The organism is Geodermatophilus sp. SYSU D01106, from assembly GCF_054049995.1.
On the sequence record NZ_JBJGYM010000004.1, the window covers coordinates 1 to 55998 of the forward strand.

Annotated in this window: 55 protein-coding genes and 1 riboswitch (1 of these 56 only partly in view); of the genes, 29 read left to right on the forward strand and 26 right to left on the reverse strand. The window is 76.9% G+C overall.

All coding sequences use genetic code 11. The annotated features are described in order from the left end of the window. Nucleotides 1-108 precede the first annotated feature (108 nt). Nucleotides 109-516: a DUF3040 domain-containing protein gene (locus ACI78R_RS05415; RefSeq protein ID WP_073422409.1), complete on the reverse strand. Its 408-nt coding sequence runs from the start codon at nt 514-516 to the stop codon at nt 109-111. 124 nt (nt 517-640) lie between these two features. After that, nucleotides 641-1828, reverse strand: coding sequence for a DNA polymerase IV (gene dinB / locus ACI78R_RS05420; RefSeq protein ID WP_457039901.1), 1188 nt, complete (start codon nt 1826-1828; stop codon nt 641-643). Between the two features lie 235 nt (nt 1829-2063). Here dinB and ACI78R_RS05425 point away from each other — a divergent pair, with 235 nt between their 5' ends. The 3 genes from ACI78R_RS05425 (at nt 2064) to ACI78R_RS05435 (ending at nt 4739) form a co-directional block, all read left to right on the forward strand. Next, on the forward strand, nt 2064-2375 hold the full coding sequence (locus ACI78R_RS05425) for a BatC protein (RefSeq protein ID WP_457039902.1): 312 nt from the start codon (nt 2064-2066) through the stop codon (nt 2373-2375). A 287-nt stretch (nt 2376-2662) separates the two neighbouring features. Next, a complete protein-coding gene (locus tag ACI78R_RS05430; protein ID WP_457039903.1) occupies nt 2663-3805 on the forward strand; it encodes a cupin domain-containing protein in 1143 nt (380 codons plus the stop codon). A 19-nt stretch (nt 3806-3824) separates the two neighbouring features. After that, the gene (locus tag ACI78R_RS05435) at nt 3825-4739 is read left to right on the forward strand and encodes a sucrase ferredoxin (RefSeq protein ID WP_457039904.1); all 915 of its coding nucleotides are present in this window, start codon (nt 3825-3827) and stop codon (nt 4737-4739) included. Here the strand turns inward: ACI78R_RS05435 and ACI78R_RS05440 are convergent. The 5 genes from ACI78R_RS05440 to ACI78R_RS05460 all read right to left on the reverse strand — a co-directional run bounded on the left by ACI78R_RS05440 (nt 4736) and on the right by ACI78R_RS05460 (nt 11444). Then, nucleotides 4736-5905, reverse strand: a complete 1170-nt coding sequence (locus ACI78R_RS05440) for an alkaline phosphatase family protein (protein ID WP_457039905.1) — start codon at nt 5903-5905, stop codon at nt 4736-4738. The two genes, ACI78R_RS05435 and ACI78R_RS05440, sit on opposite strands and share 4 nt — an antisense overlap. Then, nucleotides 5902-6660: a methyltransferase domain-containing protein gene (locus ACI78R_RS05445; protein ID WP_457039906.1), complete on the reverse strand. Its 759-nt coding sequence runs from the start codon at nt 6658-6660 to the stop codon at nt 5902-5904. Before ACI78R_RS05445 ends, ACI78R_RS05440 begins: the two co-directional genes overlap by 4 nt. Before the next feature lie 145 nt (nt 6661-6805). Beyond that, nucleotides 6806-10636 (reverse strand): DNA polymerase III subunit alpha, encoded by a 3831-nt coding sequence (locus ACI78R_RS05450; RefSeq protein WP_457039907.1) that lies wholly within the window; start codon nt 10634-10636, stop codon nt 6806-6808. After that, nucleotides 10633-11124, reverse strand: coding sequence for an SAV_6107 family HEPN domain-containing protein (locus ACI78R_RS05455; RefSeq protein ID WP_336029731.1), 492 nt, complete (start codon nt 11122-11124; stop codon nt 10633-10635). Before ACI78R_RS05455 ends, ACI78R_RS05450 begins: the two co-directional genes overlap by 4 nt. Continuing rightward, entirely contained in the window at nt 11124-11444 is a 321-nt protein-coding gene (locus ACI78R_RS05460) for a DUF6504 family protein (protein ID WP_073422403.1), read from the reverse strand. Before ACI78R_RS05460 ends, ACI78R_RS05455 begins: the two co-directional genes overlap by 1 nt. Before the next feature lie 214 nt (nt 11445-11658). On the opposite strand from ACI78R_RS05460, the gene ACI78R_RS05465 reads away from it, so the two are divergent. From ACI78R_RS05465 to ACI78R_RS05490, 6 genes are read left to right on the forward strand one after another with little or no spacing between them, the layout of a single operon-like run. Further along, nucleotides 11659-12186 (forward strand): YbaK/EbsC family protein, encoded by a 528-nt coding sequence (locus ACI78R_RS05465; protein ID WP_073422402.1) that lies wholly within the window; start codon nt 11659-11661, stop codon nt 12184-12186. A 13-nt stretch (nt 12187-12199) separates the two neighbouring features. Then, entirely contained in the window at nt 12200-12772 is a 573-nt protein-coding gene (locus tag ACI78R_RS05470; RefSeq protein WP_083628982.1) for a GNAT family N-acetyltransferase, read from the forward strand. A 2-nt stretch (nt 12773-12774) separates the two neighbouring features. Next, entirely contained in the window at nt 12775-14445 is a 1671-nt protein-coding gene (locus ACI78R_RS05475) for a phytoene desaturase family protein (protein ID WP_457039908.1), read from the forward strand. After that, the gene (locus tag ACI78R_RS05480; protein ID WP_457039909.1) at nt 14442-15248 is read left to right on the forward strand and encodes a carotenoid biosynthesis protein; all 807 of its coding nucleotides are present in this window, start codon (nt 14442-14444) and stop codon (nt 15246-15248) included. The genes ACI78R_RS05475 and ACI78R_RS05480 overlap by 4 nt, the downstream gene beginning before the upstream one ends. Further along, nucleotides 15245-16345, forward strand: a complete 1101-nt coding sequence (locus ACI78R_RS05485) for a glycosyltransferase (RefSeq protein WP_457039910.1) — start codon at nt 15245-15247, stop codon at nt 16343-16345. The genes ACI78R_RS05480 and ACI78R_RS05485 overlap by 4 nt, the downstream gene beginning before the upstream one ends. Before the next feature lie 19 nt (nt 16346-16364). Further along, complete coding sequence (locus tag ACI78R_RS05490) at nt 16365-17036, forward strand: flavin reductase family protein (RefSeq protein ID WP_457039911.1); 672 nt, start codon at nt 16365-16367, stop codon at nt 17034-17036. A gap of 286 nt (nt 17037-17322) precedes the next feature. Here ACI78R_RS05490 and ACI78R_RS05495 read toward each other — a convergent pair whose 3' ends face one another. Beyond that, nucleotides 17323-18300: a carbohydrate kinase family protein gene (locus tag ACI78R_RS05495; RefSeq protein ID WP_457039912.1), complete on the reverse strand. Its 978-nt coding sequence runs from the start codon at nt 18298-18300 to the stop codon at nt 17323-17325. Between the two features lie 104 nt (nt 18301-18404). Here ACI78R_RS05495 and ACI78R_RS05500 point away from each other — a divergent pair, with 104 nt between their 5' ends. Beyond that, nucleotides 18405-18572, forward strand: coding sequence for a hypothetical protein (locus tag ACI78R_RS05500; RefSeq protein ID WP_175562952.1), 168 nt, complete (start codon nt 18405-18407; stop codon nt 18570-18572). Here ACI78R_RS05500 and ACI78R_RS05505 read toward each other — a convergent pair. Beyond that, on the reverse strand, nt 18569-19252 hold the full coding sequence (locus tag ACI78R_RS05505; RefSeq protein ID WP_457039913.1) for a CDP-alcohol phosphatidyltransferase family protein: 684 nt from the start codon (nt 19250-19252) through the stop codon (nt 18569-18571). The two genes, ACI78R_RS05500 and ACI78R_RS05505, sit on opposite strands and share 4 nt — an antisense overlap. 88 nt (nt 19253-19340) lie before the next feature. Between ACI78R_RS05505 and ACI78R_RS05510 the strand changes: the two genes are divergently transcribed. Both ACI78R_RS05510 and ACI78R_RS05515 read left to right on the forward strand, forming a co-directional pair. Then, entirely contained in the window at nt 19341-20150 is an 810-nt protein-coding gene (locus ACI78R_RS05510; protein ID WP_457039914.1) for a lipase family alpha/beta hydrolase, read from the forward strand. 134 nt (nt 20151-20284) lie between these two features. Next, nucleotides 20285-21073 carry an ArsR/SmtB family transcription factor gene (locus ACI78R_RS05515; RefSeq protein WP_457039915.1) on the forward strand — a complete coding sequence of 263 codons (789 nt, stop codon included), beginning with the start codon at nt 20285-20287 and terminating at the stop codon, nt 21071-21073. On the opposite strand, the gene ACI78R_RS05520 is transcribed toward ACI78R_RS05515, so the two are convergent. From ACI78R_RS05520 to ACI78R_RS05530, 3 genes are read right to left on the reverse strand one after another with little or no spacing between them, the layout of a single operon-like run. Then, nucleotides 21063-21875: an ABC transporter permease gene (locus tag ACI78R_RS05520; protein ID WP_457039916.1), complete on the reverse strand. Its 813-nt coding sequence runs from the start codon at nt 21873-21875 to the stop codon at nt 21063-21065. The genes ACI78R_RS05515 and ACI78R_RS05520 overlap by 11 nt on opposite strands. Continuing rightward, nucleotides 21872-22789, reverse strand: coding sequence for an ATP-binding cassette domain-containing protein (locus ACI78R_RS05525; protein WP_457039917.1), 918 nt, complete (start codon nt 22787-22789; stop codon nt 21872-21874). The genes ACI78R_RS05520 and ACI78R_RS05525 overlap by 4 nt, the downstream gene beginning before the upstream one ends. After that, on the reverse strand, nt 22786-23889 hold the full coding sequence (locus tag ACI78R_RS05530; RefSeq protein WP_457039918.1) for a transcriptional regulator: 1104 nt from the start codon (nt 23887-23889) through the stop codon (nt 22786-22788). The genes ACI78R_RS05525 and ACI78R_RS05530 overlap by 4 nt, the downstream gene beginning before the upstream one ends. Nucleotides 23890-23982: 93 nt before the next feature. Between ACI78R_RS05530 and ACI78R_RS05535 the strand changes: the two genes are divergently transcribed. Further along, a complete protein-coding gene (locus ACI78R_RS05535) occupies nt 23983-24624 on the forward strand; it encodes a hypothetical protein (RefSeq protein ID WP_073422388.1) in 642 nt (213 codons plus the stop codon). Between the two features lie 4 nt (nt 24625-24628). On the opposite strand, the gene metF is transcribed toward ACI78R_RS05535, so the two are convergent. Then, nucleotides 24629-25561, reverse strand: a complete 933-nt coding sequence (metF, locus tag ACI78R_RS05540; RefSeq protein ID WP_457039919.1) for a methylenetetrahydrofolate reductase [NAD(P)H] — start codon at nt 25559-25561, stop codon at nt 24629-24631. 104 nt (nt 25562-25665) lie between these two features. On the opposite strand from metF, the gene ACI78R_RS05545 reads away from it, so the two are divergent. From ACI78R_RS05545 to ACI78R_RS05555, 3 genes are read left to right on the forward strand one after another with little or no spacing between them, the layout of a single operon-like run. Next, nucleotides 25666-26865 (forward strand): polyprenyl synthetase family protein, encoded by a 1200-nt coding sequence (locus ACI78R_RS05545; RefSeq protein ID WP_457039920.1) that lies wholly within the window; start codon nt 25666-25668, stop codon nt 26863-26865. Between the two features lie 2 nt (nt 26866-26867). Continuing rightward, nucleotides 26868-28358 (forward strand): phytoene desaturase family protein, encoded by a 1491-nt coding sequence (gene crtI, locus ACI78R_RS05550; protein WP_457039921.1) that lies wholly within the window; start codon nt 26868-26870, stop codon nt 28356-28358. Next, the gene (locus ACI78R_RS05555; RefSeq protein ID WP_457039922.1) at nt 28355-29284 is read left to right on the forward strand and encodes a phytoene/squalene synthase family protein; all 930 of its coding nucleotides are present in this window, start codon (nt 28355-28357) and stop codon (nt 29282-29284) included. Before crtI ends, ACI78R_RS05555 begins: the two co-directional genes overlap by 4 nt. Nucleotides 29285-29339: 55 nt before the next feature. Here the strand turns inward: ACI78R_RS05555 and ACI78R_RS05560 are convergent, their stop codons facing one another. After that, the gene (locus ACI78R_RS05560) at nt 29340-29678 is read right to left on the reverse strand and encodes an Rv2175c family DNA-binding protein (RefSeq protein WP_245794824.1); all 339 of its coding nucleotides are present in this window, start codon (nt 29676-29678) and stop codon (nt 29340-29342) included. Between the two features lie 84 nt (nt 29679-29762). Here ACI78R_RS05560 and ACI78R_RS05565 point away from each other — a divergent pair, with 84 nt between their 5' ends. From ACI78R_RS05565 to ACI78R_RS05590, 6 genes are all read left to right on the forward strand, one after another. Beyond that, entirely contained in the window at nt 29763-30572 is an 810-nt protein-coding gene (locus tag ACI78R_RS05565; RefSeq protein ID WP_457039923.1) for a TIGR02587 family membrane protein, read from the forward strand. Between the two features lie 32 nt (nt 30573-30604). Next, nucleotides 30605-31018, forward strand: a complete 414-nt coding sequence (locus ACI78R_RS05570) for a hypothetical protein (RefSeq protein WP_457039924.1) — start codon at nt 30605-30607, stop codon at nt 31016-31018. 39 nt (nt 31019-31057) lie between these two features. Then, nucleotides 31058-31141: riboswitch (ZMP/ZTP riboswitch) on the forward strand. Nucleotides 31142-31166: 25 nt separating this feature from the next. Next, the gene (locus tag ACI78R_RS05575; RefSeq protein WP_175562951.1) at nt 31167-32621 is read left to right on the forward strand and encodes a glycine hydroxymethyltransferase; all 1455 of its coding nucleotides are present in this window, start codon (nt 31167-31169) and stop codon (nt 32619-32621) included. A gap of 106 nt (nt 32622-32727) precedes the next feature. Beyond that, on the forward strand, nt 32728-34737 hold the full coding sequence (gene pknB / locus ACI78R_RS05580; RefSeq protein WP_073422382.1) for a Stk1 family PASTA domain-containing Ser/Thr kinase: 2010 nt from the start codon (nt 32728-32730) through the stop codon (nt 34735-34737). Continuing rightward, nucleotides 34734-35612 (forward strand): deoxyribonuclease IV, encoded by an 879-nt coding sequence (locus tag ACI78R_RS05585; protein ID WP_457039925.1) that lies wholly within the window; start codon nt 34734-34736, stop codon nt 35610-35612. The genes pknB and ACI78R_RS05585 overlap by 4 nt, the downstream gene beginning before the upstream one ends. A gap of 134 nt (nt 35613-35746) precedes the next feature. Then, a complete protein-coding gene (locus tag ACI78R_RS05590; protein WP_457039926.1) occupies nt 35747-36073 on the forward strand; it encodes a GYD domain-containing protein in 327 nt (108 codons plus the stop codon). Between the two features lie 19 nt (nt 36074-36092). On the opposite strand, the gene ACI78R_RS05595 is transcribed toward ACI78R_RS05590, so the two are convergent. Genes ACI78R_RS05595 through ACI78R_RS05605 form a run of 3 tightly spaced genes read right to left on the reverse strand, consistent with a single transcriptional unit; the run spans nt 36093 to nt 39487 of the window. Then, nucleotides 36093-37115 carry a threonine aldolase family protein gene (locus tag ACI78R_RS05595; RefSeq protein WP_457039927.1) on the reverse strand — a complete coding sequence of 341 codons (1023 nt, stop codon included), beginning with the start codon at nt 37113-37115 and terminating at the stop codon, nt 36093-36095. Beyond that, complete coding sequence (locus ACI78R_RS05600; RefSeq protein WP_139253087.1) at nt 37108-38436, reverse strand: class II 3-deoxy-7-phosphoheptulonate synthase; 1329 nt, start codon at nt 38434-38436, stop codon at nt 37108-37110. Before ACI78R_RS05600 ends, ACI78R_RS05595 begins: the two co-directional genes overlap by 8 nt. A gap of 28 nt (nt 38437-38464) precedes the next feature. After that, nucleotides 38465-39487, reverse strand: coding sequence for an ATP-dependent 6-phosphofructokinase (locus tag ACI78R_RS05605; protein WP_457039928.1), 1023 nt, complete (start codon nt 39485-39487; stop codon nt 38465-38467). Between the two features lie 92 nt (nt 39488-39579). Between ACI78R_RS05605 and ACI78R_RS05610 the strand changes: the two genes are divergently transcribed. Both ACI78R_RS05610 and ACI78R_RS05615 read left to right on the forward strand, forming a co-directional pair. After that, the gene (locus tag ACI78R_RS05610; protein WP_457039929.1) at nt 39580-39975 is read left to right on the forward strand and encodes a PaaI family thioesterase; all 396 of its coding nucleotides are present in this window, start codon (nt 39580-39582) and stop codon (nt 39973-39975) included. 158 nt (nt 39976-40133) lie between these two features. Further along, entirely contained in the window at nt 40134-42263 is a 2130-nt protein-coding gene (locus ACI78R_RS05615; protein WP_073422475.1) for a methyl-accepting chemotaxis protein, read from the forward strand. A gap of 51 nt (nt 42264-42314) precedes the next feature. Here the strand turns inward: ACI78R_RS05615 and ACI78R_RS05620 are convergent, their stop codons facing one another. The 3 genes from ACI78R_RS05620 to ACI78R_RS05630 form a co-directional block, all read right to left on the reverse strand. Then, nucleotides 42315-42803, reverse strand: coding sequence for a polyadenylate-specific 3'-exoribonuclease AS (locus ACI78R_RS05620; protein ID WP_073422376.1), 489 nt, complete (start codon nt 42801-42803; stop codon nt 42315-42317). Nucleotides 42804-42828: 25 nt separating this feature from the next. Then, nucleotides 42829-44172: a cation:proton antiporter domain-containing protein gene (locus ACI78R_RS05625; protein ID WP_457039930.1), complete on the reverse strand. Its 1344-nt coding sequence runs from the start codon at nt 44170-44172 to the stop codon at nt 42829-42831. A gap of 85 nt (nt 44173-44257) precedes the next feature. Continuing rightward, entirely contained in the window at nt 44258-45163 is a 906-nt protein-coding gene (locus ACI78R_RS05630; protein WP_457039931.1) for a short-chain dehydrogenase/reductase, read from the reverse strand. 103 nt (nt 45164-45266) lie between these two features. Here ACI78R_RS05630 and ACI78R_RS05635 point away from each other — a divergent pair, with 103 nt between their 5' ends. Genes ACI78R_RS05635 through ACI78R_RS05645 form a run of 3 tightly spaced genes read left to right on the forward strand, consistent with a single transcriptional unit; the run spans nt 45267 to nt 48321 of the window. Next, nucleotides 45267-46775, forward strand: a complete 1509-nt coding sequence (locus tag ACI78R_RS05635; protein ID WP_457039932.1) for a flavin-containing monooxygenase — start codon at nt 45267-45269, stop codon at nt 46773-46775. Next, entirely contained in the window at nt 46772-47713 is a 942-nt protein-coding gene (locus ACI78R_RS05640; RefSeq protein WP_457039933.1) for an alpha/beta fold hydrolase, read from the forward strand. The genes ACI78R_RS05635 and ACI78R_RS05640 overlap by 4 nt, the downstream gene beginning before the upstream one ends. Nucleotides 47714-47724: 11 nt before the next feature. After that, nucleotides 47725-48321: a TetR/AcrR family transcriptional regulator gene (locus ACI78R_RS05645; protein ID WP_457039934.1), complete on the forward strand. Its 597-nt coding sequence runs from the start codon at nt 47725-47727 to the stop codon at nt 48319-48321. On the opposite strand, the gene ACI78R_RS05650 is transcribed toward ACI78R_RS05645, so the two are convergent. Continuing rightward, entirely contained in the window at nt 48318-49064 is a 747-nt protein-coding gene (locus tag ACI78R_RS05650) for a lysophospholipid acyltransferase family protein (protein WP_457039935.1), read from the reverse strand. The two genes, ACI78R_RS05645 and ACI78R_RS05650, sit on opposite strands and share 4 nt — an antisense overlap. Before the next feature lie 153 nt (nt 49065-49217). On the opposite strand from ACI78R_RS05650, the gene ACI78R_RS05655 reads away from it, so the two are divergent. After that, the gene (locus ACI78R_RS05655) at nt 49218-49949 is read left to right on the forward strand and encodes a hypothetical protein (RefSeq protein ID WP_073422371.1); all 732 of its coding nucleotides are present in this window, start codon (nt 49218-49220) and stop codon (nt 49947-49949) included. A gap of 4 nt (nt 49950-49953) precedes the next feature. Here the strand turns inward: ACI78R_RS05655 and ACI78R_RS05660 are convergent, their stop codons facing one another. From ACI78R_RS05660 to ACI78R_RS05675, 4 genes are read right to left on the reverse strand one after another with little or no spacing between them, the layout of a single operon-like run. Next, nucleotides 49954-50940 (reverse strand): ROK family glucokinase, encoded by a 987-nt coding sequence (locus ACI78R_RS05660; RefSeq protein ID WP_336029795.1) that lies wholly within the window; start codon nt 50938-50940, stop codon nt 49954-49956. Beyond that, nucleotides 50940-51320, reverse strand: a complete 381-nt coding sequence (locus tag ACI78R_RS05665; RefSeq protein ID WP_457039936.1) for a hypothetical protein — start codon at nt 51318-51320, stop codon at nt 50940-50942. Before ACI78R_RS05665 ends, ACI78R_RS05660 begins: the two co-directional genes overlap by 1 nt. Further along, nucleotides 51317-52486, reverse strand: coding sequence for an ArsA-related P-loop ATPase (locus tag ACI78R_RS05670; RefSeq protein WP_457039937.1), 1170 nt, complete (start codon nt 52484-52486; stop codon nt 51317-51319). Before ACI78R_RS05670 ends, ACI78R_RS05665 begins: the two co-directional genes overlap by 4 nt. Nucleotides 52487-52493: 7 nt before the next feature. Next, entirely contained in the window at nt 52494-52925 is a 432-nt protein-coding gene (locus tag ACI78R_RS05675) for an SRPBCC family protein (protein ID WP_457039938.1), read from the reverse strand. Nucleotides 52926-53079: 154 nt separating this feature from the next. Here ACI78R_RS05675 and ACI78R_RS05680 point away from each other — a divergent pair, with 154 nt between their 5' ends. Further along, nucleotides 53080-54873 (forward strand): AMP-dependent synthetase/ligase, encoded by a 1794-nt coding sequence (locus ACI78R_RS05680; RefSeq protein ID WP_457039939.1) that lies wholly within the window; start codon nt 53080-53082, stop codon nt 54871-54873. Nucleotides 54874-54955: 82 nt separating this feature from the next. Here the strand turns inward: ACI78R_RS05680 and ACI78R_RS05685 are convergent, their stop codons facing one another. After that, nucleotides 54956-55998, reverse strand: the 3' portion of a protein-coding gene (locus ACI78R_RS05685; protein WP_457039940.1) for a glycosyltransferase family 4 protein. It continues 76 nt past the right edge of the window; only the last 1043 of its 1119 coding nucleotides appear in the window; its start codon lies beyond the right edge, outside the window; the stop codon is at nt 54956-54958.

Here is a 55998-nt window from a genome sequence, read left to right on the forward strand (position 1 = left end):
CGGGGCGGCCCCCCCCCCGGTTACACCCCCCCCCCGGGGGCCTGGCCCGGCACCGCCGCGCCCCGCCGCCCGGGGGCGGGCGGGCGGCCGTCGGGGGGAGGCTGCGGGCTACTGGTCGTAGCGGCGGCGGAAGCGCTCCTCGAGGCGGTTCTTCAGCGGCTGCTTGCGGGGCTTGCCGCCGCGGCCGCGGGCGGTACTGCCGCCGCGGGCACCGGCCGGCCCGGCCGGGCCGGCCTCGACCGCACCGGTGGCGGAGCGGTAGTTCAACACGCCGAGCGCGGCGCCGCCGAACATGACGAGGAAGCCGAGGACGCCGAGCGGGACAGAGGGGGCGACGGCGCCACCGACGAGGACCGCGAGGCCCACCACCACGAGCAGCGCACCCAGTTGCAGCTTCCGCCGGGCCCTGAGCCTGCGGTCACCCGTGCGGACGGAGGAGGCGAACTTCGGATCGTCGTCGACGAGGGCGCGCTCGATCTGCTCCAGCAGTCGCTGCTCGTGCTCGGAGAGCGGCACGGATGCCTCCAGGTGGGCCAAGGCCTGATCCGCCGGGTCCCCCCCGGCGGTACCCACGAGGATACGAGCCGTTCACGGGGTGCGAAAGGCGAGCGCGCGGCGACCCGCCCACGGTGGACCCGGATCACCCCCGCGGGCGGTCGCGGACCCGCCGGTCGCGGTCGCGGTGCAGCAGCGTGGCCGGCCGGACGGCCCCCGCGCCGAACCTCCGGGCGGCCCGGTCGGCGGCCAGCTCGGCGTCGCGGCGGCCGTGCTCGCGCTCGCCGAGCTCGAGCTGGCGCGGCGTCGACCCGGCCTGCACCAGCCGCTCGGCGCGCACGCCCACCAGCCGCAGCCGCGCCCGGTCCAGGCCCAGGGCGTCGAAGAGGGCGCGGGCGGTGTCGTAGAGGTCCTGCCCGACGTCGGTGGGGACGTCGAGGGTGCGGCTGCGGGTGATCGTGGTGAAGTCGGCGAAGCGGACCTTGATGCTCACCGTGCGCGCCAGCCAGCTCCCCGCCCGCAGCCGGCCCGCCGTCCGCTCGGCCAGCCGCAGCAGCTCCCGGTGGACGACGGCGGGGTCGTCGACGTCGGTGCCGAAGGTCTCCTCGTGCCCGATCGAGCGCTCCGGCTCGTCGGGGACCACGCGCCGGGGGTCGCGGCCCCAGGCCAGCTCGTGCAGCGAGCCGCCGGCCGCCGGGCCGACCGCCCGCTGCAGGGTGCGCGCCGGGACGTGCGCGAGGTCGCCGACGGTGCGCAGCCCCAGCCGCAGGAGCACCTCCTCGGTCTTGGCGCCCACCCCCCACAGCGCGCCCACCGGCAGCGGGTGCAGGAAGTCGATGACCTCGGCCGGGCGGACGACGAGCAGGCCGTCGGGCTTGGCCCGGGTGGAGGCGAGCTTGGCCACGAACTTCGTCCCGGCCACCCCGACCGAGCAGGTGATGCCCTGCTCGTCGAAGACCCGGGCGCGCAGGTACTCGCCGATCTCCGCCGCGTCGCCGAGCCGGCGGCCGGCCCCGGAGACGTCGAGGAACGCCTCGTCCAGGCTCAGCGGCTCGACCAGCGGCGTGACCGACCGGAACAGCGCCATGACCGAGCGGGAGACCTCCGCGTAGAGCGCCATGTCCCCCGGCAGCACGGTGGCGGTCGGGCACAGCCGCAGCGCGCGGGCGGTGGGCATCGCGGCGTGCACGCCGTACGCGCGCGCCTCGTAGGTGGCCGAGGTGACCACCCCGCGGTTGCCGGCGCCGCCGACGATCACCGGCGTGCCGGCCAGCTCGGGGTGCCGGCGCACCTCGACGCTGGCGAAGAAGGCGTCCATGTCGACGTGCAGCACGCTGCACCCCTCCGCACGCCCCGCTGCCATCCCGCCCCGCCTCTCGAACACGTGTTCGGACCGACCGGAGGAGACTAGCCGCCCGCCGCGGTCCCCGGCGCGCCGTCCGCGGAGGTGTCCGTGCGTGTCGGGAAACGGCTGGTGGGGGCATGTGTGGCGCGCTGCCGATCGGGTTAGGTGGGACACGACCGACCGCCGTCCGGCGGACGGCTGCGACAGTGACCGGAGGAACTCGATGGCGCTCGACGACGACGACATGACCAGCGTGGAGGGTCCGGCCGACAGCGGCGCCGGCGAGGGCACGCCCGGCCACCAGGACGGCGGTGCCGACGGTGGCGCCGACGGCGGCGCCGGCCACGGCCCGGCCGACGGTGGCGCGGCGGGCGGCGGCTCCGACGGTGGCGCGGACGGCGGTGCGGACGGCGGTGCCGACGGTGGCGCGGACGGCGGCGCGGGCCACGGCCCGGCCGACGGCGGTGCGGCCGGCGGCGGCTCGGACGGCGGCGCCGACGGTGGCGCCGACGGTGGCGCGGACGGTTCGGCCTGAACCAGGACCCGGCCGTCGCGGGGCCGGGCGGAGCTGACCTCCGCCCGGCCCTGCGCCGGTGCACCCACCTCGACCCCGCCGTCTTCGCCGAGCAGCACTGGTCCCGCCGCCCGCTGCTGACCCGCGCCGAGGACACCGGGGAGTCCTTCGCCGACCTGCTCACGCTGGCCGACGTCGACGAGCTGCTCTCCCGCCGCGGGCTGCGCACCCCCTTCATCCGCATCGCCAAGGACGGCGCCGTCGTCGACGCGAAGCGGTTCACCACCTCCGGCGGCGCCGGCGCCGAGGTGACCGACCAGGTCTCCTCCGACGCCGTGCTGCGCCTGTTCGCCGACGGCAGCACCGTGGTCCTGCAGGGCCTGCACCGGCTCTGGCCGCCGCTGATCGAGTTCGCCGACCAGCTGGCCGCTGACCTGGGACACCCCACGCAGGTCAACGCCTACGTCACCCCGCCGTCCTCGCGCGGGTTCAGCCCGCACTACGACGTCCACGACGTCTTCGTGCTGCAGGTCGCCGGCGAGAAGCACTGGACGATCCACGAGCCGGTGCTCGAGGAGCCACTGCGCACCCAGCCGTGGAACGACCGGGCCGCCGAGGTGGCCGCCGCCGCGCGGCGCGAGCCGGTGATCGACGCCGTGCTGCGCCCCGGCGACGCGCTCTACCTGCCCCGCGGCTACCTGCACTCGGCCGTCGCGCTGGGGCAGACCAGCGCCCACCTGACCATCGGCGTGCACTCGGTCACCCGCTGGTCGGCGGTCGAGTCGGTGCTCGACCTGGTGCGCACGCTGGCCGCCGACGACCGCGAACTGCGCCGCGCGCTGCCGCTCGGCGTCGACCTGGCCGACCCCGGCGCGCTGCGCGACGACGTCGCCACCGTGGTCGGCGCGCTGCAGGAGTGGCTGGGCCGGGTCGACGCCGACCAGGTCGCCGACCGCGTGCGCGGGCGCGCCTGGTCGCAGGTCCGGCCCGAGCCCGTCGCCCCGCTGGCGCAGGCCACCGCGGCCGCCGCGCTGTCGCCCGACAGCGTGCTGCGGCTGCGCCCCCGGCTGCGCACCGCCCTGCGCCCCTCCTCCGCCGACCCGGCCGGCGGCGACCGGGTCACGCTGCTCGGCGGCCGCCGGTCGCACGAGTTCCCCGCCGCCACCCGCCCGGCGCTGGAGGCGCTGCTGGCCAGCGGCGAGCTCAAGGTCGCTGACCTGGCCGGCCTCGAGCCCGCCGACCAGCTGACGCTGGCCCGCCGGCTGGTGACCGAGTCGGTCGCGGTCGTCGCCTACGCGCACCCCGGTCCCGCAGACGGCGCAGTCGACGGCGCCGTCGACGGCGTGCCCGCCACCGCCCCGGAGCCGGGGCCGGCCGGGCCGGGTGCGCCCGTGCCCGACGCCGGCGGGGACGATGGGGAGCGTGCCGACGCCCTCGGGACCGGGTCGTGAGCCCGCGGCGCTCCCCCGGGTGAGCGCCGCGGTCCGGACCGGACGGCTGGACCCGACCCGCTGCTCGGTGACCGCCCTGGCCCGCGGCGACTCCCCCGTCGCCACGGCCGGGCCGGCCCAGCGCTGGTTGCTGGTCGAGCAGCCGGGCCCGTGGGGCCGCGACGCGCTCACCGCGTCCCGGTTCGACGCCGCCGTCGCCCCGCAGCTGGCCCGCCGCGCCCGCGCCGAGGGCGTGCGGGTGCTGCTGGTGCGCCGGCCGGGCGAGCGCGCGGCGGGGCCCGGGCGCCGGTGGGCCTACGCCGACGGCCGCCCCGGCCACGAGGGGCTGTGGTGGTCCGAGCGGGAGGCCGACGCCGACCTGCTCGAGGCGCCGTGGGACGGCTCGGCCGGCGAGCGCGCCGAGCGGCCGCTGTACCTGGTGTGCACGCACGGCCAGCACGACGCCTGCTGCGCGCTGCGCGGCCGGCCGCTGGCGCGGTCGATGCCGGTGCCCGACGCCCTCGACGTCTGGGAGTGCAGCCACCTCGGCGGCTGCCGGTTCGCCACCAACGTGCTCGTGCTGCCGCACGGGTTCGCCTACGCCCAGGTGCCCGGCGACGGCGCGGACGTGGTGGGCGCGCACGCCCGCGGTGAGGTGGCGCTGCCGTTCCTGCGCGGGCGGGCGGGGATGCCGCTGCCGGTGCAGGCCGCGCAGCACTTCGCCCGCGAGCGGCTCGGCCTGCTCGGCGTCGACGACCTGCCGCCGCTCGGTACCCGCCGGCTGCCCGACCCGGACGGCGACGGGGTAGAGTTGTTCGACGTCGTCCTCGGCGGCCCCGACGGCGAGGTCGCCGTGCGGGTGGAGAGCCGGCCGGCCGCGGAGGCCGCCCAGCTGACCTGCAAGGCGCTGCACGCCGCGCACCCGCGGGAGTGGACGGCGCTGGCGTTCTCCTAGAGCGCGCGCCCGCGGGCCAGCAGCAGCGGGATCGCCACCTCGTCCGCGGTGAGCGACCCGTGGTAGGCCGCGAGCCGGCTGGGGCCGGGCTCGGTGCCCGACGCGGTGATCGCCCAGGGCCCGCGGGCCAGCGCGACGACGTCGCCGATCCGGCCGGCGAGGGCGGCGTCGACGTCGCCGAAGACGCCGCTGGCCACCGCCTCGTCGCGGCCGGCCACCCAGGCCCGGTCGCCGAGGACGCCGCGCCAGGCGTCGAGGACGTCGGCCGCGGCGCCGGGCACCGCGTGCACGTAGCGGGCCCGCGGCTCGCCGGCCAGCAGGGCGACGCCGTCGAGCAGGGCCGGCTCGTCGTCGACGTCGACGCGGGTGTGCGCGGGGACGTCGAGCATGCCGTGGTCGGCGGTGACCAGCAGGGCGGCGTCGTCGGGGAGGCCGTCGACGACCTGCTCGACGAGCCGGTCGACGAGGGCGAGCTGCATGCGCCAGCTGTCGGAGTCGACGCCGCGGACGTGGCCGGTGAGATCGAGCTCGGGCGTGTAGCCGTAGACGAGACCGGTGGGCGCGAGCGCGAGGGACTGCAGCAGCACGGCGGAGAGGTCGCCGGCGCTGACGGTGCCCGAGTAGGTGGCCCCGCGGTAGGCGGCGGTGGACAGCCCCGAGCCGTTGTAGGCGTACGGCGCGACCGCGGTGACCGGCAGCCCGGCCGCGGCGGCCTGCTCGAAGACGGTGGGGCGGGGCTGCCAGTCGCGCGGGTCGGGGTCGTCGGTCCAGGCGACGTGGTTGAGCAGCCGGTCCTCGCCGGGGACGGCGGTGACGAAGCCGAGGACGCCGTGCCCGCCCGGGGGGACGCCGGTGCCGAGGGTGGTGAGGCTGACCGGGGTGGTGCTGGGGCAGGGCGCGTCGAGGTCGCCGGCCGGGCCGGTGAGCGCGGCGAGGGTGGGCGCGAGGTGCGCGTGGTCGCGCAGCAGCTGCGCGCCGAGGCCGTCGACGAGCAGGACGGCGACCCGGCGGGCCCCTCCGAGCGCGGTGGTGAGGCCGAGCGGGTCCGGCGGCAGGCCGGCGCGGTCGACGGCGACCCCGAGGGCGGTGGCGACGCCGGGCAGCACGTCGGCGAGGGTGCGGTCGCCGTAGGCGGGGCGGACCAGCCCGTCGGGGAGCACGGTCACGGGCGGGTGGCCAGCACGTGCAGGCCGGTGGCGACGTCGCGGTAGGGCGAGGCGGCGGCCAGGGCCAGCTCGAGCCGGCGGACGGCTGCCGGGTCGGCGCCGGAGCTCGCGTCGAGCAGGTCGGCGACGACGGCGACGCCGCGCCACTCCCCCGGGGTCAGCCCGGCGTCCTCGACCAGCGCGAGCAGGTCGGCGGGGCCGAACCGGCGGCGGGCGGGGCGGGTGCGGCCGGGCGCGGGGTCGCGGTCCTCCAGGAGCGCGAGCGCCTCCTTGGGGTGCCCGGACAGCGCGCGGGCGAGGACTGCGCCGGCGCGGTTCGCCGTCGCCACGCTGACCTGCCCGCCCGGCCGGAGCGCGCGGGTGATCTCGCGCAGCGTGGTGGCCGGGTCGTCGACCACCTCGAGGACGGCGTGGCACAGCGCCAGGTCGTAGCCGCCGCCGTCGTCGCCGGTCCCGCCGAGGGGCAGCTCGTGCAGCTGGTCGCCGTCGCCCTGCAGCCCGCGGACGCGCGCCCCGACGCCGGCGTTCTGGGCGCGGCGCTCGAGGGTGGCGAGGGCGTCGGCGCTGGGGTCGACGACGGTGACCTCGTGGCCGAGGCGGGCCAGCGGGACCGCGAAGCCGCCGCTGCCGCCGCCGACGTCGAGCACCCGCAGCGCGCTGCCGGCGCCGACCAGGGGGTCGAGCGCGGCCCACACCGCGGCGGTCCGGACGGGCAGCTGCTCGCCGGAGGACGGGTCGGGGGCAGTCGGCGGCACCCGACCGACCCTAGTGCCGCCGCTGCCCCGCCACCGGGCGGTCCAGGCGGGGACGCCGCCGGAGCCCTCGGGGAGGCGATGTGCACCTGGGGCGCGTTCCCGGCCCGGACCGCGCCCCAGGTGCACACCACCGCGGGCCGGCGGCTCAGTGGCCGGAGCTGCCGGGGCTGGAGTGCCACAGCTTGCGCGGGGCCGCGCTCCGCTGCGCCGCGGCCTTGCGCACCGCGGTCCCGGCGTCGTCGCCGGCGGGCTTGATGTCGGCGTAGGGCGACATCCGGAACCCGGTCGGGTGCACCAGCACCGGCTTGACCACCACCGGCCGCGACCCGTGCGAGGCCGCCGCCCCGGCGATGGCCTGTTCGGTGTACTCCCCCGGCGCGGCCATCAGCTCCGACACCCCGGCCAGGCCGCCGGTCTCCCACGCCTCGTACAGCGCCGGCAGCTCCCAGGCGCCGGTGGCCCGGATCGAGACCCCGCGCGGGCCGGTGCGGCGCAGCACCCCGCGGATGACCAGCAGCCAGGAGTGGAACACCGTGGCCGCGTAGGGGCCCTGCACGTCCTCGAAGAAGGTGGAGTCGGTGCAGCCGGTGCCGTCGTCGAGGGTCACGAACACCACCCGCCGGCCCGACCGGATCGGCGGCGTCTGGGTGGCCACCTTGACCCCGGCCACCAGCACCTCCGCGCCGCTGCGGCAGCCGAGCAGCTCGCCGGCCGGCACCGCGCCGACCGCGGACAGGAACGGCCGGTAGAAGTCGACGACGTGCCGGCTGGCGTCCAGGCCCAGCACCTCGAGCTCGGCGCGCACCAGCTCGGCGTCGGTGAACTCCGGCAGCCCGGAGCCGGCCGCCTCCGACCCGGCCCACCCGGCGCCGTCCGTCTCCTCCCCCATGCCCTCCCCTGCGTCCTCCCCGGTGTCGAGCCCGAGCAGGTCGAGGCTGAGCTGCCCCACCGAGCCGGCCCGCTTCCCGCTGCGGCTCCACCGGTCGAGCTCGCTGATCTGCAGCAGCAGGTCGCGGCGGGTCACCGACTGCCGGGAGCGGGTGGGCCGGCCGGCCTCGCGGTCGCGCACGCCGAACCCGTAGAGCGAGTCGAACCCGCCGGCGAGCACCAGCCGCTCCACCACCGGCCGCGACACCGACGCCCGGTTCCAGAAGTCGGGCAGCGAGCGGTAGGGCTGCCCGGCGACGATCCGGGCCACCTCGTCGTCGGAGATGCCCTTGACGTCGGCGAGGGACAGCCGGATGCCGTGGGCCGACGGGTCGGCCATCGCCGCGGGCATCCACTCCGGCCGGCGCGGCGGCTCCTCCGGGCGGTCCTCCTCGGCCAGCCGCTCCACCCGGTAGGTGGCGTCCGAGGCGTTGACGTCGAGGCCGAGCACCCGGACGCCGAAGTTGCGGGCGTCGTCGAGGATCAGCCGCTTCGGGTACATGCCCGGGTCGTGGGTGAGCACCCCGGCGAGGAAGGCCGCCGGGTGGTGGGTCTTGAGCCACGCCGACTGGTAGGTGGGCAGCGCGAACGCCGCCGCGTGGGCCTTGCAGAACCCGAAGGAGCCGAAGGCGACCAGCACCTCCCACACCTTCTCCACCACCTCGACCGGGTAGCGCTGCAGCGCCTCCGGCATGAACCAGGCCCGCACCTCCGCGTGCAGCTCCTTGTCGCCGAGCGCGCGGCGGGCCTCGTCGGCCTGGGCGAGGTCGCAGCCGGTCATCTGCGCCACGATCTGCAGCACCTGCTCGTGGAAGACGACGACGCCGGCGGTCTCCCGCAGGTACGGCGCGAGGTCGGGGTGCGGGTAGACCGGGTCGCGCCAGCCGTTCCGGGCGAGCAGGAACGGCGTCACCATGTCGCTCTTCACCGGCCCGGGCCGGAACAGCGAGATGTCGATGACGATGTCCTCGAACGTCTCCGGCCCGAACTTGCCGACCAGCTCGCGCTGCCCCGGCGACTCGATCTGGAACATGCCGAGGGTCCGGGTCGAGCGGATCAGCTCGAAGGTGGTCGGGTCGTCGCGCGGGACGGCGTCGATGTCGACGGTCTCGCCGTCGACCCGGGCCACCTCGTCGATGGCGTGCGCGATCGCCGACTGCATCCGGATGCCCAGCAGGTCGAGCTTGAGCAGCCCGAGCTCCTCGACGTCGTCCTTGTCGAACTGGCTCATCGGGTAGCCGAGGTAGCTGCTCTCCACCGGCGTGCGGTCGAGCAGCGTGGCGTCGGACAGCAGCACCCCGCACGGGTGCAGCGCGATGTGCCGGGGCAGGCCGTCGAGCCGGGCGACGAGGTCGAACAGCAGGTCGAGGTCGCCGGTGCCACCGCCGCGCTGGGAGCCCAGCCGGCTGGCCCGCAGCTCGGGCAGGTCGCGCAGCGCCGCGTGCACCTGGTCGGCCCGGATGTGCGGGAATGCCTTGGCGACGGCGTCGACCTCGCCCGGCGGCAGGCCGAGCGCGGCGCCGACGTCGCGGATCGCGTGCCGCACCCGGTAGGTGTCCATCATCGAGATGCAGCTGACCCGGTGGGCGCCGAAGCGGGCGATGACCGCGTCGTAGACCTCCATCCGCCGGGCGGACTCCACGTCGATGTCGATGTCGGGCAGCTGGTGGCGCAGCGGGGAGAGGAACCGCTCCATGAGCAGGCCGTAGCGGATCGGGTCGACGTCGGAGATGCCGAGCAGGTAGGTGACCAGGCTGCCCGCGCCCGACCCCCGCGCCGCCGCCCGCACCCGCAGGCCCTTGATGAGGTCGACCACGTCGGCGACGGTGAGGAAGTAGGAGGGGTAGCCGAGGGCGTCGATGACGGCGAGCTCCTCCTCCAGCCGCACCAGCACCTTCTCGCTGCGCGCCATCCCGCGCCGGCCCAGCCCCGCCTCGCAGCGGGCCCGCAGCACCTGCGAGGGGCCCATCCCCCGCTCCGCCGGGGACGTGACGACGTCGAGCTCGGGGTAGCGCACGGTGCCGATGCCGAGGTCCTCGCGGACGTCGACGGCGCACTGCTCGGCCAGCCGGGCGGTGCGCTCGAGCAGCCGCAGCGCCGCGTCGCGGTCGGGGCCGGCGATCTCCTCGGCGACCTCGGCCATCTCCTTGCCCGACTTGAGGTACCCCTCGGCGGTGCGCCGGTCGACGTGCCGGGTGTCGAGGGCGACCAGCCGCCGGGAGGCGTCGAGGACGTCGGCGGTGGGCGCGTCGATGGCGTCGACGTAGCGGACGGCGTTGCTCAGCACCACCGGCACGCCCTCCTCGGCGGCGAAGCGCATCAGCCGCTGGGCGCGCAGCCGGTCACCGCGGCCGCGGTGGTGCACCAGCTCGACCACCAGCGACCCGGGGCCGAACACCGACCGCCAGGCGTCCAGGCGTGCGGAGGCGACGTCGGCCCGGCCGGCGGCCAGCGCGCGGCCCACCGGCGAGTCGGGACCGAGCACCGCGACCAGGCCGGGCGCGTGCTCGGCGGCCAGCGCCAGCGAGGCGACCGGCTCGCCGCGGGTGCCGCGCAGGTGCGTGGCGCTCGTCAGCCGGCACAGCGACCGCCAGCCCGCGCCGTCGCGGGCGAGGAAGGTGACCCGCGGCAGCCGCGGGTCGACGCTCGCCCCGCCGCGCACCGGGCTGCGCCGCACCGGCGCCACCCCACCCACACCGCGCCCACCCGGACCGCGTCCACCAGGACCGTGCCCACCCGCACCGCGTCCACCCGCGCGCCGGGCCGCCAGCTCGTCGTCCTCACCCAGCACGCGCGCCAGCGCCGGCGGCACCGTGGTGTCCACCGCCGGGGCGACCGCGAGGTCGACCCCGAACAGCGGGCGCACCCCGGCCGACCGGCAGGCCTGCGCGAACTTGACCGCCCCGTAGAGGCCGTCGCGGTCGGTCAGGGCCAGCGCACCCATGCCGTGCTCGGCGGCGCGGGCCACGAGGTCGGCGGGGTGGTTGGCCCCGTGGCGCAGGGAGTACCCGGAGGCGACGTGCAGGTGGACGAAGGGGTCGCCGCTCACCGCCCGCGCGCGGGACGGTGGGCGGTGCCGCCGACCAGGCGCGGCCGGGGCGCCGGCTCCGGCGTGCGGGCCAGCACCTCCTCGACCACGGCGAGGAAGGCGCCGGAGTCGCGGACCAGGTCGTCGGCCTCGCGCTCGGTGACCGCGCGGGACAGCCCGGCCTCGGCCGCGGCCCGCTTGGCCGCGCCGGCGGCGAAGAAGGTGGCCCACTCCCCCAGCTCGGGGGCGACCTGCTCGAGCAGCACCCAGGCGCTGCGCGGCCGGCGGCGGCCGCTCTCGGGCCGGGTGCGGGCCGAGAGCACCGCGGCGGCGGCGCGCAGCGCGGCGAGGTGGGCGGTGGCGTAGCGGTCCCGCGCGTCGGCGGCGCGGGAGGCCTCCGCCAGGGCCCGGGTGGCCTGGTCGAGCAGCTGCGCCGTGGCCGCGGGCAGCGGCGGCGGGAGGGGCAGCTGGCCGGTCCCGTCGTAGGTCATGGCGTGCGCGGCGCCCATCAGTCGTGCACCCGCACGAGCGACCAGCGGTTGTCCGCCGCGTCCCAGCACAGGTCGTAGACGCCGGCGAAGCTCATCCGCGAGCGCCCGGCCCGCACCGCCTCGACCCGGTACACCTCGCGCGGGGCGACGAGGTCGGCCGAGGCGCCGCCGGCGGCGGTCCGCTGCCACCAGGGCGCGGTCTCCACCCACGAGTCGAGCAGCTCGCCGACGACGTAGCGGCCCTGCCCGCGCCAGAACTGCGCCGGCCCGAGCGGCCCGCGCTCGACCCGCACCTCCTCGCCGACCCGCTCGCCGACGTCACCCAGCACCCGGCTCATGACGACTCCCCACCCCGCGCCGCTGACGGCCTGCCTCCCGCCCGGGCGGGGAAGTCCCGGGGCGGTGCTCGACCCGTTCGAACGTCTGTTCGGACAGTTCGAGTAGACCCGACCCCGCCGGTCGCGTCAAGCCGGACGCGCCCGGCCGGGGGACTCCCCGTCCGCGCGCCGGACGGTACGGCGGGGGTGTGACAGCGGTGGCAGGATCGCCGCCATGACCCGACCCGCCGCCCACCCCCGGGTGGCAGCGATCGCCGGGCTGCTCGCCGCGGCCGGCGCCGCCGGGGAGGTGCGCGAGGTCCCCGCCGGGGCGCGCACCGCGGCCGACGCCGCCGCCGGGCTCGGCGTGCCGGTCGGGGCGATCGCCAGCAGCCTGGTGTTCGACGTCGGCGGCCTCCCGCTGCTCGTGCTCACCAGCGGCGCCCACCGGGTCGACACCGCGAAGGTGGCCACCCTGCTCGGCGTGCCCCGCGTCGAGCGCGCGTCGGCCGACTTCGTCCGCGCGCACACCGGCCAGCCCATCGGCGGGGTCGCCCCGATCGGCCACCCCGAGCCGATCGGCACGCTCGTCGACGTCGAGCTGGCCCGGCACGAGCGCGTCTGGGCCGCCGCGGGACACCCGTCGGCGGTCTTCCCCACCACCTACGACGAGCTGCTGCGCCTGACGGGCGGCACCGCCGCCGAGGTCGGCGACGGCCCGCAGGAGACCCTGCAGACCCCCGCGGGTGCGGTGGGTCAATGAGCGAGGAGAGACCGTGACCGGCACGACGCCCGCCGCCCGGGTGACCGAGCTGCCCGCCGGCTGGCTGCGCGACCACATGCACGAGGCGCTGGCCATCTACGGCGCCGCCATGGGCTACGACGCCTCGGTGGTGGCCGGCCGCTACGGGTACGCCGTCCAGCACACCGAGCGCCCGGGCTTCCGCGCCGTCGGCGGGTTCGCGCCCACGCCCGACGGCGAGCAGCTCGTCGGCTTCGGCTACGGCTACCTCGTCGCCCCGGGCCAGTGGTGGCACGACCAGGTGCGCGCGGCGCTCGACCGGCGCACCGCCAAGCGCTGGCTGCCGGGCGCCTTCGAGGTCTGCGAGCTGCACGTGCACCCCGAGACGCAGAGCCGGGGCCTGGGCCGGCGGCTGCTGCACGCCCTGGTCGAGGGCGTCGACGCGCCGGCCGCGCTGCTGTCCACGCCCGACGCCGACACCAAGGCCTTCCGGCTGTACCACGCCGACGGCTTCGTCGACCTCGCCCGCGGCCACCACTTCCCCGGCGACGCGCGGCCCTTCGCCATCCTCGGCGCCCGGCTGCCGCTGCAGCCGGTGCGCCGCTGAGCGTGCCGGGACCCGACCGGGCCGCCGGCGGGGCCGCCGACCGCAGGGTCGACGCCGTCGTCGTCGGCGCGGGCCACAACGGGCTCGTCGCCGCCTGCTACCTGGCCCGCGAGGGGCTGACCGTCGAGGTCGTCGAGCGCGACGACGTCCTCGGCGGCGCGGTGTCCACCGTCGAGCGCTGGCCGGGGGTGCGGGTCGACCGCGGCTCCAGCGCGCACGTGATCGTCCGGCACAGCGGGGTCGTCGAGGAGCTCGACCTCGCCGCCCACGGGCTGACCTACGTCGACTGCGACCCGTGGGGCTTCGCGCCCGCGCCCTCCCCCGGCGACCCGGGCCCGGACGGCCTGCCGCTGGTCTTCTCGGTCGACCTCGACGCCACCTGCGCCTCGATCGCCGCCGCCTGCGGGCAGGCCGACGCCGACGCCTACCGCCGCTTCGTCGGGGTGTGGGGGCCGCGCAGCCGCGCCGTCGTCGACTCCTTCGGCCGCCGCCCCACCCCGCTGGGCCTGGCCCGCGCGTTCTGGCCGCTGGGCGCGCCCACCGGCGGCAACCCGCGCACCCCCGGCGGCGACCTCGCCGTCGACTTCCTCGGCTCCGGCGACGCACTGCTCGACCGCTGGTTCGCCTCCGAACGGCTCAAGGCGGCGCTGGCCTGGTTCGGCGCGCAGTCCGGCCCGCCGATGTCCGAGCCCGGCACCGCGGCGATGGTCGCCTGGGTCGCGCTGCTGCACGACACCCCGCCGGGCCACCCGGTGGGCGGCTCGGGCGGGCTGACGGCGGCGCTGCGCGCCCGGCTGGAGTCCGACGGCGGGCGGGTCACCCTCGGCGACGGCGCCGCGCGGCTGCTGGTCGACGGCGACCGGGTGACCGGCGTCGAGACGGTGTCCGGGCGGCGGATCGAGGCGCCGGTCGTCGTCGCCGCCTGCCACGTGCTGGCCACCCGCGACCTCGCCGGGGACCACGCACCGCCGGCGCTGGCCGACGCCGCCCCGCCGGTGGGCAACGGCTTCGGGCTGGTGCTGCGCTGCCTCACCGACGCCGTCCCGCACTACCCCGGCGTCGACCCGGCGGTGTCCGCTCAGGGCCTGCAGCTGCTGTGCACCGACCGCGCCCAGCTCGCCGCCGCGCACGGCGACTGGCTGGCCGGCCGGCTGCCGCGCGAGCCGGTGCCGCTGGCGATGTCGTTCTCCGCGAGCGACGACACCCTCGCCCCGCCCGGGCGGCACGTCGTCACGATCTGGGGGCAGTGGTACCCCTACGACCTCGCCGGCGGCGGCGACTGGGACGCCCTCGCCGCGGGCGAGGCGCAGCGGCTGGTCGACGCCGTCGACCGGTTCGCGCCCGGGTTCGCCGCCTCCGTGCAGGACGTGTACGTGCAGACGCCGCTGCTGCTGGAGCGCGAGCTGTCCCTGCTGCGGGGCAACGTCATGCACGTGGAGATGGGTCTGGCCAGCATGTTCGCCTTCCGGCCGACGCCGGCGCTGTCGGGCTACCGCGTCCCCGGCCTGGCCGGCCTCTACCTGGCGGGCGCCTCCACGCACCCCGGTGGCGGGGTGTCGGGCAACTCCGGCCGGACGGCGGCGCGCGCGGTGCTCGGCGACCGCGGCCTCGTGACCCGCACCCGCGCCCGCGTGCAGGGAGCGGCCGGCCGGCTGTTGCGGGCGGTGCGGTGAGCGCCGCGACGGCGGCCGTGCGGGGGGCCGGCGCCCCGGCGCGGGTGCCGCTGGTCCTCGCCGTCCTGCTCGTGCTGGCCGCGATCGCCTACCCGCTCACCGACGGCACCGCCCGCGACGCGGTCTCCTGGACGATCGTGCTGCTCGGCTCGGCGGTGTCGGTGACCGCCGCCGCGGCCCGGCACGGCGGGCGCACCGGCGCAGCCGTGCTCGCCGTCGTGGTGGTCGCGGCGATCGCCTTCGAGGCGGTCGGGACGGCGACCGGGTTCCCCTACGGGCCCTACACCTACACCGACGCGCTGGGCCCACAGGTGCTCGAGGTCCCGTACCTGGTGCCGCTGGCCTGGCTGATGATGGCCTGGCCGAGCCGGGTGCTCGCCGAGCTGCTCACCCGCCGCGTGCGCCCGGGCCGGCGGCGGGCCGCGCGGGTCGTCGTCGCCGCGGCGGTGTTCGCCGGGTGGGACGTCGTGCTCGACCCGCAGCTGGTGCAGGCCGGCTACTGGACCTGGGCGGAGCCCGCTCCCGGGCTGCCCGGCATCGACACCGTGCCACTGACCAACCTCGGCGGCTGGCTGCTCGCGGGGCTGGTGCTCATGGCCGTGCTGGAGCTGGTGGTCGCGCGCACCGCGGTCCCGGCCGGGCCGCGCGCGGACGCCGCCCCGCTGCTGGTGATCGGCTGGATGGTCGCCGGCGGGGCGCTCGCCCATGCGCTGTGGCTGGACCTGCCCGGGTCGGCGGCCTGGGGCGCGGGGCTGACGGCGGTCGTCGTCGCCGTCCTCGCCGTGCAGGCCCGCCGGCGGTGAGCGGCGCGGCCGTCCGGGCGCTGTCCGGCCTGGCCGTCGCCGGCGCCGCGCACGCGGCCGTGAACGCCGCCCTGCTGCGGCGCGCGCCGGCCCGCCCGCCGGAGGTGACCCGGCCGGTCACCGTCGTCGTGCCGGTGCGCGACGAGGAGGCGCAGGTCGGCGCCTGCCTGGCCGCGGTGCTGGCCTCGCGCGGGGTGCCCGGCCTGCGGGTGGTGGTGGTCGACGACGGCTCTGCCGACGGCACGGCCGCCCGGGTGCGCGCGATCGGCGACCCCCGGGTCGAGCTCGTGCCGGCGGGCGACCTCCCCGCCGGGTGGCTGGGCAAGCCGCACGCCTGCTGGGTGGGCGCGCAGACCATGCGCGAGGACGGCTACCTCGTCTTCGTCGACGCCGACGTGCGGCTCGCCCCCGACGCCGTCGCCGCCGCGGTGGCGCTGCTCGACGCGCACGACCTCGACCTGGTCTCGCCGTGGCCGCGGCCGGTGGCCGGCACGCTCGCCGAGCGCCTGGTGCAGCCGCTGTCGCCGTGGCTGTGGATGACGACGCTGCCGCTGCGGGCCGCCGAGCGCTCGCCGCGGCCGTCGCTCACCGCCGCCAACGGCCAGTTCCTCGCGCTCACCCGGCGCGGGTACCTGCGCGCCCGCGGGCACGCGGCGGTGCGCGACGAGGTGGTGGAGGACGTCGCGCTGGCCCGGGCGGTCAAGCGCTCGGGCGGGCGCGCGGTCCCGGCGAGCGGCGCGGCGCTGGCCGAGTGCCGGATGTACGACGGCTGGGCGGCGATGCGCGAGGGCTACGGCAAGTCGCTGTGGGCGTCGGTCGGCGGCTCGCCGGCGGCGTCCGTGGCGGCGGCCGCGGTGCTCACCGCCGTCGCCGTCGTCCCCCCGCTGGCGGCGCTGGGCGGCTCGCGGGCCGGGCTGCTCGGCTGGGCGGCCGGAGTGGCCGGCCGGGCGGTGGCCGCGGCGGTCACCGGCGGGCGGGTGTGGCCCGACGCACTGGCCCACCCGGTCTCGCTGCTGGCGCTCGACGTCCTGCTGGCGGGGTCGCTGGCGGGGCGGCGCCGCGGCACGCTCACCTGGCGCGGGCGCGCGCTGCGCTGACCCGGGGTGAGGATGGGGCGTGACCTCGCCCGTGGACCCGCCCGCGACCAGCCGCCCCCGCACGCCCTTCGACCCGGGGCAGATGCGCCCGTCGGACTTCTACCGGGTGATGAACTCGGTCGTCGTGCCGCGGCCGATCGCGTGGGTGCTGTCCCGCTCGGCGGAGGGCGTGCACAACCTGGCGCCGCACTCCTTCTACACGGTGGCGTGCGTGCAGCCGCCGGTCGTGCAGTTCACCTCGGTGGGCCGCAAGGACTCGCTGACCAACATCGAGGCCACCGGCGAGTTCACCGTGAACCTGGTGCCCGAGGAGTTGTTCGAGCAGGCCAACGCCACCGGCACCGACTTCCCGCCCGACCAGAGCGAGGCCGAGGCCGCCGGCATCCGGCTCGAGCCGAGCGAGAAGGTGGGCGCGCTGCGGGTGGCGCAGTCGCCGGTGAGCATTGAGTGCACGCTGCACTCCACGCTGCGGCTGGGCGACAGCACCGTCGTCTTCGGCCGGGTCGAGTGGGTGACCGTGGTGAGCGACGCCGTCCGCGACGGCCGGCCCCGGATCGAGGAGCTGCGGCCCCTGGCGCGCCTGGGCGGCAACGAGTGGTGCACCGTCGGCGACATCCGCACGATCCCGCGGATCCCCTACGCGAAGTGGGCCGAGGACCCCTCGATCGGCGAGCAGGTCCGCGGCGGCTGAGCGGACCGGCCCGTGCTCGCCGCTCCGGCGCGGGCCGCTGGCGATCACGGAGCACCGGTGGCGGCACGCCGTCGGCGAGCGGCGTGTCGCCACGCGAGCTCCATGATCGCCGCGGAGCCGGCTGCAGCGAGTGGGTCCGGCGGCGGACGGAGCAAGAGCCGCCCCTGCGCAGGACGGCGGACCGGTCGCGGGGCCGGAGGCTCCCGACCGGGACGCCGTGGCAGGGCTCAGCGAGACCCGGGGACGGCACCTGGCCGCGGTGTCGTCCGGTAGGACGACGGGGTGCTCAGCCGAGCAGGTGCGCGGCCACCTCGGCGGCGGCGTCGGCGCCGAACGCGTCAGCGAACCGCTTCAGGAACGGCTCACGGCGCAGCTCGTACTCCTGGGTGCCGACCACCTCGACGGCCTCGGTGGCCACCGCGGAGCCGAGCTGGGTGGCCCGCTCCAGCGACAGCCCCCAGGTGCGGCCGGCGATGAACCCGGCGCGCAGGGCGTCGCCGCCGCCGGTGGGCTCGACCGGCTTGGTCTCCGGGACGGCGATGACCTCGATCGGGTCGGCGTCGCGCTGCCGGACGAGGACGCCCTGGGCGGCGCGGGTGGTGACCCAGGTGCCCACGCGGCCGAGGATCTCGGCGGCGTCCCAGCCGGTCTTCTGCATGAGCAGCGCCGACTCGTACTCGTTGGTGAACAGCAGGTCGGCGCCGTCGACGAGGTCGCGGATCAGGTCGCCGTCGGCCCAGGCCAGCTGCTGGCTGGGGTCGGCGGCGAAGGGGTAGCCGCGGTCGCGGCACTCCTGGGTGTGCCGGGCCATCGCCGTCGGGTCGTTGGGGCCGATGACGACGAGGTCGGGCGCGCCGACGCGGTCGCACACCGGGGCCAGCTCGATCTGCCCGGCCTCGCTCATCGCGCCCGAGTAGAAGGAGGCGATCTGGTTGTTCACCGCGTCGGTGGTGCACACGAAGCGCGCCGTGTGCTTGAGCTCGGACCAGCGGACGTCGCGGGTGTCCACGCCGTGGCGGGTCAGCCAGGCGTCGTAGTCGGCGAAGTCGTTGCCCACCGAGCCGACCAGCACGGGCGCGAGGCCGAGCAGGGCCATGCCGTAGGCCATGTTGGCGCCGGCGCCGCCGCGGTGCTGGATGAGGTCGTCGACCAGGAACGACAGGGAGACGTTCTCCATCTGCCCCTCCACGAACTGCTCGGTGAAGCGGCCGGGGAAGGTCATCAGGTGGTCGGTGGCGATGGAGCCGGTGACGACGACGGGCACGGGGGCTCCTCGGGACGGGACGGCGGAACCCGCCCACCCTAAGAGGCGCTCCCGGGGGACCGCCGCGCGGCGTGGGGTGCGGGCGGGACGGGTAGGCCCGTGCCATGACCGACCACACGCTCGCCACGATGGAGGAGCTGGACCCCGCGCGCGGCGGGGGCGGCCCCGGCGACCACGTCGCGGTCTGCGCCTGCGGCTGGCGCAGCGACGCCGAGCCCGACCGCGACTCGGCCCTGGAGCGGCTGACCGAGCACGCGGAGGAGAACGACTAGTCGCCCAGCGCCCGGCGCAGCGAGACGCCGAGCTGCGCGGTGCCGACCAGGCCGAGCAGGGCGCCGACGGCGGCACCGGCGGTGACCACCAGCGCCGGGCCGCCGTCGACCCCGGCCGCCGCGTCCAGCCCGGTCGCGGCCACGATGCCCGCCCCGCCCACGGTGAAGCCGGTCATCGCCACCCGGGTGGGCCGCTCCCAGACCGAGATCGACCCGGTCTCGGCCACCCCGGCCTGCCCGGCTCGGGCGCGCAGGTAGTCCGGCAGCCAGCACAGCGCCCCGAAGACGGCGGCCAGCCAGCCCGGTGCCCCCGCGGCCCACAGCGCCAGCGCGTAGGCGGCCTCGGTGAGCCGGTCGACGGCGGAGTCGAGGACGTAACCGCGGCGCGAGGCCCGCCCGCCCGCGAGCGCCAGCGCCCCGTCGAGGGAGTCGAGCAGGCCCGACAGCCCGACCAGCAGCCCGCCGGCGATCAGCCACGCGCCGCCGGCCACCGCCGGACCGACCGCGGCCAGCGCGACGAGCAGGCCGAGTGCCGTCGCGGCGAGCGGCGGCAGCCAGGACAGGGCCCGGGCCAGCGCGTAGGCCAGCGACAGCCAGCCGTGCACCAGGCGGCTGGCGGACGGGTCGGTGCCGCCGTGCCACCGCGACCACTCGGCGAGGTACTCGTCGCGGCTCAGCACGGGCGCAGTCTCCCGCAGCGGCACGGGGAGGGACCGGGACCCGCCACGGCCCGGCCACCGTCCGGCCGGGACCGGGGACAGTGGAGCGGTGCTCGCCGGCCTCGCCCCCGCCCGCCGCCGCCTGCTGCTGGCGCTGCTCGCGCTCGTCGTCGTGGCGGTGGTCGCCGTCGCCGCGCTGCTGCTGACCGGCAGGGGCGACGACGCCGCGCCCGCCGCCCCGGTGTCCCAGGACGAGCCCGGCCCGGTGCTGCTGGTGCCCGGCTACGGCGGGTCCACCGGCTCGCTGTCGTCGCTGGCCGGACGGCTGACCGCCGAGGGCCGCGACGCCACCGTCGTCGCACTGCCGGACGGGGGCACCGGCGACCTGGCCGCCGCGGCCGACGCGCTCGACGCCGCCGCCGAGGACGCCCTGGCGCGGACCGGCGCCCGCAGCGTGGACGTCGTCGGCTACTCCGCCGGCGGGGTGGTGGCGCGGCTGTGGGCGGCCGACGGCGGCGCGGAGCGGGCGCGGCGGATCGTGACGCTCGGGTCGCCGCACCACGGCACGCGGCTGGCCGACCTGGCTCTCTCCGTCGCGCCGGAGCAGTGCCCGGAGGCGTGCCGCCAGCTGGCCACCGGCAGCGACCTGCTCGCCGGGCTGAACGAGGACGACGAGACGCCGGCGGGCCCCACCTGGGTGTCGATCTGGACGGCGCAGGACCAGACGGTGACGCCGCCGGAGTCCGCCCGCCTCGAGGGCGCGCTGGAGCTCGAGGTGCAGTCGGTGTGCGCGCAGGCGCAGGTGGGCCACGGGCAGCTCCCCCGCGACCCGCTCGTGCAGGCGATGGTGCTGGCCGAGCTCGCGGCCGGCGACCCGGTGCCCCTGGGCCCCGGGGACTGCGCCCGCCTGGGCGGCTGAGCCGGCGCGGCGGGGACCAGGTGACCTGATCGGAGCGCCTCCTCCCTCGTGTCCCACGCGAGGGAGGAGGCGCTGCGGTGAGGGAGGACGAGGCGGCGTTGACTCATGCAGGCAGATACCTGCATGATTCGGGCGTGGACGACGGACAGGACATAGACGCGGTCTTCCGGGCCCTCGCCGACCCCACCCGGCGGTCGTTCCTCGACCGGCTGCGCGAGCAGGACGGGCAGACCCTCGGCGAGCTGTGCGCACGGCTCGGCATGGCCCGGCAGTCGGCCACCCAGCACCTCGACGTCCTCGTCCGCGCCGGCCTGGTCACCGTCGTCCGCCGCGGCCGCGAGCGCCTGCACTTCCTCAACGCGGTGCCCCTGTACGACATCGCGGAGCGCTGGATCTCCGCCTTCGACCGGCCTCGCCTCGAGGCCCTCTCCGCCATCCGGTCCCGAGCAGAGGAGCTCGCCATGTCCGCAGCGGTCCCCACCTACGTCTACGTGACCTACGTCCGCGCCACCGCCGAGCAGGTCTGGCAGGCGCTCACCGACGCCGACCTCACCGCCCGCTACTGGGGGCACGCCAACGTGTCGGACTGGCAGCCGGGCAGCCGCTGGGAGCACCGCCGCACCGACGGCTCGGACGTCGCGGACGCGGGCGGCCGGGTGCTGGAGACCGATCCCCCGCACCGGCTGGTGATGACCTTCGGCGGGCCCGAGGAGGCGCCCGGCGACTCGCGCGTCACGTTCCTCGTCGAGCAGGGCGAGGGCATCGTCCGGCTCACCGTCACCCACGAGGACCTGCTCGACGAGCAGGGGCTGCGCGACGTCTCGCAGGGGTGGCCCGCGGTGCTCGCCAACCTCAAGTCGCTGCTGGAGACCGGCGAGGTGCTGCCCGCGGCGCCGTGGGAGATGCCGGCTCCTACGAGGTGACGTCCTTGGTCGTGAAGTTGGCCCACGCCGCGGCGAGCAGCACGCCGACGTAGACGCCCTGCAGCGCCAGCCCGCGCACCACGTCGCGCCACAGCACCGGGTCGCGGAACAGGTCGACGAAGGCCAGCCAGTACCGCGTGGGCAGGTACGGCGCGATCGGCGAGGCGGCGTCGAGGGTGAACAGCAGCGACGAGGTCACCAGCACCGCCAGCGCCCCGAGCGCCGCGGCCAGCGGCGAGTCGGTGAGCGTGGAGAAGAACAGCCCGAACGCGGCGACGCCGAGCATCGACACCGCCACGTAGCCGATCGCCATCAGCGTCCGCACCGCCAGCTCCTCCGGCGTCAGCGAGGTGCCCGACACCGACGTGCCGCCGGCGACCGGCCGCGCGTCGAACAGCAGCGTGCCCACCAGGTAGCCGACGGCGGCGACCACCACGACCGTGACGACGACGAACGCCAGCACCGCCACCAGCTTGGCCACCAGCAGCCGGGTGCGCCCGGCGGGGCGGACGAGCAGGTAGCGCAGCGTCCCGGCCTGCGCCTCCCCCGCGACGGCGTCCCCGCTGACCACCGCGACGGCGATCGGCAGGAACAGCGGCAGCACGATCGCCAGCGCGGCCAGCGGGTAGAGCTGGCCGTTGGTGAGCACGGCCGACAGGAACGGCGGGCCCTCCCCCGGCCGCGGCGCCAGGTCGGTGAGCCGCAGCAGCACCGCGACGAGCACCGGCAGGGCGTTGAGGACGGCGATGGTCACCCACGTCCGCGGCCGCCCGAAGGTCTTGCGCAGCTCGACGCCGATCACGCCCGCTCCACCCGGTCGGCGCTGGTGCCCGCGGCGGCGAGCACCACCTCCTCGAGCGTGGGCCGCTGCAGGGCCAGCCCGCGCACCGGCACACCCGCGCCCACGAGCAGCGCGTTGACCTCCGCCGGGTCGGCGCCCCGCACGACCACCCGCCCGCCGTCGGCGGACAGCACCCGGCCGTCGAGCACCGCGCGCACCCGCTCGGGCGCCGGGGTGTCGACGACGGTGGCGCCGGTCGGCGCGGTGAGGTGCGCCATCTCGTCCTGGAGCACCAGCCGGCCGCGGTCGAGCACGCCGACCCGGCTGCACAGCTGCTCCACCTCGGCGAGCAGGTGGCTGGACAGGAACACCGTCGTCCCGCCGCGGTGCAGGTCCAGCAGCAGCTCGCGGACCTCGGAGATGCCCTGCGGGTCCAGGCCGTTGGTGGGCTCGTCGAGGACCAGCAGCTCGGGACGGCGCAGCAGCGCGCCGGCGAGGCCGAGCCGCTGGCGCATGCCGAGCGAGTAGGCGCCGACCTTCCGGCGCCCCACCCCGCCGAGGCCGACCTGGTCGAGCACCTCGGCGACCCGCCGCCTCCGCGTGCGGCGGGACCCGCCCGGCCCGGCGGCGTCGAGCAGCGCCAGGGTGGCCGCGCCGGACAGGTGCCGGTGGTGCGCCGGGCCCTCGATGAGCGCACCGACCCGCGGCAGCACCCGCCGTCCGGCCCGCGGCATCCGCTCGCCGAGCAGCTCCACCTCCCCGCGGGTGGGCAGCACCAGGCCCAGCAGCATCCGCACCGTCGTCGTCTTGCCCGAGCCGTTGGCGCCCAGGAAGCCGTAGACGTCGCCGGCGCGCACGTCGAGGTCGATCCCGTCGACGGCGCGGACCCGGCCGTACTGCTTGACCAGCCCGCGGGTGACGACGACCGAGCTCACGACGGCGCCCCGGTGAGTGCGGCGGCGGCGTCGGCGAGCGCGTCGAGGTCGACGGTGCCGGTGAGCGGGAAGGTGCCCGCGCCCGGGGCGTCGACGAGCATCAGCCCGAGCGGGCCGGCGGCGATCCGGGTGCCGCGCTCGTCGCGGACGGCGTCGGGCGCGGCGGCCAGCGCGGAGCGCACGCCCGCGGCCAGCCGGCCCGGCACCGGCGCGACGGCGAGCAGGGTGACGCCCCGGCCGTAGAGGCCCACCGCCTCCGGCGCCCCCTCGAGCGTGCGCCGGGGCAGCCCGGCCAGCTCGGCGGGCAGCCGGCCCGGGGACAGCGCCCGGTCGGCGGCCTCCCGGAGCAGCCCGCCGGGGTCCGCGCCCTGCCGGACGCGGGCGTCCGGCGGCGGGTCGAAGGCGACGACGCCGGCCGGGGGCACCGCGAGGTCGAGGTCGAGGAAGCGGGTGTCCAGCGCCGGCGTCGTCGCGCCCTCGGCGAGGACCTCCACGGCCAGCGGGAGCCCGGTCGCGGCGTCGGCCCAGACGTCCACCCGGGCCACCGACGACGCCGCCGCGGCCGGGACCAGGCGCAGGCCGAGGGCGTCGCGGCCGGCCACCCGGCGCGCGCCGATCCGCGCCAGCTCGTCGTCGCCGGCCTCCGACAGCAGCCGCCGGCCCAGGCTCGCGGGCACCAGGTCCGGCGGCGCGGGCAGGGTGAGCGGCGCGGGGCCGGTGCGCTCGGCGGTGGCCGACTCGTACTCCCAGGTCCAGGTGCCCGCCGGGTCGGTGTGCACGCCGGTCTCCCCCGCCGCGCCCACGACGTCGACCCGGTGCTCGTCCTCGCCGCGCCACCAGACGCGCAGCTGCACGCGGTCGCTGAGCAGGTCGGCGACGGCGGGCAGCTGGTCGCTCACCGGCAGGCTCAGCCCGCCGGCCGAGACCGCGTAGCCGGAGAACCCGACGCCGCCGCTGGCCAGCACGGCGTCGCGGAGGTCGGCCGCCGCGACGTCGGCGTCGTCGGCCGGCAGCGCCGCCACGACCGCCGGCAGCGCGCACAGGACGGCGACGAGCGCGGCGACCACCGCCCACCGGCGGCCCCGGCCGTGCCCCGACATGCGCGCCACGCTACGAGCGGCCCGCAACCCGGCCGCCCGGACCGTCGCGCAGCGCGGACGTGAGCGCGGCGCACCGGCGGGTATGCGCCCGTCATGGCCCCTCCCCTGAGCGATGCCGTCGTCGTCGACGTCCTGCGCCGCCTCGACCGGCTCACCGCGCCGCTGGTCACCCGGCTGGGTCGCCCGCCGCAGCTGCCGGCCGCCGAGCGCGACGACTGGTGGGCCGACCGGGCCTCCCGGGTGGCCGCCGCCGCGAGCGGCCTGCCGCGGCTGGCCGGGCGGCTCGCCGACGTCCTGCCGCTGCAGAACACCGTGGGCACCGCCGTGCAGTCGCTGGTGGTCCTCGGCGTCGCCGGCGAGCACGGCGTCACCGACCCGGCCGAGCGGGTGTCGCTGCTCTCGCGGGTGCTGCTCGCGCGCGACCTGCCGGCCGACCGGGTGCGCCCGCTGCTCGAGCGGGTGCGCGGCGCCTACACCGAGACCGCGTTCGGCGCGCGGGAGGAGCGCGTGGGCCTGTCCGGGGCGGCGCGCACCGTCTGGCGGGCCGCCCGGCTGCTCGGCCGCATCGACGAGGCGCTCGACGCCCGCCCGAAGGGGCGCCTGGGCGCGCGGGCGCTGGCCAACCTGCCCGTCGTCGGCGTCCTCGGCGGGTACGCCGCGGAGCGCGAGGCCCTGCGCAAGGCGGCGCGGATGACCGCCGACCTGCTCGGCCCCGCGCGCCCCGTGACCGTCTAGCGGCTCAGGAGACGCCGGCCAGCGTCGAGGGCACCGAGGTCCCGGTGGCCGGGTCGGTGAGGTTGAGGAAGACCTCACGCGTCGCCGTCGACCGGTTCATGGTGATGAAGTGGATGCCGGGCACGCCCTCGTCCAGCAGCCGCCGGCACATCGCCGTCGCCACCTCGACGCCGTAGGCGCGCACCGCCGCCTTGTGCCGCGGCGAGTCGCCGTCGAGCTCGGCGAAGCGGGCGGCCAACTCCTCGGGGAACGCCTGCCCCGACAGCTGGACGATCCGGGTGATCTGCCGGGCGTTGGTCACCGGCATGACGCCCGCGATCACCGGGACGTCGCAGCCCTCGGCGGCCACCCGGTCGCGCAGCCGCAGGTAGTCCTCGACGCGGAAGAACATCTGCGTGATGGCGAAGTCGGCGCCCGCCCGGCACTTGCGGACGAACATCTCGACGTCGGTGTCCAGGTCCGGCGAGCGCGGGTGCCGCTCGGGGAAGGCCGCGACGCCGACGGAGAAGTCGCCCATGGAGCGGATGAGCTCGACCAGCTCGGCGGCGTACTCCAGGCCCTCGGGGTGCCGGACCCACTCGGCCTGCGGGTCGGCGCCCGGCGGGTCGCCGCGCAGCGCCAGCACGTTGCGCACGCCCGCGGCGGCCAGCCGGCTGACCACGTGCCGCAGCTCGGCGACGGAGTGGTCGACGGCGGTCAGGTGCGCCAGCGGCGTCATCGTCGTCTCGGCGGCGATCCGCTCGGTGACCGCGACGGTGCCCTCGCGGGTGGAGCCGCCCGCGCCGTAGGTGACCGAGACGAACGACGGCTGCAGCCGCTCCAGCTGCCGCAGGGCGGTCCACAGCTGGGCCTCGCCCTCGGGCGTCTTCGCGGGGAAGAACTCGAACGACCAGGTCGGCCGCGAGGAGGCCAGCAGCTCTCGGACGCTTGCGCTCACGGGATCCGAGGGTACGTGCGGGACGGTCCGCGGCCGTGCATCCGCCCGCCCGGTCCGGGCAGAAGGACCCCCGACGGCGACGGCGCGACGGCGAGGAGAGCCCCGTGAGCAAGGCCCATCGGCCCCTGGACGGGACGCGCACGACTACATGGGGCGATACTGGCCGGGTGATCACCGGCGCGGCTGAGCAGCACGGATCCGTCGTCCGGGCGCTGCCGACGCCCCTGACCGCCGCCGACCTGACCCGCATCCGCGGCGCCGTGTCGGCCGCGCTGACCGGTTTCCTGGAGGAGCAGCGGGCCACGCTGTCGGCGATGGACCCCTCGCTGACGCCCCTCGTCGACGAGGTCTGCGCGCTGGCCGACGGCGGCAAGCGGCTGCGCCCGCTGTTCGCCTACTGGGGCTGGCGCGGGGTCACCGAGGACGTGAGCGGCCCCGCCGAGGACGACGCCGCGGTGCTGCGCGCCGTCGCCGCCCTGGAGTTCGTGCACGCGAGCGCCCTCGTCCACGACGACGTCATGGACGGCGCGCTGACCCGCCGCGGCCGCCCGGCCACCCACGTCGGCTTCGCCTCCCGGCACGGCGACGACGGCCTGTCCGGCGACGGCACGGCCTTCGGCGTCGGCGCGGCGATCCTCGTCGGCGACCTCGCCCTCGTGTGGTCCGACGAGCTTCTGCGCCGCTCCGGCATCTCGGCGCCGGCCCTCGCCCGCGCCCGCTCGGTGTGGGACACGATGCGCACCGAGGTGACCGCCGGGCAGTACCTCGACCTGCTGCGCGCCGCCGGCGGCCTCCCCGGCGCCCAGGGCGCGCTGACCGTCGCCCGGTACAAGAGCGCCGGCTACACGGTGCAGCGCCCGCTGCAGCTCGGTGCCGCAATCGCGGGCGCCGGCCCGCGCGCCGCCGACGTCTACACGTCCATCGGCCTGCCGCTCGGCGAGGCGTTCCAGCTGCGCGACGACGTCCTCGGCGTGTTCGGCGACCCGGCGGTCACCGGCAAGTCCGCCGACGACGACCTGCGCGAGGGCAAGCAGACGCTGCTGGTGGCTCTCGCCGAGGAGGCGGCCGACGACGCGGGCCGACGGCTGCTGCGCGAGTCCCTCGGCGACCCCGACGCCGGCGAGGAGCAGTTCGCCGCCCTGCGCGCGCTCATCGAGGGCACCGGCGCCCGGGCCCGGGTCGAGGAGCGGATCGCCGAGCGCACCGCCACCGCCCGCGCCGCGATCGCCGACGCGCCGATCGCCGCGGAGGCCCGCGCCGCCCTCGACGCGCTCGCCGTCGCCGCCACCACCCGGACCGCCTGAGCGTGCGCACCGTCCCCGGGGCCACCGACCGGGTGGTCGTCGTCGGCGCGGGCCTCGCGGGCCTGGCCACCGCCCTGCGGCTGCGCGGCGCGGGCCGCGAGGTGACCGTCGTCGAGCGCGGCGACGGCCCGGGCGGCCGCGCCGGCGTGGTGCGGCGCGACGGCTACGTCCTCGACACCGGCCCGTCGGTGTTCACCGCGCCGGAGCTGGTCGCCGACACCCTCGCCGCGGTCGGCGAGAAGCTGGAGGACCGCCTGGAGCTGGTCCCGCTGGAGACCACCTACCGGGCGCAGTTCGCCGACGGCTCGCACCTCGACGTGCACGCCGACGTCGACCGGTTCGCCGCCGAGGTCGAGGCGCTGGCCGGACCGGCCGAGGCCGCCGCCCTGCGCCGCTACCTCGCCGACCTCGCCGAGCTGTACCGGCTGCAGCTGTCCACCTTCATCGACCGCAACCTCGACACCCCGCTGGACCTGCTCGGCCCCGAGCTGTGGGCGCTGGTCCGGCGCGGCGGCTTCGGCCGGCTGTCCAGCCACGTCGCGCGCTTCTTCGACGACGACCGGCTGCGGCGGCTGTTCAGCTTCCAGGCGCTCTACGCCGGCGTGTCGCCGTTCCGCGCGATCGCCGCCTACGCCGTCATCGCCCAGCTCGACATCGGCGCCGGCGTCTGGCACCCGGTCGGCGGGATCGGCGCGGTACCGCGGGCGATGGCCGCCGCCGCGGCCGACGCCGGCGTGGTGTTCCGGTACGGCGCGACCGTCGAGCGGCTCGACCTGCGCGGCCGGCGGGTCACCGGCGTCTGCCTCGAGGGCGGCGAGCGGCTGCCCGCCGACGCCGTCGTCGTCACCACCGACGTCCCGGAGCGGCTGGTGCCCGGCTTCTCCCGCCTGCGGCGGCCCACCTACTCGCCGTCCTGCGTGACCCTGCACCTCGGCGTGCGCGACGAGCTGCCCGGGCAGGCGCACCACACGATCAGCTTCGGCGCGGCCTGGCAGCAGGTGTTCGACGAGCTCACCCGCGACGGGCGGCCGATGAGCGACCCGAGCCTGCTGGTGAGCATGCCCTCGCGCACCGACCGGTCGCTGGCCCCCGACGGCGGGCAGGTGCTGAGCGTGGTGGCGCCCGCGCCGAACCTCGACCCGCGCTCCGGCGGCAACCCCGGCATCGACTGGGACGCCCTCGCCCCCCGCTACCGCGAGGAGGTGCTGGCCACGCTGGAGGCCCGCGGCTGGACCGGGATCACCGACGCGATCGAGGTGGAGCACGTGGACACCCCGCTGACCTGGGCGCGGCAGGGCATGGCGGCGGGGACGCCGTTCGCCCTGGCGCACACCTTCGGCCAGACCGGCCCCTTCCGGACGCCGACGCTGCCCCGCCGCGGCCCGGAGAACGTGGTGCTGGCCGGCTCCTCGGTGCAGCCCGGCGTCGGGGTGCCGATGGTCGTCATCTCCGGCCGGCTCGCCGCCGAGCGCATCACCGGGCCGGTCCGATGACGGCGACCGAGCGGCCGCTGACCACGGCCGAGCGGCAGGAGCGCCTCGACGCCGCCTACCGGTACTGCGCGGCGGTCAACGCCGAGCACGGCAAGAGCTACCACCTGGCCACCCGGCTGCTCACCGCCGACCGCCGGCCGGCCGTCCACGCGCTCTACGCCGCCGCGCGCACCGCCGACGACCTCGTCGACCACCCGGGCGCCGACCCCGAGCGCGACCTCGCCGACTGGTCGCGGGCGCTGCTCGACGAGCTCGAGGCCGGCTGGTCCGACGACCCGGTGCGCCTGGCCACGGTGCACACCTACCGGCGGTACCGGATCCCGGTCGAACACCTCGTCGACTTCCTCGCCGCGATGACCAGCGACCTCACCGTCACCGGCTACGCCGACATCGCCGCGCTCGACCGGTACATGTGGGGCTCGGCGTCGGTGATCGGGCTGCAGGTGCTGCCGGTGCTCGGCACCGCGCCCGGCGTCACCCGCGAGGAGGCCGCGCCGCACGCCATCGCGCTCGGCGAGGCGTTCCAGCTCACCAACTTCCTGCGCGACGTGGCCGAGGACGCCGACCGGGGCCGGGTCTACCTGCCGGCCGACGTCATGGCCGCCCACGGCGTGACCCGCGAGCAGATCGAGGCCAAGCGGTACGACGCCCGGTTCCGCGCGCTGATGCAGGAGATGGTGGCGATAGTCCGCCGCCGCTACGACGACGCCGCGCCCGGGACGCCGATGCTCGCGCCGGAGTCCCGCGACTGCGTGCGCGCGGCGACGGCGCTCTACGGCGGCATCCTCACCGAGATCGAGCGCGCCGACCACCGGGTGCTCGACCGCCGGGTGACGGTGTCCAAGCCGCGCCGGCTCGGCATCTTCGCCCGCCGCCTCGCGAGCGCCCAGGCCGTCCGCCTCCGGTCCCGCACCCGTAGGGCATAGGAAGCGATGCGCACGTGTCAGCTCCTGATACGTGCGCATCGCTTCCTACACCTCGTCAGAACGCGAGGGCCTGCGCCCGCCGCGTCACCTCGGTGTGCCGGTCGCCGCGCAGCGCCGCCACCGGGGTGCCCGGCAGCGACTCGTCCTCGCGGAACAGCCACTCGAACACCTCGGTGTCGGAGAAGCCGCCGTCGCGGAGGACGGTGATCAGCCCCGGCAGGTGGCGCAGCACGGCGCCGTCCTGGAGGAAGTCGGCCGGGATGCGGCTGTTCCCGCTGCCCGGGACGGCCATGAGCTTGCCCTCGCGGACCAGCTGCCGGACCTTGTTCGGCGAGACCCCGAGCGCGGCGGCGACCTCGGCCGGCGTGAGGGTCTGCATCTCGTCGGACTGCACGGTCCGAGCCTAGGACGCCGGTACCGCCGGCCGGGCGGCTGCCAGACTGCTCCCCCGGACGACCACCGAGGACACCTGGGGAGCATGGCGACCGAGTCGGAGGGCCGCGTCCTCCTGCAGGGCACCGGACGGGCGCTGGGCGGCGCCCTGCTGTTCGCGTCCCCGATCTTCATGACGATGGAGGTCTGGCAGCTGGGCCTGGTCGTCCCCCGGTACCGGCTGGCCCTGCTCACGCTGGCGACCGTCGTGCTGGTCCTGCTGCTCACCCGCTTCTTCGGCGCGACGACGGCCCGGGAGGGCTGGCGCGGCATCGTCACCGACGCCGGGATCGCCGTCGTCATGGCGGCCGTCGCGGCGACCCTCGTCCTCACCGCCCTCGCCGTGCTGTCCCCGCTGCCCGAGTGGCGCGACGCGCTCTCGGTGCTGGCGATCGAGCTGCTCCCGGCCGCGGTCGGCGCGTCCTACGCCCGGGGCCAGCTCGGGCGCACCGCGCGCCCGTCGCGGGTCACCGGCTACGCCGACGAGCTGCTGCTCATGGTCGCGGGCGCGGTCGTCTTCTCGGCCAACATCGCGCCCACCGAGGAGGTGGTCCTGCTGGCCGCGCGCACCGGCCCGTGGCACGCGCTGGCCCTGGTCGGGCTGAGCCTCGCGCTCATGCACGGCTTCGTGTACTCGGTGGGCTTCAAGGGGCAGGAGGCGCCCACCGGCGGCGTGCTGCGGACCTTCGTCGTCTTCACCGTCGTCGGGTACGTGCTCACGGTGGCCGTGTCGGCGTACCTGCTCTGGACCTTCGGCCGGCTCGACGGCACGGGCGCGGGCGCGGCCCTCACCCAGTGCGTCGTCCTGGCCCTGCCGGGCAGCCTGGGCGCCGCCGCCGCCCGGCTGGTGCTGTGAGGGGAGACGGACCGGTGGAGGGGACGGACACGGTGGACGACGGACCGGAGCGGGCGTCCGGGCACAGCGCGGCAGACCGGCCGACGCGCGGCGAGTACGCCGTCGGCGCGCTGGGGTTGCTCCTCGTCCTGGCGCTGCTGGCCTTCCTCGGGTACCAGGCGCTCGGGGTCCGGCAGACGGGACCGCGGCTCACCGCCACCGTCACCGGCATCGAGCAGGTGGAGGGCGGGTGGCAGGCCCGTTTCTCGGTGCGCAACGGCGGAGGCGCCGCCGTCGGGCAGGTGGAGGTGACCGGGACGCTGGAGTCGGGCGGGACGAGCGAGGAGGCGACGGCGACCCTGGACTACGTGCCCGCGCAGAGCTCCCGCGAGGGGGCGCTGCTGTTCACCGCCGACCCCCGCTCGGGCCGCCTCGAGGTGCGTCCCGTCGGGTACGCCCTCCCCTGACCTGCGGGATCCGCCGGACCGGCTCCCCGGCTACCATCGGCGGCGGGCCGTGACTGGCGCATCGAGGTGGGACACCACCGGGGAGCGGCCTGCACCTCCCCGCCGGGCGCCTGGGCACCGCTGACGACGACACCCGCCAGGAGCCCCCATGAGCGACGTGACCCCCTCCTTCGACGCCGCCGCCGCGTCCACGGCCTACCGCAGCGCGCTGTCGGTCATCGCCGAGGTCGAGCCGCGCGTGGCCGACGCGATCGGCGCCGAGCTCGCCGACCAGCGCGGCTCGCTCAAGCTCATCGCGAGCGAGAACTACGCCTCCCCCGCCGTGCTGCTGACCATGGGCAACTGGTTCAGCGACAAGTACGCCGAGGGCACCGTCGGGCACCGCTTCTACGCCGGCTGCCAGAACGTCGACACCGTGGAGGCGCTGGCCGCCGAGCACGCCCGCGAGCTGTTCGGCGCCCCGCACGCCTACGTCCAGCCGCACTCCGGCATCGACGCCAACCTCGTCGCCTTCTGGGCCGTGCTCGCCCAGCGCATCGAGTCCCCCGCGCTCGAGCGGGCCGGCGTCCGGCACGTCAACGACCTCACCGACGAGGACTGGGCCACGCTCCGGCACGCCCTCGGCGACCAGCGGATGCTCGGCATGAGCCTCGACGCCGGCGGCCACCTCACCCACGGCTTCCGCCCGAACATCAGCGGCAAGATGTTCGCCCAGTCCTCCTACGGCACCGACCCGGAGACCGGGCTGCTGGACTACGACGCCGTCCGCGCCCGCGCCCGCGAGTTCCGCCCGCTGATCCTGATGGCCGGCTACTCCGCCTACCCGCGCAAGGTCGACTTCGCGAGGATGCGCGAGATCGCCGACGAGGTCGGCGCCACGCTGATCGTCGACATGAGCCACTTCGCCGGCCTCGTCGCCGGGAAGGTGTTCACCGGCGACTTCGACCCGGTGCCCCACGCGCACGTCGTCACCAGCACCAGCCACAAGTCGCTGCGCGGCCCGCGCGGCGGGTTCGTGCTCGCCCAGCCCGAGTACGCCGACGCCGTCGACCGCGGCTGCCCGATGGTGCTCGGCGGGCCGCTGCCGCACGTCATGGCCGCCAAGGCCGTCGCGTTCGCCGAGGCGCGCCGCCCGCAGTTCGCCACCTACGCGCAGACCGTCGTCGACAACGCCGTCGCCCTCGCCGAGGGCCTCTCCCGCCGCGGCGCGACGCTCGTCACCGGCGGCACCGAGAACCACATCGTGCTGCTCGACGTCTCCGGTTTCGGCCTGACCGGCCGCCAGGCGGAGTCCGCGCTGCTCGACGCCGGCATCGTCACCAACCGCAACTCCGTGCCGGCCGACCCGAACGGCGCCTGGTACACCTCCGGCGTCCGGCTGGGCACCCCGGCGCTGACCACCCGCGGGTTCGGCGCCGCCGAGTTCGACCGCACCGCCGAGCTCATCGTCGACGTGCTCCGCAACACGACGCCGACCACCACGCGGGACGGGTCGCCGTCCAAGGCGAAGTACGCCGTCGACGGCGGCCTGGCCGACAAGACCCGCGCCGCGGCCGCCGAGCTCGTCGCCGCCCACCCGCTCTACCCCGGCCTGGAGCTGTAGCCGGTCCGGCGCACCCTCCCGTGACCGGTGTGACGGGAGGGTGCGCCGGTCCGCCGCCTGCGCGTGTGTCCGCCGTTCCCGCGCCGGGCGCTCCTAGACTCGACGCGTGGACACCGCCGTGACCGACCCCGTGGTCGGCCTCGTCCTCGAGGGGCGCTACCGCCTCGAGGAGCGGGTGGCGCGCGGCGGCATGTCCACGGTCTACGCCGCCACCGACCTGCGGCTGCACCGCACGGTCGCGGTCAAGGTGATGGCCGAGCACCTCGCCCACGACGCGACGTTCGTCGACCGGTTCATCCGCGAGGCGCGGGCGGCGGCGATGCTCAGCCACCCGAACGTCGTCGGCGTCAGCGACCAGGGCAGCGACCAGGGCCTGGTGTTCCTGGTCATGGAGCTCGTCCGCGGGCGCACGCTGCGCGACCTGCTGCAGGCCCGCGGCCGGCTCACCGTCGGCGAGGCGTTCGCCGTCCTCGAGCCGGTGCTCGCCGGCCTCACCGCCGCGCACCGCGCCGGGATCGTGCACCGCGACGTCAAGCCGGAGAACGTGCTCATCGGCCTCGACGGCACGGTGAAGGTCGCCGACTTCGGGCTGGCCCGCGCGCTCACCGGCACCGGGCAGACCAGCCACACCGGCGGCGTGCTGATCGGCACCGTCGCCTACCTCTCCCCCGAGCAGCTCGAGCGCGGCCGCGCCGACGCCCGCAGCGACGTGTACGCCGCCGGCCTCGTGCTGTTCGAGATGCTCACCGGCCACCCGCCCTACGGCGGCGACACCCCGCTCGCGGTGGCCTACCAGCACGTGCACCACGACGTGCCGGAGCCCTCCTCCGAGGTGCCCGGCGTCCCGTGGCAGGTCGACGAGCTGGTCAAGCGCACCACCCGCCGCGACCCGGCCGTCCGGCCGCTGGACGCGGGCGCGTTCCTCGCCGACCTCGAGGACGTGCGCACCGACCTGGGCCTGGCCCGCGTGCCGGTGCCCACCGGGCGCAGCTCGGCCGGCCCCGGCACCATCCGCCCGACCAACCGGCCCTCGCGCCGGCACCCGTCCGAGCCCGGCCGCGACGGCCGGGAGCCCGGACGCGACTCGGAGCCCGGCACCGAGGTGCTCGGCGCCGGGCGCTCCTCGCGCGGCGGCCGCACCTCGATGCTGCCGGGCATGGGCGCGGGCCCCACCACCGACGTCGGCGGCCGCCGCCCGGCCCCCGCGACCCGGCCGGGGCTCTCGCCGCACGTGCGCAAGCGACGGATGCGCCTCGCCGTCGCCGTCGTGCTGCTGCTGGCGGTCACCATCGGCGCCGTCGGCTGGTGGATGGGCTCGGGGCGCTGGACGCAGGTGCCGACCGTCGTCGGCAGCGACCGCGCGGCCGCCGTCGACCTGCTGCAGGGCGCGGACCTCGACCCGGTGTTCGCCGAGGACGAGTTCAGCGAGACCGTGCCCGAGGGCGTGGTCATCTCCGCCGACCCCGAGGGCGGCGAGGCGATCCGCAACAGCGACGTCGAGCTGGTCGTGTCCAAGGGCCCGGAGCGCTTCGTGGTGCCCACCGACCTCGTCGGGGTGCCGATCGAGACGGTGCGCGACCAGCTGGGCGAGACGCCGATCGCCCTCACCGAGCAGCCGGACTACAGCGACGACGTCCCGGCCGGCTCGGTCACCCGCTTCGAGCCCGAGGCCGGCACGCAGCTCACCCGCAACCAGCCGGTCACCGTCTTCGTCAGTCAGGGCCGGGCGCCGGTCGACGTCCCCAACGTCATCGGGCAGAGCGCCGACGCCGCCCAGGAGAACCTCGAGTCGCTCGGCTTCACCGTCACGCGCACCGAGGGCCGCAGCGCCGACGTCTCCACCGGCGCGGTCATGGCCGTCGACCCGGGCCCGGGCACCGAGGCGCCCTACGGCAGCACGATCACCATCCAGGTGTCGCTGGGCGTGCCGCAGGTGACCGTGCCCGACGTGGGCGGGGAGCGCGCCGCCGACGCCGTCGCCGCCCTGGAGGCCGCGGGCCTGCGGGTGACGACGTCGACGTTCATCACCGGCGACCGCGTCTACCGGCAGAGCCCCGCCCCGGGCACCGTCGTCGACCAGGGCAGCGAGGTCAGCCTGCTGCTCAGCTTCGGGTGACCCCGCCCCCGATCGGGGCGCACATCCAGGTCGCCGGCGGCCTGGCCACCGGAGGACTGCGCTACACCGACGACGTCGGCGCCCGGGCCGTGCAGGTGTTCGTGGGCAACCCGCGCGGCTGGAAGCGCAGCGCCGGCGACCCCGCGCAGGACGCCGCCTTCGTCGAGGGCCTCGCCGAGCGCGGCATCCCGTCGTTCGTGCACACGCCGTTCCTGGTCAACGTCGGCTCCCCCACCGCGGCCACCGTCGACCGCTCCGTCGAGACCATCGCCGCCGACCTCGCCCGCGGCGTGCAGCTCGGCGTCCGCGGCGTCGTGGTGCACGCGGGCTCCGCCGTCGACCAGGACCGCTACGAGGCCGCGCTGCGCCAGCTGCGCGAGCGGCTGCTGCCGGTGCTCGACGCGCTGCCCGACGACGGCCCGCGGCTGCTGGTCGAGCCCACGGCCGGCGGTGGGCGCTCGCTCGCGGCCACCGTCGAGGACCTCGGCCCCTACCTCGCGGCGCTCGACATGCACCCGAAGGTCGGCGTCTGCCTTGACACCTGCCACGCGTGGGCGGCCGGGCACGACCTGGCCACCCCGGGCGGGGCGACGGCGACGCTCGACGCGCTGGAGGCCGCCGTCGGCCCCGGCCGGCTCGGGCTGGTGCACGCCAACGACTCCCTCGACGAGCGCGGCCCGAAGCGCGACCGGCACACCACGATCGGGGAGGGCTCGATCGGCGCCGCGGCGTTCGGCGAGCTGCTGGCCCACCCGTCGATGTCCGGCGTCCCGGTGGTGGTGGAGACGCCCAGCGCCGACCGCGGCCACGCCCGCGACATCGCCCTGCTCTGCGCCCTCCGCGACGGCCGCCCGCTGGAGACCTCCGCCGCCTGAGCGCCGCGCCGGGCCGGGTGCGCCCCCGTCGTCGGCGACCGATCGGGCAGGGCGAGGAGTCCGCCCCGGGCTGCCGGGCGGGGCTACGCTCCCGGCCGTCCGGCAGGACTCCACTCGCGCGAGGGGGAGCCACCATGGCGCTCTACCTGTCGAGGTTCAGCTACACGCCGGAGACCTGGGCGAGGCTGGCCGGGAACCCCGAGGACCGGAGGACGGCGGCCGCGGCCTACATCGAGTCGGTCGGCGGCTCGCTGCACGGCTTCTGGTACGCGTTCGGGACGCACGACGGCTACACGCTCTGGGAGGCGCCCGACCACGTGTCGATGGCCACCGTCGCGATCGCCCTCAGCAGCGGCGGCGCGATCCGGTCGCTCGAGACGACCGTCCTGCTGACCGTCGAGGAGACCCTCGACGCGCTGCAGCGGGTCGGTCAGGTGCGGTACCGCCCGCCCGGTTCGTAGGCCTCGGCCCGACGGGGCGTCAGCGGTCGAGGAGGGCGGCGAGCACGTCGCCGGCGCGCTCGACGGCGGCCCGGTCGACGTCGAGGTGCGTGACCAGCCGGACGCGGCGCGGGCTCACCTGCGACACCAGCACGCCCTGCGCCTTGGCCGCCTCGGCCACCACGGGCGCGGGCACGTCGTCGACGACGACCATGTTCGTCTCCACCGTCGCCGGGTCGACGCCCAGGCGCTTGGCCAGCAGCCGCGCGTGCTCGTGGTCCTCGGCGAGCCGGGCGAGGTGGTGGTCCAGGGCGTACGACCCGGCCGCGGCGAGCACCCCGGCCTGCCGCATGCCGCCGCCGAGGCGCTTGCGCCACAGCCGGCCGACGGCGATCCGCTCGGCGGAGGCCACCAGCACCGACCCGACCGGCGCGCCCAGCCCCTTGGACAGGCAGACCGACGCGGTGTCGGCGAGCCGGCCGTAGGTGGCGAGGTCGACGCCGGCGGCGACGGAGGCGTTCCAGATACGGGCGCCGTCCAGGTGCACGGCGACGCCGGCCCCGCGGGACCAGTCCCACAGCCGCTGCAGCTCGGCCAGCGGCTGCACCCGCCCGCCGCCGCGGTTGTGCGTGTTCTCCACGGCGACGGCGGCGGTGGCGGTCAGGTGCCAGTCGCCGCGCGGGCGCACCTGGTCGATGAGCGCGTCCGCGTCGAGCAGCCCGCCGGCGGAGACGACGGTGCGGGTGGAGATGCCGAACACCGCGGCCGCGGCACCCATCTCGTAGGTGACCACGTGCGCATCGGCGTCGCAGAGCACCTCCTGGCCGGGCTCGCAGACCAGCCGCATGCCGATCTGGTTGCCCATCGTCCCGGAGGGCACGAAGAGCGCGGCCTCGTGGCCGAACAGGTCCGCGACCCGCTCCTCCAGCGCCCGGATGGCCGGGTCCTCGCCGTAGACGTCGTCGCCCACCTCGGCCTCGGCCATCGCCCGGCGCATCGCCGGGGTGGGCCGGGTGACGGTGTCGGAGCGGAGGTCGATCAGCTGAGCCACGGCCTCAGCCACGCAGCATCTCCGCCACGAGGAAGGCCAGCTCCAGGGACTGCCCGGTGTTCAGCCGCGGGTCGCAGGCCGTCTCGTACCGGCTGTTGAGGTCCTCGTCGCTGATCTCCATGGCGCCGCCGAGGCACTCGGTGACGTCCTCGCCGGTGAGCTCGACGTGGATGCCGCCGGGCCAGGTGCCCAGCGCCCGGTGCACGTCGAAGAAGCCGAGCACCTCGTCGACGACCCGGTCGAAGTGCCGGGTCTTGTAGCCGGTCGAGGACTCGTGGGTGTTGCCGTGCATCGGGTCGCACTGCCACACGACCTGGTGGCCGCTGGCGGTGACCTTCTCCACGATCGCCGGGAGGACGTCGCGGATCTTCCCGTTGCCCATCCGGCTGATCAGCGTGAGCCGGCCGGGGACGCCGTCGGGGTCGAGCCGCTCGACGAGCTCGGTGGCCTGCTCCGGGGTCGTCGTCGGGCCGATCTTGACGCCGATCGGGTTGGCGATCCGCGACATGAACTCCACGTGCGCGCCGTCGAGCTGGCGGGTGCGCTCGCCGATCCACACGAAGTGCGCCGACGCCGCGAAGGGCCGGCCCTCGTGGTGCCGCAGCAGCGCGGCCTCGTAGTCGAGCACCAGCGCCTCGTGGCTGCTGTAGAGCTCCACGCCGCGCAGCGCGGTGTCGTCGACGCCGCAGGCCTTCATGAACGCCAGCGCCCGGTCGATCTCCCGGGCGATGACCTCGTAGCGGACGCCGGCCGGCGAGCTCGCGACGAAGTCCTTGTTCCAGTCGTGCACGGCGTGCAGGTCGGCCAGGCCGCCCCGGGCGTAGGCGCGGATCATGTTCATCGCCGCGGCGGAGTTGGCGTAGGCGCGCACCAGCCGGTTCGGGTCGTGCACCCGCTTCTCGGCCACCGGCTCCAGCGAGTTGATCATGTCCCCGCGGTAGGACGGCAGGCCGAGGGCGTCGAGCTCGGAGGAGCGCGGCTTGGCGTACTGGCCGGCCACGCGCCCGACCTTCACCACCGGCACGCTCGCGCCGTAGGTGAGGACGACGGCCATCTGCAGCAGCGTGCGCGTGGTGCTCTGCAGGTGCGCGTCGGTGTTGAGGTCGAACGTCTCCGCGCAGTCCCCGCCCTGCAGCAGGAAGGCGCGGCCCTGCGCCACCTCGGCCAGGCGGCCGCGCAGCTCGTCGACCTCGCTGGGCGCCACGATCGGCGGCACGGTCGATAGCGTCGTCAGGACGGAGTCCAGGGCCGCGCGGTCGGGCCAGGTCGGCTGCTGGGCGGCGGGCAGCTCCCGCCACCGGTCGGCGGCGGGCGCGGACTGCGGCAGGTTCACGCCTGCGAGGGTACGGCGGTCCCGCAGGTCAGCCGAAGAACACCTCCACCTCGGCGTAGCGCTCCAGCGGCACGAGCTTGAGCCGCGCGGTGGCCTCCGCGATTGGCACCGGCACGACGTCGGTGCCGCGCAGCGCCACCATCACCCCGGACAGGCCGGCGGTGAGCGCATCGACGGCGGCCAGCCCGAACCGGGTGGCGAGCACCCGGTCGAACGCCGACGGGGTGCCGCCGCGCTGCACGTGCCCGAGCACCACCGCCCGCGACTCCCGGCCGGTGCGCTCCTCCAGGACGGCGGCCAGCGCGGCGCCGATGCCGCCGAGGCGCACGTGGCCGAAGGCGTCGGTCTGCCCGGTGGCGGTGACCAGGGCGCCGTCGGCCGGCCGCGCGCCCTCCGAGACGACGACGATCGGTGAGAAGCCGGAGTCGAAGCGGTGCAGGCAGTGCGCCACCACCGCGTCGACGTCGAAGGGCCGCTCCGGAACGAGCACCACGGTGGCACCCCCGGCCATCCCCGCGTGCAGCGCGATCCAGCCGGCGTGCCGGCCCATCACCTCGACGACGAGCGTGCGGTGGTGGCTGTCGCCGGTGGTGTGCAGCCGGTCGATGGCCTCCATCGCCACGCCGACGGCGGTGTCGAAGCCGAACGTGTAGTCGGTGCCGTCGAGGTCGTTGTCGATCGTCTTGGGCACGCCGACCACCCGCACGCCCTCGGCGGCCAGCTTCGCCGCCACCCCGAGGGTGTCCTCCCCGCCCACCGGCACCAGCGCGTCGACGCGGTGCCGCTCCAGCGTGGCGAGCACCCGCGCCGGCCCGTCGGGCGAGCCGTAGGGGTTGGTGCGCGAGGTGCCGAGCACGGTGCCCCCGCGCGGCAGCAGCCCCCGGACGGCCGCCAGGTCGAGCGGCACGGCGTCGTCGTCCAGCAGGCCGCGCCAGCCGTCGCGGAAGCCGACCACCTCGTCGCCGGCCGCCGTCGCCTTCCGGACGACGGCGCGGATGACCGCGTTGAGGCCGGGGCAGTCGCCGCCGCCGGTCAGGATGCCGATGCGCATGCGTGCTCCCGGGGTGCAACCGCAGGTCCGGGCGTGATCCTGCCGCAGATCGGGCCCGCCGAGGAGGGGTCGGACCGGGCAGGATCCGGCGCGTGGACCCCGCCGCGCTGCTCGCCCAGATGCCCTTCGCCGTCACCGCCGGGGTGGAGCTCGGCTCCGCCACCCCCGCCGAGGTCACCGGCCGGCTGCCGTGGGCGCCGGAGCGCTGCACCGCCGGCGGGGTGCTGCACGGCGGCGCGCTCATGACGCTGGCCGACACCGTCGGCGCCGTCTGCGCCTTCCTCAACCTGCCGCCGGGGGCGACGACGTCGACGCTCGCCTCGGCCACCTCGCTGCTGCGCGCCGTGCGGGGCGGCGCCGCGCACGCCACCGCCCGCCCGCTGCACGTCGGCCGCTCGACGATCGTCGTCCTCACCGAGGTGACCGACGACGACGGCCGGCCGGTCGCCTCGGTCACCCAGACCCAGGCGGTCCTCGGTCTCGCCTGACCTCCGTCGATCACACCGGGGGGTCACACCGCCGTCGCGACTCGTCCCACCCGTCCCACCGGTCCCGCGGCCGCCCGTTCCGGTACAGGTCCGGCCGCCGGGTGCCGACGCTGCCGCGCGACGCCGGGTGCACCCGCCCGGGTCGGGAGGGGGACGAGATGCGCGTGCCGGGGATCGGCCAGTGGGGCATCAGGACGAAGGTGGTGGCGCTCGCGGTCGTGAGCGTGGCCGTCACCGGCGGCGCCATGGCGGGGGTGAGCGCCTGGCAGAGCGCGCGCTTCGCCGACACGACCCACGACTCGGTCACCGAGCTGGTCGACGACAGCGTCGCCCGGACCGCGGCCGGCGTGCACGACGTCGTCGCCACCCAGGGCCAGTCGACCGCCGCGGTGGTGGACAGCCAGCTCGCCGTCGCCCTCGACGTGCTCGCCCGCTCCGGCGGCCTGACCGTGGGCGGCCCCGGCGGACCCGTGCGCTGGGAGGCCAAGAACCAGCTCTCCGGCGAGGTCACCCCGATGGACCTGCCGCGGGTGACCGTCGGCGGCGCGTGGCTCGGCCAGAACGCCGACCCCGCCGTGCCCACCGCCGTCGTCGACCAGATCAAGGCGCTGGTCGGCGGTACCGCCACGGTCTTCCAGCGGACCCCGTCGGGCGACATGCTGCGCGTGGCGACCAACGTCGTCTCGGCGACCGGCACCCGCGCGATCGGCACCTACATCCCGGCCACCAACCCCGACGGCGCACCGAACCCGGTCGTCTCGGCGGTCACCGCCGGGCAGACCTACCGGGGCAACGCGTTCGTCGTCGACTCCTGGTACGTCTCGGCCTACACGCCGCTGCTCGACCGGGCCGGCCAGCTGGTCGGCATGCTCTACGTGGGCGAGAAGCAGCAGTCGATCCCGGCGCTGCGCGAGAGCCTCGAGGCCACCGGCGTCGGCGAGAACGGGCACGTCGAGGTCTGGGGCGGCACCGGCGACCGGGCGGGCACCGTGCTGGTCAGCCCCGGCGGCGAGCGCGACGGCGAGCAGCTCATCGACGCCACCGACGCCGACGGCCGCCCGTGGGTGCGCGAGATCGTCGACGCCGCCGTGGCGCTGGAGGACGGCGCGCAGGCGACCGTGGCCTTCACCGACCCCGAGGCCGGCCCGAGCACCGCCACCGTCACCTACTACGCGCCGTGGGACTGGGTGCTGGTCACGATCGCCCGCGACGCCGACTTCACCGGCCCGGTCGACCGGCTCGACGACGGCCGCAGCGCGATGGTCACCGCCCTGGTGCTGGCCGCCGTCCTCGTCGCCCTGCTCGGCGGGGTCGTGGCCTGGCAGCTCGGCCGCCGGCTCACCGCGCCGCTGGAGCAGCTGCGCGCCCGGATGGCCGAGATCGCCGACGGCGAGGGCGACCTGACCCAGCGCATGCCGGTCAGCGGCGACGACGAGGTCGGCCAGCTGTCCGCGGCGTTCAACCGCTTCGTCGAGAAGGTCGCCGGCACCATCCGCGACATCGGCGGGTGCGCCCGCCAGGTAGCCGCGTCGGCCTCCGGGGTCGCCTCCGTGGCCGACGGGCTGGCCGGCCGGGCCGCGCGCAGCCGCGACCAGGCGCAGGCGGCGCAGACCGCGGCCAGCGACATCAGCGCCGGGGTGTCGGCGGCGGCCGCGGGCGCGGAGGAGATGGGGCTGTCGATCTCCGACATCGCCCGCAGCGCCGGCGAGGCCGCCGAGGTGGGCCGGCAGGCCGCCGAGCTGGCCCGCCAGACCGAGGGCGCCATCGCCGCGCTCGGCACCAGCTCGGCCGAGATCGGCGAGGTCGTGCGGGTCATCGCCGCCGTCGCCGAGCAGACCAACCTGCTCGCGCTCAACGCGACCATCGAGGCCGCCCGCGCCGGCGAGGCCGGCAAGGGCTTCGCCGTGGTGGCCAACGAGGTCAAGGAGCTCGCCCAGGAGGCGGCCCGCGCCAGCGACGACATCGCCCGCCGGGTGGAGGCCATCCAGGCCGACACCGGCACCGCGGTCGGCTCGATCACCCGCATCGCCGAGGTCGTGCACGCCATGAACGACCACCAGCTCACCATCGCCAGCGCGGTGGAGGAGCAGTCGGCGACCACCCGCGAGCTGACCCGCAGCGTCGCCGCGGCGGCCGACGGCGCGGGCTCGGTGTCCTCGACCCTCACCGTGGTGAGCACCGACGCCCGTGACAGCGCGGTCGACGTCGACCGGGCGCACGCCGCGGCGGTCGAGCTCGACGGCCTGTCGCAGGAGCTCACCCGCCTGCTCGCCGTCTTCACCGTCTGACCGCGCGCCTCCCGCGGAGGCGTCCCGATCGAGGCCGTCCGGGCCGACCGCTCAGCGGGCCCGGGCGGCCTCGATCGCGTTCCAGCGGGCGAGGTTGTAGCGGGCGTCGACGAGCGCGTCGTGCGTGCCGGCCGGCTTCGGCGGGAGCGCGGGCTGCCCGGCGTCGTCCCAGCGCTGCCGCAGCTCGCGGGTGAACCGCGGGACCGCGCGCGGCAGCGCCGTCATCGGGCCCCACAGCTGGGCCAGCGCGACGTGGTCGTAGGCGGCGAACCAGGCCCACAGCTCCACCTCCTCCCCCGGTCCGGTGAGGAAGGCGAGCAGGTCGTCGCGGATGCGCCGGCGGTCGCGCCAGGCGCGGTCCGACGGAGGCGGCAGCTGGTCGAGCACGTTGCGGCGCACCCACGGGATGGCGCGGCGCTCGTCGAACTCGGTGCTCACCGCGTAGAACTCGCGCCCGGTCTCGTCGACGACGCCGATGGAGACGAGGTCGATCGTCGTCCCGTCCTCGATGAACTCGGTGTCGTAGAAGTACCGCCGCACGGCGCCCACCGTAGGTGCGGCCGTCTCAGGCCGCGGTGACGGGCGCGGCCTCGGCCGTGCCCGTCTCCGCCCGGGCCCGGGCCGCCCGCCGCCGGTCGAGCCACCACATCACCGGTCCCGCCGTCACACCGTGCAGCACCACCGAGCCCACGACCACGAGGACCGTGACCGACCACAGCTGCTCCCCGCCGGGGATCTCGGCCTCCGACAGGCCGTAGGCCAGGTAGTAGAGCGAGCCGATCCCGCGGACGCCGAAGAAGGCGATGACCGCGCGCTCGCCACGGCCGGTCCGCCCGCCGGCCAGCCCGAGCCACCCCGCCAGGGGGCGGACGACGAGCAGGACGGCGGCGGCGAGGACGACCTCGGCCCAGCCGACCCCGGCCAGGACGCCGCGCGCCAGGGCGCCGCCGACGAGCACCAGGAGGACCACCGTGAGGAAGCGCTCGAGCTGCTCGACGTGCGCGTGCAGCACCTGGTGCCGTCCGTGGGCCCGCTCGGCCGCGCGGATGGTGCAGGCGCACACGAAGACCGCCACGAACCCGTAGCCCTCGGCGAGCTCGGCGAGGCCGTAGGTCAGCAGGATCGCGGTGAGGACCACGAAGCCCTCCGCACGCTCGGCCACGCCGGTCCGCTCCGCGGTGCGCGAGAAGAACAGGACGCGCATCAGCCAGCCGCACGCCGCACCGACGGCCAGCCCCGCGGCGAGGCGCCACACGACGTCGACCGCCACCCACTCCAGCAGCCATCCCCCGGGTGCGGCCCCGGCCGCGGCGATCGCGATGGCGGCGTAGGTGAAGGGGAAGGCCAGCCCGTCGTTGAGGCCGGCCTCGGAGGTCAGCGCGAAGCGCGCCTCGTCCTCGCTGTCGCAGTCCTCCGTCGGCTCCCCCACCTGCACCTCCGTGGCGAGGACGGGGTCCGTGGGGGCGAGCGCGGCGGCGAGGAGGACGGCGGCCGCCGCGCCCAGCCCGAGCAGCCAGCCGCCGAGCAGGGCGATGGCGACGACGGTCAACGGCATCGTCAGCGCCAGCAGCCGCCAGGTGGTCCCCCAGCGCCGCCAGCCGACCGGCCGGTCGAGCGCCAGCCCGGCCCCGAGCAGCGAGACGATGACGACCAGCTCGGTGAGGTGGACGGTCACCGTCTCGTGCTGCACCGGGTCCGGCGTCGGCAGCTCCTCGACGAGCGCGAAGGCCAGCGCCCCGAGGGCCACGAAGACGATGGGCAGCGAGAGCGGCCGGCGGTCGAGCAGGCGGGGCAGCAGCGCCGCCAGGAGGGCGGCGACCCCGGCGGCCGCGTAGGCCAGGCCCGTGGGCTCCAGGCTCACCGCCGTCCACCACGGGGTCGGCGGGGCATCGAGGAGGTGCCTCTGCACGACAGGACTCGGGACACCGCCACATCCTGCGTGGACCGGACGTGTACCGCCCGGCGGGGCGCGACCGGTCCACACCCGTCCCTCCTCAGCGGGCCCGGCGCCCGCCCAGGGAGGACCGGCCGAACTCCCGGCCCTGCAGCGCCGCGATGTCGCGCTCGAGCTGCGGCACGCGGGCGGCCGACAGCCTCAGCACGAACTTCTCCGCCACGGCGCCGGTGACCGCCTGGCGCAGCGCCGAGACGACGCCGACCGACCGCGGCACGAACACCCGCCGCCCGCGGGTCTCCAGGTTCTCCACCAGCGCCTCGGCGCAGTCCTCCACCGAGGTGTAGGCGCCCAGCGGCCCCGGCAGCGACCGCCGCGCCTCGGCGAAGGTGGGCAGCGCCTCCTCGGTGTCGCGCACCAGGTCGGTGTCGATCCACGTCGGGTGGGCGCTGGCCACGGTCACGCCGCGGTGCGCCACCTCCAGCCGCAGCGCGTCACCGAAGCGCTCCAGGCCCGCCTTGGCCGCGCAGTAGGCGCTCATCCCCGGCAGCACGGTGAACGCCGCCGCCGAGCTCACCAGCAGCACGTGCCCGCGCCGATCCGCGATGGCCGGCAGCGCGGCGTGCGCGGTGAGCATGGCTCCGGTCAGGTCCACCTCGATCGTGCGCGACAGCGCGTGCGCCGAGCCGGTCATCACCGTGGTCAGTGGCGCGATGCCGGCGTTGGCGACCACGACGTCGAGGCCGCCGAACGTGTCCACGGTCCGCGCGACGGCGGTGCGCAGCGCCTCGGCGTCGGTGACGTCGCACTCCACCCACAGGTGCTCGGGACCGAGCTCGGCGGCCACCTGCGCGAGCAGCTCGGGCTCCAGGCCGGCCAGCGCCACGCGGGCGCCGCGGCGCGCGGCCCGCCGGGCCAGCTCCGCGCCGATCCCCCGGGCCGCGCCGGTGACCAGCACGACCTTCCCGGCGAGCGGGGTGCGGCTCCTGCGGGACCACGGCGCCATGGCGACTCCCTCGGTCGGCGTGCTCCTCGTTGAGCACTGCTCAAGAGCCGTTGTAGCGTGCTGACCGTTGCTCAGCAAGCCGGTCGACCGAAGGAGCTCCCTGGTGACGAGCACGCTGGACAGGCCCGCCCCGGGCGCGGAGCGCACCCGCGAGGTGGGCGTCGCGATCATCGGGTCGGGCTTCGCCGGCCTCGGGATGGCCATCGCCCTCCGGCGGCGCGGCGAGACCGACCTCGTGCTGCTCGAGCGGGCGCACGACGTCGGCGGCACGTGGCGCGACAACGCCTACCCGGGGGCCGCCTGCGACGTGCAGTCCAACCTGTACTCCTTCTCCTTCGCGCCCAACCCCGACTGGCCGCGCTCCTACTCCGAGCAGCCGGAGATCCAGGCCTACCTGCAGGCCACCGCCGACCGCTTCGACGTCCGGCGGCACTGCGTCTTCGGCGCCGAGGTCACCGCCGCCCGCTGGGACGACGCCGCGCGGCGCTGGGAGATCGAGACGACGGCCGGCCGGTTCCGGGCCCGGGTGCTCGTCTCGGCCGCCGGCGCGCTGGCCGACCCGGTGTACCCCGACATCCCGGGGCTCGCGTCCTTCGCGGGCACCGTCATGCACTCCGCGCGCTGGGACGAGGGCCACGACCTCACCGGCGAGCGCGTCGCCGTCGTCGGCACCGGCGCCTCGGCCGTCCAGATCGTCCCCGCGATCCAGCCTCGGGTGGGCAGCCTCGCCGTCTACCAGCGGACGCCGCCGTGGATCGTGCCGCGCACCGACCACCCGGTGTCCCCGCGGGTGCAGCGGCTCTACCGCTGGGTGCCCGGCCTGCAGCGGCTGGTGCGCGCGGTCCTCTACCTCGTGCGCGAGTTCCTCGTCGTCGGCCTGGCGAAGGACCGCCGGTTCCTGCGGCCCGTGGGCCGGGTGGCGCGGGCCCACCTGCAGCGGCAGGTGCGCGACCCGCGGCTGCGGCGGGCGCTGACGCCGGACTACACGATCGGCTGCAAGCGCATCCTGATCAGCAACGACTACTACCCGGCGGTCTCGGCACCGGGCGTCGAGCTGGTCACCGCGGGCATCGCCGAGGTGCGCCCGCACTCGGTGGTGACCGTCGACGGCGTCGAGCGCCCCACCGACACGATCGTGCTGGCCACCGGGTTCGCCGTCACCGACCTGCCGATCGCGCGGCGGATCACCGGCCGCGACGGCCGCACCCTCGCCGACGTGTGGTCCGAGGGCATGGTCACCAACCGCGGCAGCACCGTGGCCGGCTTCCCCAACCTCTTCCTGCTGGTCGGGCCGAACGTCGGCGTCGGCCACACGTCGATGGTCTACATGATCGAGTCGCAGGTGGCCTACGTCGACGACGCGCTGCGGACCATGGCCGCCGAGGGCCTGGCGGTCCTGGAGACCACGCCGGAGGCGCAGGAGGCGTACCGCGAGCTCGTCGCCCGCCGCTCCCGCGGCACGGTGTGGCTCGCCGGCGGCTGCGCCAGCTGGTACCTCGACCGGCACGGCCACAACACCACGCTCTGGCCGGACTTCACCTTCCGTTTCCGCAGGCTGACCCGGCGGCTGGACCGGGAGAACTACGTCGGCACCCCGGAGGCCGCCGCGTGAGCACGCCCCCGCCCCTCCGCCTGCGCCGCACGGCCGCCGTCGCCATCGACGACGGCGCCCTGCTGCACGCCACCGTCGACGGCCGCGACGACGCCCCCGTCACCCTCGTCCTCGCGCACGGCTGGACCCTGTCGCAGGCCGCCTGGGAAGACGTCGCCGCGCTGCTGGGCGGCCAGGTCGCCGACGGCCGGCTGCGGCTGGTGCGCTACGACCAGCGCGGCCACGGCCGCTCGAGCTGGGGCACCGCGGACGTCTCCATCGACCGGCTCGGCGCCGACCTCGCCACCGTCCTCGCCGCGCTCGCCCCCACCGGCCCGGTCGTGCTCGGCGGCCACTCGATGGGCGGCATGACGATCATGTGCCTGGCCGCCGCCCGTCCCGAGCTGTTCGGCGACCGCGTCCGCGGCGTCGCGCTCGTCTCGACGTCGGCCGGCGACCTGCAGCCCGCCCCGCGCACCCGCGCCGAGCGGGTCCGGCAGCGGCTCACCCCCGGCGCGCTGACGCTGGCACTGGCCGGCGCGCGCGTGGTCGAGCGGCTGCGCCGCCTCGTGCCGCCGGAGCACCCGCGGCACCGGGCGGTCGTGCGCGACCTGCTCTACGGCGCCGACGCGACCGACGCGATGGTGCGGGCGGGCGCCGAGATCATGCACGCCACCACGGTGCGGGCGTTCACGGCGTTCCTGCCGGCGCTGGGCGACCACGACGTGCGCACCGAGCTCGCCGCCCTCACCCGGGTACCGGTGGAGGTGCTCGTCGGCGAGGGCGACAAGCTGACCCCGGTGCGGCACAGCCGGCAGCTGGCGCAGGCGCTGCCCGACGCGCGGCTGCAGGTCGTGCCGCGCACCGGCCACATGCTCCCCGACGAGCGGCCCTCCCTGGTCGCCGCGTCGATCGCCCGGCTGCTCACCGAGGCCGCGGCCGCCCGGGCCGCCGCCTGAGCCGGCCGGCCGTGACCGCCCCCGCCCCTCCCCCGCGCTCCCGCCGGTCGGCCGCCGACCGGCGGGAGCAGCTGGTCGGCATCGGCCTGCAGCTGCTGCCCACGACGCCGGTGCAGGAGCTGACCATCGACGAGGTGGCCCGGCGGGCGGGCATCAGCCGCAGCCTGCTGTTCCACTACTTCCCGTCCAAGCGGGACTACTACCGGGCGGTGACCCGGGCGGCGGCCGACCTGCTGCGCACCCACCTCACCCCGCCGGACGGCGTCCCGGCGGCGGAGCGTCCCGCATGGATGCTCGACCGCTACGTCGGCTGGGTGGAGACCTACCGCGAGACCCACCTGGCGTTCGTCCGCGGCGCGGCCGGCGGCGACCCGTGGGTGGCCGAGGTCTACGAGGAGACCCGCGAGGCGCTGGTCGACCTCGGCATGGGGGCGCTCGGCATCGGCGCGCTCGGCGGCCCCGAGGACCCGCTGCGCCGGCAGCTGGTGCGCTCCTGGTTCGCCTTCACCGAGGACCTGGTGCACCAGTGGGTGCGCGAGCCCGCGACCAGCCGCGAGGACCTGCTCGCGCTGCTCACCGACGTCCTGGGACGCCTGCTGGACCGCTAGCCGGCGAGGGTGTCGGGCGCGCGGTCGCCGGCCTCGCCGGCCGGGGGCGGCAGCACGCCGGGCCGCCCGCCGGCGGCCTGCGCCTTCTTCACCGAGGCGCCGTAGACGTCGACGTACTCCTGGCCTGACAGCGTCATGACCTCGTACATGATCTCGTCGGTGATCGACCGCTCGACGAAGCGGTCACCGGCCAGGCCCTCGTAGCGAGAGAAGTCCAGCGGCTCGCCGAAGCGCACGCAGACCCGCGGCAGCCGCGACCCGAACGGCATCCGCCGCGGCGTGTAGGTCATGGCCACCGGCACGACGGGGGCTCCGGTCTCCAGCGTCATGCGGGCGACACCGGTCTTGCCGCGGTAGAGCCGGCCGTCGGGCGAGCGGGTGCCCTCGGGGTAGATGCCGAGCAGCCTGCCCTGCTCGAGGATGCCGATGCCGGTGCGGATCGCGCCCTCGGCGGCGGTGGCGCTCGACCGGTCGATCGGCACCTGGCCCGCGCCGGAGAAGAACGCCCGCTGCAGGCGGCCCTTCACGCCGCGGCCGGTGAAGTACTCGGCCTTGGCCAGGAAGGTGACCCGGCGCCGCAGCGACAGCGGCATGAAGATCCAGTCGGCGGCCGACAGGTGGTTGCTCGCGAGGATCGCCGCGCCGTCGGCGGGGACGTGCTCCCGACCCTCGGCCCGCGGCCGGAAGGCCAGCCTCACGGCGGGGCCGATCGCGACGAACTTGAGGAACCAGTAGAACAACACGCCTCCCTGTGGAACTGCCAGACTAGGGAGCCGGGCATCCCGGCGACAATCGACCCCCCGGTCGCGCGCGTCCGCACCGGCCCGACCGCCGTCCGCCGAGGAGGACCCCGTGGCTGCAGCGCCGTCCCCGGTTCCCGCGCAGGGGTCGCCGTCGTGACGACCCCGCGACGCGGCCGCGGCCGCCGGGACAACGGTCTCGACGCGCCCCTGTGGGCCCCGCTGCGCGACGTCGACCCGCGGGTCGGCGAACACCTCCTCGACGTGCTGCGCGAGGCCGGGATCGCGGCCTACCTCGAGCCCGCCGCCGACGTCGGCCCCTACACCCGCACCGTGTTCCTCCCGAGCCCGCCGGCCGACCGGCTCTTCGTCGACCGGGCGCGGCTGCGCGAGGGCCGCTCGCTGGTCGACCGGCACGCCGACGACCACGTCCCGGCCGCGGGCCCCGCCGCCGAGCGCCGCTCCACCCGCCCCGACCTCGACGAGGACGCCGAGTGGCGGCGCATCGTGGCCGCCTACGAGGCCGAGCACGGGCGCACCGTCGTCGAGGAGTCGCGGCCCGCCCCGGCGCCGGCCCCCGCCCCGGCCGAGGACACGACGCGGCACACCGTCCGGGACGCCGCCGGGGACGCCGACGACGACGCGGACGAGGAGCACTACGAGCCGCCGCCGGCCCCGCCGGTGCCCGTGCCCTCGCCGTCGACGCTCTACGCCGTGCTGCTGGCCGCGGCCGGCGTCGTGCTGGTCGGCGCCCCGCGGGTGCTGGGCCTGACCACCGACACGGGCCTGGTGCTCGGCGTCGCGGCGCTGGTCGGCAGCGCCGGGCTGTTCCTGTCCCGGATGCGCGAGCGCTCCACCGACGACGGCGACGACGGCGCCGTCGTCTGACGGGTCAGCCGCCGGTCTCCTGCGCGCAGACGGTGGCCCGCGCGAGGTCGGCGGCGCCGACCAGGCCGGCCTGCGCGCCCAGCGTGGCGGCGACGACCTCCGGCCCGGGCCGGAAGCCGCGGCCGGGCAGCACCCGGTCCAGCCGCTCGCGGGCCGGCCGCAGCACCATCTCGCCGAGCACGCTGACCCCGCCGCCGATGACGACGACGTCGGGGTCGAGCACAGCGGCGAGGTCGGCGATGCCCTGGCCGAGCCACTCGCCGACGTCGGTGACCAGCGCCAGCGCCACCGGGTCGCCGTCGGCCGCGGCGCGCGCGACGTCCTCGCCGGTGAGCCGCGTGGGGTCGCCGTCGACGCGGTCGAGCAGCCGGGCGGCCGCCGCCGGTGAGCGGGTGGCGACCTCGCGGGCGGTGGTGGCCAGTGCGCTCCCGCTGGCGTACTGCTCCCAGCAGCCGCGGTTGCCGCACGGGCACAGCCGGCCGTCGGGCACCACGCGCATGTGGCCCCACTCCCCCGCGACGCCGTGCGCGCCGCGCTGCAGCCGGCCGCCGGCGACGATCCCGCCGCCGATGCCGGTGCCGAGGGTGACGCACAGCGCGAGGTCGGCGCCCCGGGCGGCGCCGAAGCGGTACTCGGCCCAGGCGGCGGCGTCGGCGTCGTTGCCCACCCACAGCGGCCGCCGCAGCCGGGCGGCCAGGTCGCGGCGCAGCGAGCTGTGCCGCCAGGCGAGGTGCGGGCTGAACAGCACGACGTCGCCGGTGCGGTCGAACCACCCGGCCGCGCCGACGCCGACGGCGGCGAGCTCTCCCCCGTGCGCGGCGGCGAGCTCCTCGACCACCGCGGCGATCGCCGTCTCGGTCTCACCGACCGTGGCGGTGGGCGTGGACCGGCGGGCGGTGGCCAGGACCGTGCCGTCGGGGGCGACGACGCCGCCGGCGACCTTGGTGCCGCCGACGTCGACGCCCAGCGCCGGCAGCGCGGCCGCGTCCACTAGGCGATCTCGATGTGCTGCACCGGCGGTGCCGGCGGGGGTGGTGCGGACGCGGGCTGCTCGGGCTGCTCCGGCGCGGCCCGCCCCTCCTCCTCGGCGGCGGCGGCGGCCATGGCGCGCAGGGCGGTCGCGGCGCTGGTGAGCGCGTCGGCCAACGCCTCGCTCACCTCCGGGCGGCGCACGACGGCGGCGACCTGGCACACCGGGCACCAGCGGCAGTCCCCGCCGGGCACGTGCCCGTCCCCGTCCGGCCGGCCCTGGAGGCCCGGCCCCTGGAGACCCGGTCCCTGGAGACCCAGCCCCTGGAGGTCGAGTCCCTGCAGGCCCAGGCCCGCGACCAGCCGGCGGGCCTGCTCGACCCAGTCGGTCGCCTCGCTCACCGCGTTCCCCCCTCGTCCCGGCCCGGCTCCGGCTGCTGGGCGGCCAGCAGGTCGGCCGGCCACTGCTGCGGGTCCGCCGCGAACCCGACCTCCAGCCGCGCGCGGGCGGTGCCGGCGTCGGCCAGGCTGCCCGAGGTGACCACGCACCGCCGCAGCAGCGCGTCCAGCCGCAGCGACCGGCGGGTGCCCGCGGCGGTGAGCACGAGGTCGTCCTCCCAGCGGGTCAGGCCGACGTCGCCCCGCTCGGCGAAGGGCAGCGGCAGCACCAGCCGCCAGCCGCGGTCGACCCGCTCGGGCGCCGGCGCCCGCGCCGGCTCCCCGGCGGGCCCGGGCAGGTCGGGCAGCAGCGCGGCCAGCGCGGCGGCGCCCCGCGGCGCGGCCGCGGACTCCGGCACCTGCACGACCTCCGCCACCTCGGCCAGCGCGGCCAGCGACTCCTCCTGCTCCGCGCGGCGCGCGGCCCACCAGCCGCCGGCGGCCGCGTCGGGCAGCACGCGGGCCAGCACCCCGGCCGCGGCCTGGCCGTGCACGGCCAGCGCCGTGGTGGCGCGGCGCAGGGCGGCGGCCGCGCCGGGCCGCGGCACGGCGACCAGCCGGACGGCGGTGGCCGAGGGGTCGGCGAGGGCCTGGGCGCCCAGCCAGGACTCCAGCTCCGGGACGGCGGCGAGCGCGACGTCGACCGCGCCGCGGCGGACCGTGCCCGCGCGGACGGCGGCGGTGCGGACCGCCCCCAGCATCCGCAGCCGCGTGGGCAGCGCCTGCTCCAGCCACCAGCTCAGCGCCCCGGGCAGCGCGACGAGCCCGGCCGCCGTCTCCAGCGAACCGGCGTCGAGGACGACCAGGTCGGCGTCCCCGGCGCGCGCGAGCGCGGCCAGCAGCGCCACCTCCCGCGCCCCGGGCAGCGGGACCACCGACGTTGCCGGCGGCAGCGCCAGGTCGGGGACGGCGGCCGACAGCTCGGCGCCCCACCGCTCCCACAGCCGCTCGAGCCCGGCGCGCGGATCGGCGCGGATGACCTCGGCGCCCGCGTCCGCGACGCCGGCCGGCGGCTCCTGCGCGGTCACGAGCGCCACCCGCCGCCCGGCGCCCGCGGCGCGGACCGCGGCGGCCGCCGCGACGGTGGTCGTGCCGGCCCCGCCGGGGCCGGTGAACAGCAGGGTGCGCACGGGCGGCTCAGCCCTCGACGCGCTTCTTGAGCTCCTTGAGCGCGGTGTCGAGGATGACCTTCTCGGCGCGGCGCTTGAGCATCCCGATCATCGGCACCGCCATGTCGACGGTGAGCCGGTAGGTGACCTCGGTGCCGCCGCCGGACTCGCGGAGCGTGTAGGAGCCGTCCTGCCGCTTCATGATCTTGCTCTGCACGAGGGTCCAGGAGACCTGCCGGTCGCCGTCCCAGGTGTAGTCGAGGACGTACTCGTCGGTGAGGACGGTGGCGTCGATGACGAAGCGCACCCGGCGGGCGCGGCCGTCGGGCCCCGTCTCCTGCACCTCCACGGTGCGGGCCGCCTTCACCCACTGCGGATAGGCCGGGAAGTCGGCGATCACCGCCATCACGTCGGCCGCCGGGGCGGCGACGACGATCGACTGGGTCGACTGCTCGGCCATGGCCTGAGGCTAGCCGCTCCGCTCCCGCCCGCGGGCCGGGCCGCCCGGCTGCGGCTACTCACCGGTAGGCGCAGCCGGTAGATTCGTCGGGACGTGTCCCGCCGCGGGACCGCGGGCACCGGCGCCCCGGCCGAGCGGGGAGAGAGGACCGAGCGTGCGCGAGTACAGCGTCCCCGCGACGAGCGAGGTGGGCCCGGACGCGGCCCTGACCGACATGCTGACCGAGAACGTCGAGAAGCACGGCGACGAGGTCGGCCTCCGCATCCAGCGCGGCGGGCGGTGGGAGGACGTCACCTGGCGCCAGTTCGGCGAGCAGGTGACCGGCGTGGCCAAGGGCCTGATCGCCGCCGGCGTGCAGCCCGGCGACCGGGTCGCCCTGCAGGCCAAGACCCGCTACGAGTGGCCGCTGTTCGACTTCGCCATCTGGACGGCGGGCGCGGTCACGGTGCCGGTCTACGAGACCTCCAGCCCCGACCAGGTGGCCTGGATCCTCGCCGACTCCGGCGCCGTCGCCGCCGTCGTCGAGCGCGCCGAGCACGCTTCGGCCGTCGACTCCGTGCGCGACCAGGCGCCCGACCTCGGGCCGCTGTACGTCATCGAGGACGACGCCGTCGCCACCCTCACCGCCGCCGGCGCCGACGTGCCCGACAGCGAACTGGCCGCCCGCCGCGCCACGCTGAACGCGGACAGCCTGGCCACGCTCATCTACACCTCGGGCACCACGGGCCGGCCGAAGGGCTGCGAGCTCACGCACGGCAACTTCCTGTTCGAGATCGACAACGGCATCACGCTGCTGGACCGGTTCCTCGGCGAGGACGAGTCGCTGCTGCTGTTCATCCCGCTCGCGCACGTGCTGGCCCGCGTCCTGCAGGTCGGCGCGGTGAAGACCCGCACGATCACCGGCCACACGCCGGACGTGAAGAACCTGCTCGAGGACCTCGGCGCCTTCAAGCCGTCGTTCGTCCTCGCGGTGCCGCGCGTGTTCGAGAAGGTGTTCAACTCCGCGAAGGCCAAGGCGGAGGCCGACGGCAAGGGGAAGATCTTCGACCGCGCCGCCGCCGTCGCCATCGCCTGGTCCCGGGCGCAGGACACCGGCGGTGCCGGCCTCGGCCTGCGGCTGCAGCACGCGCTGTTCGACCGGCTGGTCTACGGCAAGCTGCGTGCCGCCCTCGGCGGCCGCTGCCTCGGCGCCATCTCCGGCGGCGCCCCGCTCGGCGAGCGGCTCGGCCACTTCTTCCGCGGCATCGGCGTCACCGTCTTCGAGGGCTACGGCCTCACCGAGACCACCGCCGCCGCGTCGGTCAACCACGAGAAGGCGCTGCGCATCGGCACGGTCGGCCGGCCGCTGCCCGGCGTCTCGTTCCGGATCGCCGAGGACGGCGAGATCCTCATCCGCGGCGGCGTGGTCATGCGCGGCTACTGGAACAACGAGCAGGCCACCGCCGAGGCGATCGACGCCGAGGGCTGGTTCCACACCGGCGACATCGGCGAGATCGACGCCGACGGGTTCACGAAGATCACCGGGCGCAAGAAGGAGATCCTGGTGACCGCGGGCGGCAAGAACGTCGCCCCCGCCGTCCTCGAGGACCGGCTGCGCGCGCACCGGCTGGTCAGCCAGTGCATCGTCGTCGGCGACCAGCGGCCGTTCATCGCCGCGCTGGTCACCCTCGACGCCGAGGCGCTGCCGCTGTGGCTGGAGTCGAAGGGCAAGCCCGCCGACACCCCGGTCGCCGCGCTGGCCGACGACCCCGACGTCAAGGCCGAGCTCGACGCCGCCGTCGCCGACGCCAACCGGGCCGTCTCCCAGGCGGAGGCCATCAAGAGGTACCGGGTGCTGACCACCGACTTCACCGAGGAGAACGGGATGCTCACCCCGAGCCTCAAGCTGAAGCGCTCCGTGGTGGTCAAGGAGTTCGACGCCGAGGTCGAGGCGCTCTACAGCCGCTGACCCCGCCCGCCGCGAGCCCCCTCCCGCACCGCGGGAGGGGGCTCGCGCCGTCCCGGGCCCTCGGGTCCCCGGGACGTGCCGGTCAGGGCTCGAGCAGGGCGGCGAGGTCGGCGGCGATCGTCGTCCACGACCAGCGCCGCTCCACCCACGCGCGGCCGGCGGCGCCCATCGCCCGAGCCCGCGCCGGGTCGTCGAGCAGCGCGGTCACCGCGGCGGCCACCGCCTCCGGGGACCGCGGGTCGCGCACCACGGTGCCCGACTCGCCGTCGAGCACCGCCTCCGGCGCCCCGCCGGACGTGCCGGCCACCACCGGCAGGCCACACGCGGCGGCCTCCAGGTACACCATCCCCAGGCCCTCGACGTCGAGGCCGCCGCGGCGGGTGCGGCAGGGCATGGCGAACACGTCGCCCGCGGCGTAGTGCTCGGGCAGCTGCGCGGGCGGCACCGCGCCGGTCAGCACCACCGCGTCCCCGAGCCCGCTAGCCGCGCGCCGCAGCCGGACCTCGCCGGGACCGCCGCCGACCAGCAGCAGCCGGGCGCCGGGGTGGCGGGCGAGCACCCGCGGCCAGGCGGCCACCAGCACGTCCTGGCCCTTGCGCGGCACCAGGCGGGAGACGCACACGACGACCGGCGCGTCCCCCAGCCCGTACCGGCGGCGGACCGCCGTCCCGTCGGCGGCCGGGGTGAACCGGTCGACGTCGACACCGGGCGACAGCTGCGCGAGCCGCGTCCGCCCCTCGAGCGCCGGCGCCAGGCGGCCGCGGGTGTACCCGCTGATGCAGGTGACGACGTCGAGGCCGCCGGCGATCCGCTGCACCAGCTGCCGGGCGACGGGCAGGGCGACCCAGCCGGTCTCGTGCCCGTGCGTGACGCCCACCAGGCGCCGCGCCCCGGCGGCGCGCAGGCCCGGGGCGAGCAGCCCGAGCGGCGCGGCCGCCCCGAACAGGACGGTGTCGCAGCCGTGCTCGCGGACGAGCGCCGCCGCGGCCCGGGCGGTGGCCGGGGTGGGGAGGAGCATCGACGTCCGCTGCCGGACGACCGGGTAGGGCAGCTGCGCGTCGTACGCCTCCCAGCCCGGCGAGCGCGAGGCGAGCACCACCAGCGACCCCGGCGGGCGGCGCTCGA

Excerpts from the sequence above, each read along its gene's own strand:
- ACI78R_RS05425 (WP_457039902.1), top strand. The coding sequence starts at position 2,064 with ATGGCGCTCGACGACGACGACATGACCAGCGTGGAGGGTCCGGCCGAC.
- ACI78R_RS05455 (WP_336029731.1), bottom strand. The coding sequence starts at position 11,124 with ATGGGCGCCGCGCACGCCATGACCTACGACGGGACCGGCCAGCTGCCC.
- ACI78R_RS05460 (WP_073422403.1), bottom strand. The coding sequence starts at position 11,444 with ATGAGCCGGGTGCTGGGTGACGTCGGCGAGCGGGTCGGCGAGGAGGTG.
- ACI78R_RS05465 (WP_073422402.1), top strand. The coding sequence starts at position 11,659 with ATGACCCGACCCGCCGCCCACCCCCGGGTGGCAGCGATCGCCGGGCTG.
- ACI78R_RS05500 (WP_175562952.1), top strand. The coding sequence starts at position 18,405 with ATGACCGACCACACGCTCGCCACGATGGAGGAGCTGGACCCCGCGCGC.
- ACI78R_RS05530 (WP_457039918.1), bottom strand. The coding sequence starts at position 23,889 with ATGTCGGGGCACGGCCGGGGCCGCCGGTGGGCGGTGGTCGCCGCGCTC.
- ACI78R_RS05535 (WP_073422388.1), top strand. The coding sequence starts at position 23,983 with ATGGCCCCTCCCCTGAGCGATGCCGTCGTCGTCGACGTCCTGCGCCGC.
- ACI78R_RS05555 (WP_457039922.1), top strand. The coding sequence starts at position 28,355 with ATGACGGCGACCGAGCGGCCGCTGACCACGGCCGAGCGGCAGGAGCGC.
- ACI78R_RS05565 (WP_457039923.1), top strand. The coding sequence starts at position 29,763 with ATGGCGACCGAGTCGGAGGGCCGCGTCCTCCTGCAGGGCACCGGACGG.
- ACI78R_RS05575 (WP_175562951.1), top strand. The coding sequence starts at position 31,167 with ATGAGCGACGTGACCCCCTCCTTCGACGCCGCCGCCGCGTCCACGGCC.
- ACI78R_RS05590 (WP_457039926.1), top strand. The coding sequence starts at position 35,747 with ATGGCGCTCTACCTGTCGAGGTTCAGCTACACGCCGGAGACCTGGGCG.
- ACI78R_RS05605 (WP_457039928.1), bottom strand. The coding sequence starts at position 39,487 with ATGCGCATCGGCATCCTGACCGGCGGCGGCGACTGCCCCGGCCTCAAC.
- ACI78R_RS05615 (WP_073422475.1), top strand. The coding sequence starts at position 40,134 with ATGCGCGTGCCGGGGATCGGCCAGTGGGGCATCAGGACGAAGGTGGTG.
- ACI78R_RS05630 (WP_457039931.1), bottom strand. The coding sequence starts at position 45,163 with ATGGCGCCGTGGTCCCGCAGGAGCCGCACCCCGCTCGCCGGGAAGGTC.
- ACI78R_RS05675 (WP_457039938.1), bottom strand. The coding sequence starts at position 52,925 with ATGGCCGAGCAGTCGACCCAGTCGATCGTCGTCGCCGCCCCGGCGGCC.